At 29.8% G+C, this 57,671-nt stretch carries 55 protein-coding genes and 2 tRNA genes; 16 read left to right on the top strand and 41 right to left on the bottom strand.

Features of this window, described 5'->3' with window-relative positions:
- Nucleotides 1-56: 56 nt before the first annotated feature.
- The 15 genes from AC3ATN_RS00285 to mraZ all read right to left on the bottom strand — a co-directional run bounded on the left by AC3ATN_RS00285 (nt 57) and on the right by mraZ (nt 16,058).
- Nucleotides 57-130: transfer RNA gene (locus tag AC3ATN_RS00285), tRNA-Arg, on the bottom strand.
- Nucleotides 131-294: 164 nt separating this feature from the next.
- On the bottom strand, nt 295-738 hold the full coding sequence (locus AC3ATN_RS00280; protein WP_487531185.1) for a GatB/YqeY domain-containing protein: 444 nt from the start codon (nt 736-738) through the stop codon (nt 295-297).
- A gap of 18 nt (nt 739-756) precedes the next feature.
- Entirely contained in the window at nt 757-2,775 is a 2,019-nt protein-coding gene (gene ftsZ, locus AC3ATN_RS00275; RefSeq protein ID WP_487531184.1) for a cell division protein FtsZ, read from the bottom strand.
- Nucleotides 2,776-2,790: 15 nt separating this feature from the next.
- A complete protein-coding gene (ftsA, locus tag AC3ATN_RS00270; RefSeq protein ID WP_487531183.1) occupies nt 2,791-4,104 on the bottom strand; it encodes a cell division protein FtsA in 1,314 nt (437 codons plus the stop codon).
- Between the two features lie 5 nt (nt 4,105-4,109).
- Nucleotides 4,110-4,814: a cell division protein FtsQ/DivIB gene (locus tag AC3ATN_RS00265; RefSeq protein ID WP_487531181.1), complete on the bottom strand. Its 705-nt coding sequence runs from the start codon at nt 4,812-4,814 to the stop codon at nt 4,110-4,112.
- A complete protein-coding gene (locus AC3ATN_RS00260) occupies nt 4,807-6,144 on the bottom strand; it encodes a UDP-N-acetylmuramate--L-alanine ligase (protein WP_487531180.1) in 1,338 nt (445 codons plus the stop codon). The genes AC3ATN_RS00265 and AC3ATN_RS00260 overlap by 8 nt, the downstream gene beginning before the upstream one ends.
- On the bottom strand, nt 6,141-7,229 hold the full coding sequence (murG, locus tag AC3ATN_RS00255; RefSeq protein ID WP_487531179.1) for an undecaprenyldiphospho-muramoylpentapeptide beta-N-acetylglucosaminyltransferase: 1,089 nt from the start codon (nt 7,227-7,229) through the stop codon (nt 6,141-6,143). Before murG ends, AC3ATN_RS00260 begins: the two co-directional genes overlap by 4 nt.
- Nucleotides 7,216-8,409, bottom strand: coding sequence for an FtsW/RodA/SpoVE family cell cycle protein (locus tag AC3ATN_RS00250; RefSeq protein ID WP_487531178.1), 1,194 nt, complete (start codon nt 8,407-8,409; stop codon nt 7,216-7,218). Before AC3ATN_RS00250 ends, murG begins: the two co-directional genes overlap by 14 nt.
- Nucleotides 8,406-9,743, bottom strand: a complete 1,338-nt coding sequence (gene murD, locus AC3ATN_RS00245; RefSeq protein WP_487531177.1) for a UDP-N-acetylmuramoyl-L-alanine--D-glutamate ligase — start codon at nt 9,741-9,743, stop codon at nt 8,406-8,408. Before murD ends, AC3ATN_RS00250 begins: the two co-directional genes overlap by 4 nt.
- Nucleotides 9,744-10,964 carry a phospho-N-acetylmuramoyl-pentapeptide-transferase gene (mraY, locus tag AC3ATN_RS00240; protein WP_487531176.1) on the bottom strand — a complete coding sequence of 407 codons (1,221 nt, stop codon included), beginning with the start codon at nt 10,962-10,964 and terminating at the stop codon, nt 9,744-9,746.
- Nucleotides 10,965-10,972: 8 nt separating this feature from the next.
- Nucleotides 10,973-12,430, bottom strand: a complete 1,458-nt coding sequence (locus AC3ATN_RS00235) for a UDP-N-acetylmuramoyl-L-alanyl-D-glutamate--2,6-diaminopimelate ligase (RefSeq protein ID WP_487531175.1) — start codon at nt 12,428-12,430, stop codon at nt 10,973-10,975.
- Nucleotides 12,427-14,394 carry a penicillin-binding protein gene (locus AC3ATN_RS00230; protein WP_487531174.1) on the bottom strand — a complete coding sequence of 656 codons (1,968 nt, stop codon included), beginning with the start codon at nt 14,392-14,394 and terminating at the stop codon, nt 12,427-12,429. Before AC3ATN_RS00230 ends, AC3ATN_RS00235 begins: the two co-directional genes overlap by 4 nt.
- The gene (locus AC3ATN_RS00225; protein WP_487531173.1) at nt 14,391-14,702 is read right to left on the bottom strand and encodes an FtsL-like putative cell division protein; all 312 of its coding nucleotides are present in this window, start codon (nt 14,700-14,702) and stop codon (nt 14,391-14,393) included. The genes AC3ATN_RS00230 and AC3ATN_RS00225 overlap by 4 nt, the downstream gene beginning before the upstream one ends.
- Before the next feature lie 8 nt (nt 14,703-14,710).
- Nucleotides 14,711-15,604, bottom strand: coding sequence for a 16S rRNA (cytosine(1402)-N(4))-methyltransferase RsmH (gene rsmH, locus AC3ATN_RS00220; protein WP_487531172.1), 894 nt, complete (start codon nt 15,602-15,604; stop codon nt 14,711-14,713).
- On the bottom strand, nt 15,594-16,058 hold the full coding sequence (mraZ, locus tag AC3ATN_RS00215; protein ID WP_487531171.1) for a division/cell wall cluster transcriptional repressor MraZ: 465 nt from the start codon (nt 16,056-16,058) through the stop codon (nt 15,594-15,596). The genes rsmH and mraZ overlap by 11 nt, the downstream gene beginning before the upstream one ends.
- A 171-nt stretch (nt 16,059-16,229) precedes the next feature.
- On the opposite strand from mraZ, the gene AC3ATN_RS00210 reads away from it, so the two are divergent.
- Together AC3ATN_RS00210 and yihA are read left to right on the top strand one after the other, a co-directional pair.
- Entirely contained in the window at nt 16,230-16,997 is a 768-nt protein-coding gene (locus tag AC3ATN_RS00210) for an alpha/beta fold hydrolase (protein WP_487531170.1), read from the top strand.
- Nucleotides 16,998-17,000: 3 nt separating this feature from the next.
- On the top strand, nt 17,001-17,597 hold the full coding sequence (gene yihA, locus AC3ATN_RS00205; protein WP_487531168.1) for a ribosome biogenesis GTP-binding protein YihA/YsxC: 597 nt from the start codon (nt 17,001-17,003) through the stop codon (nt 17,595-17,597).
- Between the two features lie 2 nt (nt 17,598-17,599).
- Here the strand turns inward: yihA and gldC are convergent, their stop codons facing one another.
- Together gldC and gldB are read right to left on the bottom strand one after the other, a co-directional pair.
- Nucleotides 17,600-17,932 (bottom strand): gliding motility protein GldC, encoded by a 333-nt coding sequence (gldC, locus tag AC3ATN_RS00200; RefSeq protein WP_487531167.1) that lies wholly within the window; start codon nt 17,930-17,932, stop codon nt 17,600-17,602.
- Nucleotides 17,923-18,870 carry a gliding motility lipoprotein GldB gene (gldB, locus tag AC3ATN_RS00195; RefSeq protein WP_487531166.1) on the bottom strand — a complete coding sequence of 316 codons (948 nt, stop codon included), beginning with the start codon at nt 18,868-18,870 and terminating at the stop codon, nt 17,923-17,925. The genes gldC and gldB overlap by 10 nt, the downstream gene beginning before the upstream one ends.
- Nucleotides 18,871-18,972: 102 nt before the next feature.
- On the opposite strand from gldB, the gene nadE reads away from it, so the two are divergent.
- Entirely contained in the window at nt 18,973-19,761 is a 789-nt protein-coding gene (nadE, locus tag AC3ATN_RS00190; RefSeq protein ID WP_487531165.1) for an NAD(+) synthase, read from the top strand.
- Here the strand turns inward: nadE and dnaG are convergent.
- From dnaG to AC3ATN_RS00135, 11 genes are all read right to left on the bottom strand, one after another.
- Nucleotides 19,756-21,708, bottom strand: coding sequence for a DNA primase (dnaG, locus tag AC3ATN_RS00185; protein ID WP_487531164.1), 1,953 nt, complete (start codon nt 21,706-21,708; stop codon nt 19,756-19,758). The genes nadE and dnaG overlap by 6 nt on opposite strands.
- 37 nt (nt 21,709-21,745) lie before the next feature.
- Nucleotides 21,746-22,726: a polyprenyl synthetase family protein gene (locus AC3ATN_RS00180; protein ID WP_487531163.1), complete on the bottom strand. Its 981-nt coding sequence runs from the start codon at nt 22,724-22,726 to the stop codon at nt 21,746-21,748.
- Between the two features lie 32 nt (nt 22,727-22,758).
- Nucleotides 22,759-23,820, bottom strand: coding sequence for a dual-specificity RNA methyltransferase RlmN (gene rlmN, locus AC3ATN_RS00175; RefSeq protein ID WP_487531162.1), 1,062 nt, complete (start codon nt 23,818-23,820; stop codon nt 22,759-22,761).
- A 5-nt stretch (nt 23,821-23,825) separates the two neighbouring features.
- The gene (queA, locus tag AC3ATN_RS00170; RefSeq protein ID WP_487531161.1) at nt 23,826-24,875 is read right to left on the bottom strand and encodes a tRNA preQ1(34) S-adenosylmethionine ribosyltransferase-isomerase QueA; all 1,050 of its coding nucleotides are present in this window, start codon (nt 24,873-24,875) and stop codon (nt 23,826-23,828) included.
- Between the two features lie 63 nt (nt 24,876-24,938).
- Nucleotides 24,939-26,165, bottom strand: a complete 1,227-nt coding sequence (gene aroA / locus AC3ATN_RS00165; RefSeq protein ID WP_487531160.1) for a 3-phosphoshikimate 1-carboxyvinyltransferase — start codon at nt 26,163-26,165, stop codon at nt 24,939-24,941.
- Nucleotides 26,166-26,495: a nucleotide pyrophosphohydrolase gene (locus AC3ATN_RS00160; protein ID WP_487531159.1), complete on the bottom strand. Its 330-nt coding sequence runs from the start codon at nt 26,493-26,495 to the stop codon at nt 26,166-26,168.
- A gap of 3 nt (nt 26,496-26,498) precedes the next feature.
- Entirely contained in the window at nt 26,499-27,194 is a 696-nt protein-coding gene (locus AC3ATN_RS00155; RefSeq protein ID WP_487531158.1) for a YjjG family noncanonical pyrimidine nucleotidase, read from the bottom strand.
- Complete coding sequence (locus tag AC3ATN_RS00150) at nt 27,191-28,483, bottom strand: DUF7033 domain-containing protein (RefSeq protein WP_487531157.1); 1,293 nt, start codon at nt 28,481-28,483, stop codon at nt 27,191-27,193. Before AC3ATN_RS00150 ends, AC3ATN_RS00155 begins: the two co-directional genes overlap by 4 nt.
- A gap of 50 nt (nt 28,484-28,533) precedes the next feature.
- Nucleotides 28,534-29,445 carry a Mur ligase family protein gene (locus tag AC3ATN_RS00145; protein ID WP_487531156.1) on the bottom strand — a complete coding sequence of 304 codons (912 nt, stop codon included), beginning with the start codon at nt 29,443-29,445 and terminating at the stop codon, nt 28,534-28,536.
- 7 nt (nt 29,446-29,452) lie between these two features.
- Nucleotides 29,453-30,460: a GTPase ObgE gene (gene obgE, locus AC3ATN_RS00140; protein ID WP_487531155.1), complete on the bottom strand. Its 1,008-nt coding sequence runs from the start codon at nt 30,458-30,460 to the stop codon at nt 29,453-29,455.
- Nucleotides 30,461-31,036, bottom strand: a complete 576-nt coding sequence (locus tag AC3ATN_RS00135) for an adenylate kinase (RefSeq protein WP_487531154.1) — start codon at nt 31,034-31,036, stop codon at nt 30,461-30,463.
- A 90-nt stretch (nt 31,037-31,126) separates the two neighbouring features.
- Here AC3ATN_RS00135 and AC3ATN_RS00130 point away from each other — a divergent pair, with 90 nt between their 5' ends.
- Genes AC3ATN_RS00130 through AC3ATN_RS00120 form a run of 3 tightly spaced genes read left to right on the top strand, consistent with a single transcriptional unit; the run spans nt 31,127 to nt 34,797 of the window.
- Nucleotides 31,127-32,281 (top strand): 5-(carboxyamino)imidazole ribonucleotide synthase, encoded by a 1,155-nt coding sequence (locus tag AC3ATN_RS00130; RefSeq protein ID WP_487531153.1) that lies wholly within the window; start codon nt 31,127-31,129, stop codon nt 32,279-32,281.
- Between the two features lies 1 nt (nt 32,282).
- A complete protein-coding gene (gene purE, locus AC3ATN_RS00125) occupies nt 32,283-32,768 on the top strand; it encodes a 5-(carboxyamino)imidazole ribonucleotide mutase (protein WP_487531152.1) in 486 nt (161 codons plus the stop codon).
- Between the two features lies 1 nt (nt 32,769).
- On the top strand, nt 32,770-34,797 hold the full coding sequence (locus tag AC3ATN_RS00120; protein WP_487531151.1) for a M3 family metallopeptidase: 2,028 nt from the start codon (nt 32,770-32,772) through the stop codon (nt 34,795-34,797).
- Here AC3ATN_RS00120 and AC3ATN_RS00115 read toward each other — a convergent pair.
- A complete protein-coding gene (locus AC3ATN_RS00115) occupies nt 34,766-35,581 on the bottom strand; it encodes a hypothetical protein (RefSeq protein WP_487531150.1) in 816 nt (271 codons plus the stop codon). The two genes, AC3ATN_RS00120 and AC3ATN_RS00115, sit on opposite strands and share 32 nt — an antisense overlap.
- A 119-nt stretch (nt 35,582-35,700) precedes the next feature.
- Here AC3ATN_RS00115 and gcvP point away from each other — a divergent pair, with 119 nt between their 5' ends.
- From gcvP to AC3ATN_RS00095, 4 genes are all read left to right on the top strand, one after another.
- Nucleotides 35,701-38,550, top strand: a complete 2,850-nt coding sequence (gene gcvP, locus AC3ATN_RS00110; RefSeq protein WP_487531149.1) for an aminomethyl-transferring glycine dehydrogenase — start codon at nt 35,701-35,703, stop codon at nt 38,548-38,550.
- A 113-nt stretch (nt 38,551-38,663) separates the two neighbouring features.
- Nucleotides 38,664-39,722, top strand: coding sequence for a 3-oxoacyl-ACP synthase III family protein (locus AC3ATN_RS00105; RefSeq protein ID WP_487531147.1), 1,059 nt, complete (start codon nt 38,664-38,666; stop codon nt 39,720-39,722).
- Nucleotides 39,723-39,770: 48 nt separating this feature from the next.
- Nucleotides 39,771-40,508 (top strand): MlaE family ABC transporter permease, encoded by a 738-nt coding sequence (locus tag AC3ATN_RS00100; protein WP_487531146.1) that lies wholly within the window; start codon nt 39,771-39,773, stop codon nt 40,506-40,508.
- On the top strand, nt 40,508-41,269 hold the full coding sequence (locus tag AC3ATN_RS00095; RefSeq protein WP_487531144.1) for an ABC transporter ATP-binding protein: 762 nt from the start codon (nt 40,508-40,510) through the stop codon (nt 41,267-41,269). Before AC3ATN_RS00100 ends, AC3ATN_RS00095 begins: the two co-directional genes overlap by 1 nt.
- Here the strand turns inward: AC3ATN_RS00095 and AC3ATN_RS00090 are convergent.
- From AC3ATN_RS00090 to porV, 5 genes are all read right to left on the bottom strand, one after another.
- Complete coding sequence (locus tag AC3ATN_RS00090; protein WP_487531143.1) at nt 41,266-41,871, bottom strand: SprT-like domain-containing protein; 606 nt, start codon at nt 41,869-41,871, stop codon at nt 41,266-41,268. The genes AC3ATN_RS00095 and AC3ATN_RS00090 overlap by 4 nt on opposite strands.
- Complete coding sequence (locus tag AC3ATN_RS00085; RefSeq protein ID WP_487531142.1) at nt 41,871-42,554, bottom strand: SDR family NAD(P)-dependent oxidoreductase; 684 nt, start codon at nt 42,552-42,554, stop codon at nt 41,871-41,873. Before AC3ATN_RS00085 ends, AC3ATN_RS00090 begins: the two co-directional genes overlap by 1 nt.
- Nucleotides 42,555-44,159: a dihydrolipoyl dehydrogenase family protein gene (locus AC3ATN_RS00080; RefSeq protein ID WP_487531141.1), complete on the bottom strand. Its 1,605-nt coding sequence runs from the start codon at nt 44,157-44,159 to the stop codon at nt 42,555-42,557.
- Nucleotide 44,160: 1 nt separating this feature from the next.
- Nucleotides 44,161-45,162: a pyruvate dehydrogenase (acetyl-transferring) E1 component subunit alpha gene (gene pdhA / locus AC3ATN_RS00075; protein ID WP_487531140.1), complete on the bottom strand. Its 1,002-nt coding sequence runs from the start codon at nt 45,160-45,162 to the stop codon at nt 44,161-44,163.
- Nucleotides 45,163-45,232: 70 nt separating this feature from the next.
- Nucleotides 45,233-46,366, bottom strand: a complete 1,134-nt coding sequence (porV, locus tag AC3ATN_RS00070) for a type IX secretion system outer membrane channel protein PorV (protein ID WP_487531139.1) — start codon at nt 46,364-46,366, stop codon at nt 45,233-45,235.
- A 180-nt stretch (nt 46,367-46,546) separates the two neighbouring features.
- On the opposite strand from porV, the gene gldJ reads away from it, so the two are divergent.
- Both gldJ and AC3ATN_RS00060 read left to right on the top strand, forming a co-directional pair.
- Complete coding sequence (gene gldJ, locus AC3ATN_RS00065; RefSeq protein ID WP_487531138.1) at nt 46,547-48,271, top strand: gliding motility lipoprotein GldJ; 1,725 nt, start codon at nt 46,547-46,549, stop codon at nt 48,269-48,271.
- A 36-nt stretch (nt 48,272-48,307) separates the two neighbouring features.
- Nucleotides 48,308-49,594, top strand: a complete 1,287-nt coding sequence (locus AC3ATN_RS00060) for a UDP-N-acetylmuramoyl-tripeptide--D-alanyl-D-alanine ligase (RefSeq protein WP_487531137.1) — start codon at nt 48,308-48,310, stop codon at nt 49,592-49,594.
- On the opposite strand, the gene AC3ATN_RS00055 is transcribed toward AC3ATN_RS00060, so the two are convergent.
- Nucleotides 49,580-50,713, bottom strand: a complete 1,134-nt coding sequence (locus AC3ATN_RS00055) for an NAD(P)/FAD-dependent oxidoreductase (protein ID WP_487531136.1) — start codon at nt 50,711-50,713, stop codon at nt 49,580-49,582. The genes AC3ATN_RS00060 and AC3ATN_RS00055 overlap by 15 nt on opposite strands.
- Nucleotides 50,714-50,907: 194 nt before the next feature.
- Between AC3ATN_RS00055 and AC3ATN_RS00050 the strand changes: the two genes are divergently transcribed.
- Genes AC3ATN_RS00050 through AC3ATN_RS00035 form a run of 4 tightly spaced genes read left to right on the top strand, consistent with a single transcriptional unit; the run spans nt 50,908 to nt 52,757 of the window.
- Nucleotides 50,908-51,201 carry a hypothetical protein gene (locus AC3ATN_RS00050; protein ID WP_487531135.1) on the top strand — a complete coding sequence of 98 codons (294 nt, stop codon included), beginning with the start codon at nt 50,908-50,910 and terminating at the stop codon, nt 51,199-51,201.
- Between the two features lie 10 nt (nt 51,202-51,211).
- Complete coding sequence (locus AC3ATN_RS00045) at nt 51,212-51,469, top strand: hypothetical protein (protein ID WP_487531134.1); 258 nt, start codon at nt 51,212-51,214, stop codon at nt 51,467-51,469.
- Between the two features lie 38 nt (nt 51,470-51,507).
- Nucleotides 51,508-52,086 carry a flavin reductase family protein gene (locus AC3ATN_RS00040; RefSeq protein WP_487531133.1) on the top strand — a complete coding sequence of 193 codons (579 nt, stop codon included), beginning with the start codon at nt 51,508-51,510 and terminating at the stop codon, nt 52,084-52,086.
- A gap of 29 nt (nt 52,087-52,115) precedes the next feature.
- Nucleotides 52,116-52,757, top strand: coding sequence for an O-methyltransferase (locus AC3ATN_RS00035; protein ID WP_487531132.1), 642 nt, complete (start codon nt 52,116-52,118; stop codon nt 52,755-52,757).
- Here the strand turns inward: AC3ATN_RS00035 and AC3ATN_RS00030 are convergent.
- The 6 genes from AC3ATN_RS00030 to AC3ATN_RS00005 form a co-directional block, all read right to left on the bottom strand.
- The gene (locus AC3ATN_RS00030) at nt 52,754-53,026 is read right to left on the bottom strand and encodes a Sec-independent protein translocase subunit TatA/TatB (RefSeq protein ID WP_487531131.1); all 273 of its coding nucleotides are present in this window, start codon (nt 53,024-53,026) and stop codon (nt 52,754-52,756) included. The two genes, AC3ATN_RS00035 and AC3ATN_RS00030, sit on opposite strands and share 4 nt — an antisense overlap.
- Before the next feature lie 29 nt (nt 53,027-53,055).
- Nucleotides 53,056-55,347, bottom strand: coding sequence for a M1 family metallopeptidase (locus AC3ATN_RS00025; RefSeq protein WP_487531130.1), 2,292 nt, complete (start codon nt 55,345-55,347; stop codon nt 53,056-53,058).
- Between the two features lie 42 nt (nt 55,348-55,389).
- Entirely contained in the window at nt 55,390-55,914 is a 525-nt protein-coding gene (locus tag AC3ATN_RS00020) for a DUF6702 family protein (protein ID WP_487531129.1), read from the bottom strand.
- Between the two features lie 2 nt (nt 55,915-55,916).
- Nucleotides 55,917-56,696, bottom strand: coding sequence for a hypothetical protein (locus tag AC3ATN_RS00015; protein WP_487531128.1), 780 nt, complete (start codon nt 56,694-56,696; stop codon nt 55,917-55,919).
- Nucleotides 56,697-57,419 carry a carboxypeptidase-like regulatory domain-containing protein gene (locus AC3ATN_RS00010; protein ID WP_487531126.1) on the bottom strand — a complete coding sequence of 241 codons (723 nt, stop codon included), beginning with the start codon at nt 57,417-57,419 and terminating at the stop codon, nt 56,697-56,699. It abuts the gene before it with no gap.
- 28 nt (nt 57,420-57,447) lie between these two features.
- Nucleotides 57,448-57,520: transfer RNA gene (locus AC3ATN_RS00005), tRNA-Gly, on the bottom strand.
- Between the last annotated feature and the right edge of the window lie 151 nt (nt 57,521-57,671).

Genomic DNA, 57,671 nt, shown 5'->3' with positions numbered 1-57,671 from the left:
CATATTTTAGATAAAAAAACTCATGGTGAAAAAAAAACCTTGAGGAACAATTTTAGTGAGGTAGAGAGGATTCGAACCTCCAACCGTCAGAGCCGAAATCTGATATTCTATCCAGTTGAACTACTACCCCATTTAGATTATAAATTTACAAAGTACAGGGAGAATTAAACTGATTTATGCAAATTATTATGAAAATGATAAAATTATTGAAATTTAAATCGAGAATGACTTGAGATGACGAAGGTAAAACGAATCAAGGTTTAACTCGAGATGACCGAAGTCTAAGTATATTTTTTATAATGATTTCTTTACAATGTTTGAAATTGATTTCCCATCTGCTTTACCTAATAATTTAGTAGAAACAATTTTCATTACTTTACCCATATCATTCATTCCATCAGCACTAATTTCATCTATTACTCTGAGTACTACAACTTCAATTTCTGAATCAGAGAGTTGCTTAGGAAGAAACTCTGAAATAATAATTGCCTGTGCTTCTTCAGGTTCCGCTAAATCAAGTCTTCTTTGATTTCTATATATCTCAGCACTATCTTTTCTTTGCTTAACTAATTTATGGAGAATTTCAATTTCTTTGATTTCAGATATATCATGATTTCGGTCTTCAGTTTTAAAAAGGATTAAAGATGACTTAATTGCTCTAAGTGCCTCAAGTCGAATTACATCTTTAGCTTTCATTGCAGTTTTTATTTGATTTGTGATATTATCCTCTAAAGACATAAGATTTTGTTTAAATTATTAATCAGCGTTATCATGAAGAAAAGAGTTATTTGATTTCAATTGGATATCGTTATTTTCATCTGTTTCAACGATTATTTTATGAGAATTTTCGATTTGATTTGGTTCATCCAAGATCAATCCATATCTTTTATAAGCTGGCTCTTTCTCCATCTCGTCAACCTTGCCTGAATTATTAAATGAATAGTTGAATTCCTTAAGATGCACCATTCTTTTTTTATTTTCAAAAGTAGATGATTCTGAAATAGTTTTTTCAAATGGACTTTTATGATTATTAATATATTCTGGATCGTTAACTTTAATATCTAATAATTTAGAGTGATTAATTTCTTTTCTTTCTTGAAATTCATGAGTATCCAGTTCGTTATGGAATAAATTTTCAGACTCACTTTTATTTTTAAATTCTTTAAAATTTGATTTTACAGTATCATCATAATATTCTTCCTCCCTAGTAATCATATCTTTAACAGTTGGATTTAAGAGAGTATTATCATTTTCTTTAATTCTACTTAAAGGTATTCCAAAGTCAAAAGTTGTTTGATTTTTTTCTTCAACATCTAATAGTTCTTCATCAACTACTTCGAGCGATTTAATATTCTCACTTATATCATTTATAATAAAATTGCCTTCAAATTGCAAATTTAATGTGTCTAGTGAATTTGGAGACTTGGTATTTTCATCAAAGAATACCGAATTATCTTTAAAATCTAATTCAGTATTTTTTAATATTTCATTATGTTCTTTAGTCTCACTTATGTCAAAATCCAGAGATTCATTTCCTATGATTTCTTCATAAGCAATATTTATATTTTTTATTTCATCAGTCAAAAGTATTTCTAAACTACCCTCACTATTATCGATATCCTTGATTTGATCAGAATGGTTAGCTTCTTCAAACTCATCCTTAAAACTTGAGTCTTTTGAGTAATTATTTTTAGTATCTATATCACTTGTAACTAGAATATGTTCCATTTTCTGATCTTCCTCAAGTGTGTGAATGATTTTTTTTGATTCCGTATTTACAATTTCATTTTGCTGGTCAATATCAAAACCAGTTGCAATAATAGTAACTGATATTGCGTTTTCAAGGCTCTCATCTTCACCAACACCCATAATAATATTAGTATTGTTACCTGCTTCTGATTGAATATAATCATTTATTTCCCCTATTTCATCAATTGTAATTTCTTCAGAACCAGACACTATTAATAATAAAACATTTTTACTTCCTGTGATTTTATTATCATTAAGCAGAGGGGAATCTAAGGCTTTAACTATTGCCTCTTGAGCTCTATTTGTTCCACTAGAAACACCTGAACCCATAATTGCAGATCCACTATTAGTTAATACGGTTTTAGCGTCTTTTAAATCAATATTTTGAGTATAGTGGTGAGTTATAACTTCTGCTATTCCACTAGCTGCTTTTGACAAAACTTCGTCTGCCTTTGCAAAACCAGCCTTAAATCCGAGATTGCCGTATACTTCTCTTAGTTTATTATTATTAATTACAACTAAAGAATCTACTTCAGATTTAATATTTTCAAGTCCTTTTTGAGCTTGATCTAATCTAAGCTTTCCTTCAAACTGAAATGGCATTGTAACAATCCCAACTGTTAATATATCAAGTTCTTTTGCCATTTTAGCTATTATTGGAGCAGCACCTGTTCCAGTTCCTCCTCCCATTCCTGCTGTAATGAAGATCATTTTTGTTTGCGTATTTAAGAGACTCCTCAAATCATCATAACTCTCTTGTGCAGCTTTAGCCCCTACTTCTGGATTTGCACCAGCACCTAGACCTTCTGTTAGAGCTGCTCCTAATTGAATTTTTATTGGTACTGAGCTTTGATTTAGGGCTTGAGCATCAGTATTGCATATAACGAAATCAACACCATTTATCCCTTGTTGAAACATGTAATTAATAGCATTACTTCCTCCTCCCCCAACACCAATAACTTTTATCACATTACTTTTATTTTTGGGTAAATCAAAACTAAAGCTTGTACTATTTTCTAAATCCATTTTACTAAAATTTATTTATGCATTATCTAAAAACTCTTTGAACTTATCTACCCATTTATCAAAACTTGATTTTTTGGGTTTATTTTTATCTAAATTGATTTTAATATCAGTTTCTATAATATCTAAATCATTTATATCTTCAGAATTATTCTCGTTATTTACCTTAACTGAATTTGAACTATTTAGAGCATTCATCAAAAGTCCAACAGCAGTAGAAAACATTGGACTGGTATTATTACTTGAATCTCCTGCCAAATGTTCACTTGGATAACCAATACGAGTATCCATACCAGTAATATATTCAGCTAATTGTTTTATGTGTTTTAGTTGGCTTCCACCCCCAGTTAATACAATACCTGCAATTAATTTCTTTTTTTGCTGACTATGACCATAATTTTTAATTTCTAAAAAAACTTGCTCAATAATTTCAACAACTCTAGCGTTGATGATTTTAGATAATGTTTTTAATGAAATTTCTTTTGGATCTCGCCCCCTCAAGCCAGGAATAGAAACAATTTCAGTGTCTCTGTTTTCTCCAGGCCAAGCTGATCCAAATTTAACTTTTAAAAGTTCAGCTTGATTTTCAATTATTGAACACCCCTCTTTTATATCATCAGTAATAACGTTACCTCCAAATGGTATAACGGCTGTATGTCTTATAATACCATCCTTAAAAATTGCTAAATCGGTTGTACCTCCACCTATATCAATTAAGGCGACTCCAGCTTCTTTTTCTTCTTTACTTAAAACTGCATCAGAAGAAGCAAGGGGCTCAAGAGCAATATCAACCACTCTTAAGCCAGAACTCTTTATGCATCTTCCAATGTTTTTTATTGACGAAACCTGCCCTACAACAACATGAAAGTTCGCCTCTAATCTTCCTCCATACATCCCAATAGGTTCTTTTATATCAGCTTGACCATCTACCTTATACTCTTGTGGCAGAACATGTATTATCTCTTCACCTGGTAACATTACCAACTTGTAAACTTGTTGAATCAGTCTCTCAATATCATTTTCATCAATTACTTCTTCTGGATTATTTCTTGAGATATAATCACTGTGCTGCAAGCTTCTTATATGCTGACCAGCAATCCCCACAACAACTTCTTCAATTTCAGTTCCAGATACAGTTTTTGCTTCATCAACAGCCTGTTGAATTGATTTAATAGTTTGGGTAATGTTATTTACAACTCCCCTATGAACTCCTAAGCTTTGTGACTTTCCAATTCCAAGAATCTCTACCTTGTTAAATTCATTTCGGGTCCCTACCATAGCTACAATTTTAGTAGTACCTATATCTAATCCAACTGAAGTATTTTTTTTCATTTTAATTAGTGTATCGAAATAACTTGATCAAAAACCGTCAGATCAATTTTTTTTGGTTTTTTATCAAAATTATTCATGTTATTGTATGCACAAAAAGCTTTTAGCTTAATTATTTTTTTATTAATATTTTTTATATCACCAAAGAAAATTTCGAAATCATAGTTTCTAAGTCTAATTGAAAAACCAAGGTTACTATTCCATATTTCAACAAATTCTGATTTTAAATAAGTATCTATATTTATTGAGTTAGTTATATTAATTAAATTTTTCAAATTTTCATTTTTAAAAACACCACTATAAACAGGTACTTTTGGAGAATACATTTTTGAAAACGGAATTTTGTCACCAAAAGTATCTATATAAAAACTCTCGTTTTGGATTCTTAACAAGGCTGAACTTTCATGTATTTTAACATTAGTAATCCCGCTAACACTAAGAAACACTTCTGCTTTTCTTACACCAGGGTATGAATCCAAATATTTTTCTATATCATTCAAATCTAGTTTAAGATTTGAATGATTTTCTTTATTATCTCGCTTTTGTATCAACAATTTATTAACTATAGAATCATTAAGAAAAAAAGGATTATTATCAAAAAATGAAATATTAACTAAAGTACTAACCCTATTAATAAAAATCAACTGAGAAATTAAAATTGAACAGATTAATAAAACAGCTGTTAGTCCAAGAAATAATTTTTCTTTAAACATATATAGATTTAGTTTTTAAATATTCAGTCATAAATACACCAATACTTCCCGCACCTAATACTGCAATAATATCAGCGTTACTTGTGTTTAAATTTTTATTAAAATCTTTAACTTCCAAAATCTCTGCCTTTGATGTAATCATTTTAATAATTTTATTGCTTTCTATTCCAATAATTGGTTTTTCTCGAGCAGGATAAATTTCCATCAATTTCACACTATCAAATTTCGATAACTCAGAAGCAAAGTCACCAAGAAAGTCTCTTGTTCTTGAAAATAAATGTGGTTGAAATACTACTTCTATAATAGAATCTGGATATTTCTCTCTTAATGTATTATTTACAGCAGCTATTTCAGTTGGATGATGGGCATAATCATCAATTAAAATTTTGTCATCAATCTTATGAGTTGTCATTCTTCGTAAAATTCCCTTAAAGCTACCTAATGTTGAAATAATTTCATCTAAATCATGACCTGATTGATGAGCTAGTGCAAGAGCCGCTAACATATTTTCGAGATTATGCTTACCCGTTACTTTACAAAAAATATTTGAGAAATTTTTATCTGGAGTTTTAATATCAACGATATATCCACCACTAAATAGACTATAATTTTCAAAAACATAATCTGCTTTAACATTAAGTCCATAAGACAGGCCGTCAAATGGAATTGAGTGATGAACAATTAGTTTACTTTCAACTTTCTTGGAAAAATCGAAAAATGCGTCTTTTAAGGATTCATGATCATTATAAATATCTAAATGATCAGCATCTATCGAAGTTATGCATGCTGTAAATGGTTTAAGTTTTAAAAATGACCTATCAAACTCATCAGCTTCTACAACTGTTCTTTTAAATCCATTATAGATAAAATTAGTTTTCTCTGGTAACATTATTCCACCTACAAAAGCAGAGAAAGAAATATTTATAGTCTTAAAAATATGAGTTAAAATTGCGCTTGTTGTAGTTTTTCCATGTGTTCCAGCAATAGCATAAGATTCAGTTTTGTTAACTATTGAAGCTAAAAAAGTCGACCTTTTAAGGGGCATATGTCCATTTGAAATAAAATATTTTAAAATTGGATTTTGTATTTTGATAGCTGCAGAATAAATAATTTTAATTTCACTTTTTACATAGTTTTTATTCAAACTTTTTATCGATTCATTAAATAAAAATTCAATTTCAACACCCTTGACTTGGAGAAGATTTGTTATTTCTGAAGAAGATCTATCATATCCATAAACTTTGAATCCTTTAAAAATTAAATATTGAGCTAGAGAAGACATCCCAATACCACCAATTCCAATCAAAAAATACGCTTTAATGTTTTTCAATTTATCATTTGTTTAATTATTTCAACAATGTTTTTAGTTGCATTAGGTTTTGATAAATTTTTTAAATTATTTTTCATTTTAGATCTTAATAAATCATTTTGCAAAAATTCAGTTAAAACTGGTTTGAATTTTGCTTCAAGGTTTTTCTCTTCAATCATTTCAGCTGCGTTTAATTCATATAGCTTAAGGGCGTTTTTGTATTGATGATTTTCCGCAACGTTTGGAGAGGGTATTAATATCGAAGGAGTATTCGTAATACAAATTTCAGAAATAGTTGAAGCTCCTGATCTTGAGATTAAAACATCAATGGATCTATACATAAAATTCATTCTAGTAATGAAGGGCAAAACCTTTATTACTTGGTTATGTTGATGCTTATATCTGTCATAATATAGTTTACCACATTGCCATATTAGCTGAATTCCTAAATCATTAAAAGTTTTGATATTCTCATTTATAACCTTATTAATCATTTGAGAACCTAAGCTACCTCCTACAATTCCTACAATAGGCTTTTTTTGGTCTAAATCAAAAAACTGTATAGCCTCTGTTTTTTTTATATTGTTTTCAATTATGTCCTTTCGGACTGGGTTTCCTGTAATTATAATTTTGTGCTTTGGGAAAAACTTTTCCATTTTATTGTAGGCAACACATATGAATTTTGCTTTTTTACCTAATAACTTATTTGTAATTCCAGGGTATGAGTTTTGTTCTTGAATTATAGAAGGGTAACCCATTACTTGAGAAACAAATAAAACAGGACCACTTGCAAAACCCCCTGTACCAATTACTAAATCGGGTTTAAATTTAATAACTATGAAAAATGACTTTATAACACTAATAAAAAGTTTGAAAGGAAATAATATATTTTTTAATAAAAATGATCTGTGAAATCCGTCTATTGGGAGGCCTATTATTTCAAAACCAGAATCTGGAACTTTTTTCATCTCCATCTTGCCATATGATCCAACAAATAAAATTTTTGAGTCTGGATTAATTCTCCTAATTTCATTAGCAATTGATATTGCAGGAAAAATATGTCCCCCTGTTCCACCTCCTGAAATAATATATTTAGTTTTCTTCACTTAGTATAGCTAAAGGATTATTTTTATTTATAAGGTTTTTAGAATTATTATTAGTTGCACTTACGCTTAAAATCATACCCAATGCAATAAATGTCATCCAAGCAGAGGTACCGCCACTGCTTACAAGAGGAAGTGTTTGTCCAGTTACTGGGAAAATTTTAAGATTAACCCCTATATTAATAAAAGCTTGAAAAACAATTGAAATTCCTAAACCAACAACTAAAAGTCTTCCAAACAAACTTGAAGTTTTATGTATGATAACGACTAACCTAAATAGGAGAAGCAGATACAACAAAATTAAAAACACTCCTCCAATAAGCCCGTATTCTTCAACAATTATAGCATAAATAAAATCCGAAGAGCTTTGTGGTAAAAAATTCTTCATAACACTTTTGCCTGCACCTTGTCCATATATACCGCCTGAAGCTATTGCTGTTTTGGCCCTTTCGATTTGATAATTCCCATCTCCTTTATCTGATTTAAAATTTTCTATCCTACTAACCCATGTGTCAATTCTATTTGGGATTAGTTCAGGAAAGGCTTTTGTGGATAGAAAAAATATTAAAATCATAACAAAAATGAATCCAGAGAGATATAAAAGATATTTTGATGGAAGTCCACCAATGAAAAGCTGAACCAGCACCATAAGAAAAAGTATAGCTGCAGTTGAAAAGTTTGAAGGAAAAATCAACATAGTAACAATAACAACAGGTACATACAAAAAATAAAACGAATTTTTAAAGTTAGAAAAACTATAATTAGGTTTTGAAATATAATTAGCAACATAAATCATTAAAATAATAGAAGCAATATTGGATGTTTGAAACCCAAAACCCAATAAGGGAATCTCAATCCACCTATTTGCATTTGCGCCACTAATAACATTTCCTTGTAAAGATGTGTATACAAGTAACAAAAAAACAACAGGCATCATCAAAACAGAAATACCTTTAAAGTATGTGAATGGAATCCTATGAATCAAATACAATAATAAGAAACCAAATAACATTATAATAAAATGTTTGAATAAATATCCGAAAGGAGTTCCTTTACCTATTACATATACAAGATTTGAACTTGCACTAAAAACTGGTAGAAATGAGAAAATAACTAGTAAAGTTATAACACACCACAAGACTAGGTCTCCTTTAATCCAATAATTTTTATTGGTTAAACTCATAGATTTCTTACTGCATTTTTAAATTGATTTCCGCGATCTTCAAAATTTTTAAATAAATCAAAACTTGCACAAGCGGGTGACAATAAAACTGTTTCTTTTTTTCTGGAAATGTTATGTGCTATTTTGACCGCCTCTTCCATGGATTCTGTTTCAACTAAAACATCTGCTACTTCACTAAAAACATCAATTAATTTTTGATTATTTTTTCCAAGACATATTATGGCTTTTATCTTTTCTCTAACCAGAGGAAGTAATTGCTCATAATTATTACCTTTATCCACTCCCCCTACAATCCAAACCCCTTTTGTGTTTAAAGTTTCCAGAGCATAAAAAGTTGCGTTGACATTAGTTGCTTTAGAATCATTTATATAATTAACATCTTGAATTTTTAAAACAAACTCAAGTCGGTGGGGTAGAACATTAAATTTTAATAGGCTTTCTCGAATATTATTTTTAGATAATTTTAATATTGATGCAACAGTTAACCCAGCCATTGCGTTAAGTAAATTATGTCTTCCTTTAAGTGGAAATATACTTGCTGAAATCATAGTGTTTGAGTTTTCATGTTTAATTAAAAAATTGTTATTATTTATTGATGTTGATGAGCCTCCATTTAAATCAAATCCAAATAGATGTTTTTTTGCTGCAATTTTTTTATTGTTAACTGCCTCCATTAAAACAGAATCATTGGCGTTTAAAAGTAAAAATTGATCATTAGATTGATTCAAAGTGATTTTAAGTTTTGAGGCTACATAATCATTGAAATTATAATTGTATCGTTCTAAATGATCTGGAGTTATATTAGTTATTACAGCAATATCTGGGGCAAAATCGATAATATCATCTAACTGAAAACTACTTAATTCCAAAACATAAATTTCGAAGGAGTATTCGGCAACTTGCTGAGCAAAGCTTGTGCCTATATTACCAGCTATACCGACATTAAGACCAGAGTTTTTTAAGATATGATATGTTAACTCTGAGGTAGTAGTTTTACCATTACTTCCTGTTATTCCAATTATTTTAGCATTTGTGCATCTTGAAGCAAATTCAATTTCTGATAAAATTGGGATACCTAATTTCTTAACTTTTAAGACTGAGAGCGAGTCATTTGGTATTCCGGGACTCTTCATTACCCAAACTAAGTCTTTAATTAGATCTGTTTCATTAACATTTTCCTCCCAAATAACTCCCCATTTTTTAAATTTGTCTTTTGTGACTTTTTCAAGTTGGCCACTATCAGATACATAAACATCAAACCCCTCTTTAATTGCAAGCTGTGCTGTTCCTACCCCACTTATTCCTCCCCCCAATACAAGACATTTCTTTTTCATTTATCTTATTTTTAGTGTAACTATTGTTAGAATTGCGAATAAGATTCCCAAAATCCAAAACCGAATAACAATTTTACTTTCATGATGATTCTTCTTTTGAAAATGATGATGAATTGGTGACATTAAAAAAAATCTTTGACCAATTCCGTTTTTCCTTTTAGTTAATTTAAAGTAGGATACTTGAATAATCACCGAAACAGTTTCTATAAAAAATATTCCACATAATAAGGGGATTAGTAATTCCTTTCTAACAATTAAAGCTATTACAGCTATAATTGCACCTATAGTTAAACTACCTGTGTCTCCCATAAAAACTGATGCTGGATAGGTGTTGTACCATAAAAATCCGATTAAGCCTCCTAAAAATGCAGCAATAAAAATTGTTATTTCTCCTACATGAGGTATGTACATAATATTTAAATAATCAGCAAAAATGAAATTACCAGAAATCCAAGAAAATATCCCTAAAACAAAAACAATTATAGCTGAACTTCCTGCACAAAGACCATCCAAACCATCTGTCAAATTAGCCCCATTTGAAACTGCTGTTATTATAAAAATTACAATTAGTATAAAAATAATCCAGGTATAGCTAACCAATGATTTATCAATCCAAGTAATTAAACTGGAATAATTGAATGCATTGTTTTTTATCAGTGGAATATTTGTAACCAAAGCTTTTTCTTCAGCAGAAAAAGGGTTTTCATTTTCAATATTTGAAATATCAGAAATTTCATGTTTTTGACGGACAGTAATATCTGAATGGAAATATAAAGTAGAGCCAATAAATATTCCAAGAATAATTTGTCCAATTACTTTGAACCTTCCCTTAAGACCCGCTTTGTTTTTTTTAAAAACCTTTATATAATCATCTATACCTCCTATGAGTCCCATCCATAAGGAAGTTATTAAAAGAATTATTATGTATATATTTTCTAATTTCGCTAGAAGCAAAACAGGGATTATGGTAGAAAAAATAATTATGATCCCTCCCATAGTTGGAGTGCCTGCCTTTTCATTTTGACCATCAAGCCCAAGATCACGAATTGACTCACCTACTTGGAGTTTAGATAAATATGTAATTATATTTTTACCAAAAAATAAAGAGAATGCCAAAGAAATTATCATTGCTATTGCTGCTCTGAAAGATATAAATTGGTACAAACCTGATCCTGGAAATTTATATTGATATTCAAGAAATTCGAAAAAATAATATAACATAGGTTAATTTAATTTTTAAAATATTTTTTAGCTAAAACAAAATCATCAAAAGGAAGTCTCTTATTACTTATTTCTTGATATGACTCGTGTCCTTTTCCTGCAATTAAAATTATATCTGAATGACTTGAAATATGTTTAGAGGTCTTGATAGCCATTTCTCGATCTTCAATACTTAAAACTTTGTGAAAATTTTCAGCTTCTACCCCCTCAAACATTTGATTTATAATGTCCATAGGGATTTCATTTCTTGGGTTATCAGATGTAAAAATAACTTTATCGCTTTTTTGAGATGCAATTCTCCCCATTTGAAATCTTTTTTTCACATCTCTATTTCCTCCACAACCTATTATGGTAATTAGGTTTTCGTTATTAGTTCTAATTTGATTTATTGTATCGATTATATTTTCTAGCGCATCTGGAGTATGAGCATAATCAATTATTACTAGTCCATTCTTGTCAAATTGGAATGTTTGAAAACGTCCTGGTACATTTTTTAATAAACTTATATTTTTTAAAATCTGATTTTCTGGAATTTCCAGTATCATGGAGACGCTGTATACTGCTAGTAAATTTGAAGCATTAAAATCACCAAGCAACCTGGTCCAAACTTCTTTATTGTTAATTTTAATAAGCGTCCCATTAAATTCACGTTCTAAAACTTTGACATTATAGTCTGCGAAATTATTCATTGCATAGGCAACCTTCTTGGAGTTTGTATTTTGAAGCATGAAGGATGCATTTTTATCATCATGATTAACTAAAGAAAATGAAGACTTTTGAAGTCCATCGAAAAGAAGTTTTTTTGTATTCCTGTAGTTTTTAAAACTTTTATGGTAATCAAGATGGTCATGAGTTAAATTCGTGAATACTGCACCTGAAAATTCAAGACCATTGATTCTTCCCTGCGATATTCCATGTGAGGAGACCTCCATAAAACAATAATTAATTTTTTTCCTTACCATTTCTGATAAGAAAAAATTAATTGTAACTATATCTGGAGTTGTATTAATAGACGGGAATTCATCATTATCATATTTTATATTAATAGTTGAAATTAATCCTGATTTTCTTCCAAGAGTATTGAAAAGTTCAAATAATAAATTTGTAATTGTGGTTTTTCCGTTTGTTCCAGTAACTCCTATTAATTTTAACTTTTTTGAAGGATGATTATAAAAGTTTCCAGAAATGATAGCAAGAGTTTTATTTGTGTCCTCAACTCTGATATAGGTATTCGATGTTTTTAAATCAACTGGGAATTTTGAACATATTATAGCTGTAGCTCCATTCCTAATTGCTTCACCAATATATTTGTGACCATCAGAATTTGTTCCGGATAAAGCAACAAATAAGTTGTTTTTTTTAATTTTCGTTGAATTAATTACAATTTCATCAATTTTTTGGTCGGGAGCTCCAACCATAGCGATTATTGGCACTCCATATAAAATATCTTTCAACGATTTACTCATAAAGTTAATCTAATCTTTTTAATATTATTTAATGGAGTTCCTGGTGCAACAGATTGTTCTTTGATCTTACCTCTTTTGCCTTTTATTTGAACTTTTATTTTTCTCTTTTCAAGAAAAGCAATTGCATCCATTGTTTCAGCTCCAATCATATTTGGCAGTATTTTGTCAGATTTAAACAATTTATTTTCGATAATTTTTAAATTTGACATTGAAATTTCAGCCTCTTTGGCAATCCCAGTATATATTTTTTTAGCAATTTTTTTAAATACTGGAGCTGCAACTTGAGCTCCATAATATCCCATATCTTTATTAGGCTTATTTATTACTATTATGCAAGAATATTTTGGATTTTCCGCTGGAAAATATCCAACAAAGCTTGAAATATACTCAACTGAACTTGTGTTGTAAGCAGTTTGTGTAGTTCCTGTTTTTCCAGCAATTGAAAAGCTTAAATCTTTTATATTGTTTGCTGTTCCCCAATCTTTATCTACCACATTAAAAAGCATCTTCTTAACCGCTGAAAGAGTTGTCTTCGAACAAATAGATGGATTCAATATCTCTTTTGAAAACTTAATATGAGGCTCTAAACCTAAATGTCCTATTTTATCAAGGAATTTTGGCTTAACCATTACTCCATTATTTGCAATTGCATTATAAAAAGTTAGTATTTGTAATGGAGTCAATGAAACTCCATATCCCCAAGCCATCCAAGGTAAACTTATACCACTCCATTCCTTATCTGTTGGATATGGAATTTTAGGTTTAGCTTCACCCTTAATAGGGATACCTAAAGACTTATGAAGTCCCATATTATATATTCTATCGACAAATTTTTTAGGATTATCCTTATAATTATCATAAATAACTTTAACAATTCCTGTATTTGAAGAAACTTCAAAAACTTTAGAAAGAGGAATAGATCCATAACCTCCTACTTTTGAATCTTTCACCTTTTTTCCGTAAATAACTCTTTCTCCGTTTCCTGTTTTAATTATATCTGTAGGCTTGACTACACCATCTTCAAGTGCAGCAATAATACTCATTAATTTAAAAGTTGATCCTGGCTCCTGCGCAAAGCCAACAGCGTAATTTAATTTTTCAAAATATTTTTTTCCTGAAGTTACCCCTAGATTAGAAATAGCTTTAATCCCTCCAGTTTCAACTTCCATTAGGACCGCTGTTCCACTCTCAGCCTCATATTTTTCCAATTGTTCTAAAAGTGAATTATGAACTATATCTTGAAAGTTTATGTTGATAGTTGTATGTATATCATAGCCTTCTTTCGGCTCTTTCTCATTTGTGTTGTTGATTGATTTCCAACTACCATTTGCTATTTTTCTTTTTAACCTATAACCTTCTTTACCCTGTATCACATTTGCATATGCGCCTTCAAGACCAACCCTGATAAATGTGCCATCAGAATCTGGACGATTATAACCAATTGTTCTTTCAGCAATTTTACCTAAAGGCCTCTCTCTCATTACTTTCTGTTCAATAATCAAACCCCCTTTATATGAAGGTAGATTAAATAGAGGTAGATCTTTTAATGCTTTTTGTTGAGAATAAGTCAAGTTTTTACCAACCAACCAATAACGCTTCCCCTTCTTTCTTGTGTCTTCTAAATTTTTTTTTGTAGTTAAAAAATCTTTTTGTGTAATCTCAGAAATACCTTTAGCTAGTTTTTCTTTGAACTTTTTAAAATTTTTATCCGAAACTACCTTCGAATCCCACCTAAGCTCGTATTTAGATACTGAAGTTGCTAATAAACTTTGATCATCTGAATATATGTTTCCAGGAATAGGTTTAACGACTATATTTTTAAGAGTTCTTTCATTTGCAACCCTTTTATACTCATCGCCTTCGACTAATTGTATATAAATAAGCTTAGAGAGAAGTATTACTGATAACAAAACAAGAGCTGTTACAATAAAATAAAAACGAAAATTAAAATACTTAGAGTTCATTTTTTAATGACGATTTTTATTGGTGGTTTATTAGAGGAAACTATTCCTTTTTTTGAGAGTAGTTTTACTACGTTAGTTTCCATTTTTAATTTCATTAAATATGTCCTTTGCTCAATAAACTCACTTTTTAACGATTTGATTTTCTCACTTAAACTAGCTATTTTAAAAATCTTATTATCTGCATAATGACCACTAGAAATCATAACCATAGCAAGGGTTGAGAAAAATAAAATCATTCTCCAGTTTTTTAAAGAATCCTCTTTTATTAAAAATTCCATTTTTAAAAATGAAATGATTTTATTTTTCATATAATTGTTTAAACTCTTTCCGCAACTCTTAGTTTAGCACTTCTTGACCTATTATTATTTTTTATCTCATCAAATGATGGAGTCTGAACACTACCTATTTTTTTAAAAGCCAGATTTGTATTTCCAAAAAAATCTTTTTCCGCTTCCCCCTGAAATTTACCTTCTCTTATAAATCTTTTTACTAATCTATCCTCAAGAGAGTGATATGAAATACAGACCAGCCTCCCACCTTGAGATATACATTTAGGTGTTTGAGTTAAAAAATCTTTAATTGAATCAAGTTCATTATTTACCTCTATTCTTAAAGCTTGAAAAATCTGAGCTAACATTTTATTTAAATATTGACTTGGAAGAATCGATTCAACAACTTTTTTTAAATCTGTAGTTGTTATTATGGGTGCAATTGACCTTTGGACACCAATAACCGAAGCCAATTGCTTTGAATTTCTTAATTCCCCATAATTTTGGAACAACATTATTAACTGTTCAATAGAGTATTCGTTAATAATATTGAAAGCTGAAACATTTTGATTTTTATCCATCCTCATATCCAACGGGCCGTTAAATCTTGTAGAAAAACCCCTTTTTCTAGAATCAAATTGATGAGAAGAAACTCCAAAATCAGCTAAAATTCCATCAACCTTATCTATATTATTTAATCTTAAAAATCTATTTAGATACTTAAAGTTTGACGAAACAAAAATTAGTCTAATGTCATCTAATTTATTAATAATTGCTTCATCATCGTGATCAAATACAATGAGTCTTCCTTTGTTAGATAATTTTTCTAAGATAACCTTACTATGACCTCCTCCTCCATATGTGACGTCAACATATATTCCATCTGACTTAATAGCTAAACCATTTATCGAATCATTAAGAAGAACTGGGTTATGATACATCTTTATAATTATCACCCATTACCTCTTCCGCTAGTGACCCAAAGTCAATTGTTGCGGCATCAATTGACTCTTCATAGAGAGTCTTATCCCAAAACTCAAGTATGTTAACGGCAGATGAAACAACGACATCCTTTTTAATCTTAGCATGTAAAATCAAATCCTTTGGGATAAGGAGTCTTCCTGACGAATCTATATTTACGATTTTAACTCCCGCTGTAAATCTTCTAATAAAATTATTATTTTTTTTATTGAATCGATTTAAGGTGTTGACTTTTTCCATCAATAAAATCCATTCTGACATGGGATACAGCTCCAAACAATTATTAAAAACAGATCTTTTAATTACAAATTCTTCTGAAATACTTCTGGATAGTTGTTTTTTTAAAGAAACAGGTATCATTATTCTTGACTTAATATCGGCTTTGCATTCAAACGTTCCTGTAAAATGACTCATTAATAAATATTTTTATACTCTATAACCAAATATAATTAATATACTACCACATTTTACCACAAAAAACCACTTTTTTACATTTATTTTTTAACAAGAACTAAAGATTCGAGTTAAGTTTAAGTACTATATTGAAAAGTAAATGAATATATTTGTGAATTGATACTCTAAAAAATGGATGATGTGAACGTTGTCGATGAAAACTCATACAAGTATGTTGAAAAGGGAGAAGGACAACCAATTGTAATTCTTCACGGTCTCATGGGGGGATTAAGTAATTTTAGTGAAGTACTGTCATTTTTTCCTAATAAAGGGTACAAAGTTATAATGCCGATACTTCCTCTTTACGAAAAACCATTACTTAAAACAACAGTTAAAGCTTTTGCTGAATATCTCAATGAATTTTTATTATATAAAAATTTAGATAATGTTATTCTTTTGGGAAATTCATTAGGAGGTCATATTGCACTATTATTTGCTAAATTATACAACTCAAAAGTACTAGGCATAGTTATTACTGGAAGTTCGGGATTGTATGAAAACTCAATGGGCGATGGATATCCAAAAAGAGGAAACTATGATTATATCAAAACAAAAACCGAAGAAGTATTTTTTGATTCAAAAATTGCAACAAAAACATTGGTTGATGAAGTTTTTGAAACTGTGAATGATAGAAATAAACTTATCAAAACACTAACAATAGCAAAAAGTGCAATAAGACACAACATGTCTAACGACCTTCCTTCAATTAAGAATCCAACATTAATACTCTGGGGGAAACAAGATAGTGTGACACCTCCAAATGTTGCAAAAGAATTCAATGATCTTCTTCCAAATTCAGAGTTAGTTTGGATAGATAAGTGTGGTCATGCTCCAATGATGGAACATCCAAGTGAATTCAACATCTCTGTATTTAAATGGTTTCAAAAATTGAAATTTTGAGTCATGCGAATTATAAGTTCTGAGTTTTTAATTAGCAACTCTAATGTCAAAAAATGTCCAGAAAACGAACTACCTGAATATGCTTTTATTGGTAGATCAAATGTTGGCAAATCTTCACTGATTAATGCCTTGTGTAATAAGAAAAATTTAGCAAAAACCTCTTCAAAACCAGGCAAAACTCAGCTTATTAATCATTTTTTAATAAACAATAACTGGCATTTAGTGGATCTTCCTGGATATGGATATGCGAAAATATCAAAAACCAAAAAAAAAATATTTCAAAAATTCATAACTGAATATTTCAACAAAAGAATACAACTAGTCTCCGCATTTGTTTTAATTGACATTAGGCACGAACCTCAGGTAATTGATTTAGAATTCATGTACTGGTTAGGTAATAAAAAAATTCCGTTTTCAATAATTTTCACTAAATCAGACAAAATAAAACCAAAAGTAATAAAAATAAAAATTGATGAATATTTTAGTAAAATGAGTGATCAATGGGTTTTTTTTCCAGATCACTTCATAACTTCTGCCAGAAATCAGAATGGTATAGAAGATGTTTTATTTCACATTGAAAAGCTTAACTCTATGGAATAGGCTTATTTTAACTCCATTTTTTCAGCAAAATAATCACAAAAGTCATTCATTGTTAAAGTCATTTTTTCATCCTGAGTTGCTTTTTGAAAAGTATGAGTCATACTAACCAAACTTTGATGGAAGAATTGTTTCATCTCATCTAAAGGCATTTCTTTTACCCAAAGATCCATTCTTAAAGATTCTTTGTTTTTTCCATCCCAAAAAGTTAGAAGCATAGCCATTGCGTCTTGATTTTCAACCCCACCATCTGGAGCAGACCATCTAATACTTTCTGGAATTTTATTCTCGTCTAAACTAACATTTATAGTTATTGGTGCTTGTTTTTTTATTGCCATATTCTTTTTGGTTTGTACTTTGACTTTTTAAATAGTTCTTCTCCCGGAAGACTTAATATCTCTTTTAAATTTGCATTTGGATACTCATCTGAATACGATTTAACTATTTGCCAACCAATCCATTGTCCAATTCTTCCCGGAGATTCATTATCTATTTCTAGATAAAATTTTGAGAAAGGGGCTGATAGAAGAAATCTATTATTTAGCTTATCATCTGTATCATACAATAATTGCTTTTCAATAATATATTGCCAAATGAATAGCTCATTTTCTTTAGCCCAAGTGAATTCATCATTTGAATAACCAATTTTAATATTATCGTCAGTATGTATCATAATTATATCTTTGAAAAACAATTTTTTTCCATAAAATATCATTTTTGACAGAAAGGTCCTATCAGTATCTTTTTTAATTAATTTTTCAGCATATTTTTCTGCAATATGAGATTCTAAATAATTAATATCCATATTTTTTTTTACAAACATTGGGATTCCATCATATAACTCATGATCCGAACCAAGATAAGAGTCAATAGATACTAGCAGTAAAGTGTCTTTTAAAATTATCTTATTTTCATAATCAACATTATTAATTACAGAAATAACTCTTGGTAATTTAATTACGGGAAATTCATATTTTAAATGTTTATAAAAATGTGTCAAATCTTTCTCAACTTCATTTATGTTTTTGAATTTATTTTTTACCGCATTATTTAATAAATTATATAAAGTGTCTTTGGACTTATTAATCCAAAAAGTATTTGAATAGTTAGCTGGAAATAAAAAAGAATATCTTTTTTTAATATCAAAAATATTTGATTTAGATAACGAATAAAATATTTGATCAAATCTGTCAAATTTTACTTTTTTAATCCCAATAGAGTTAACCTTTGATTCCTTATTATTAATGTCACAACTTATATTTGTAATGATTAACAAATTTAAAAGAAGAAAAAAAACAAATCGATACCTCAAGAAATTGAATTTAGTTTTCAAAAATTTTATCTTTACGCAAATTTACATCCTTAATAGGATTATTATATGAAATCTCCTGAAAAAGTAAAAAAATATATAGTCGACTGGCTTAAAGATTACCTACTTAAATCCAAACAAAAAGGATTTGTTATTGGGGTGTCGGGTGGAATTGATTCTGCAGTTACATCAACTTTGTGTGCATTAACAAACTCACCAGTATATGTTATTAATATGCCTATCAATCAAAGTGAAAATGAAATTTCTCGATCGAAAGAGCACATGGAATGGCTTACGTCAAATTATGAAAATGTTAAATCGTTAACTCATTCTTTAACAAATGTATTTAACACATTCAAAAATGAAATTAATATCCATAAAAATAAAAAATCTACCTTACTTAGCTTAGCAAACACACGAGCCCGATTAAGAATGACTACTTTATATTATTTTGCTGGTTCGTATAAATATTTAGTTGCAGGCACCGGGAATAAAATTGAGGATTTTGGAGTGGGTTTTTATACTAAGTATGGAGACGGTGGAGTCGACATAAGCCCTATCGCAGATCTAAAAAAAACAGAAGTTTTTCAATTAGCATATCATTTAAAAATAATTCAAAGTGTTTTGAAAGCAGAACCTACAGATGGACTTTGGGATGATGGAAGAACAGATGAAGATCAAATGGGTGCTAAATATGAAGACCTGGAAGAAGCTATAGAATTAATTGAAAAAAAAATAACAAATAATAATTTAACAACTAAACAACTTAAAACAAGAAAGATTTATGAAAGATTAAATACTCAAAATCAGCACAAAATGATTCCAATTCCTGTATGTTTGATACCAAAAAATCTATAACACTCTATTAAGCTTGTTAGATACAATTTTTTTTAATGAATTGTAGTTTATTATATCCTCTAACAAATCCTTATTTTCAGATAAACTATCTTTTAAAAGTTCACTTTTCAAAGTATTTATTTTTTGATCAATTAAATTTTTTCTTAGAGATAAAATTGTTTCACTAACCAACTGTCCAAGGTCCTTGGTTTTACTCTTAACAAAAATATTTTTTGTCTCCCATGAATGTAAATAATATTTTTCATTTTCCATTAATATGTCAGTAATTACTATATTTAATTCGTTGTTTTCAGAAAAAATAATTTTATTTACAATCGTATCAGATTTACTTTGGTAGGTAGAAATTAACTGAGAAAATAATTTTTTAAAAACAGGGTCTGCTAATTCAATTTCATCTTCTTGGAGATCAAGAAAAATTTTTTCAAAAACCTTAGATTTAATTTTATCAAAACTCTCCTCTATTACTCCTTCTTTATTTACTCTTATTACAAAATTATCAAATTCAGCCTCCAAATGCCCGTAGTGTAATAAAATAGAAATAATCTGTTTCTCTAAACTATATAGATCACTGATTTTTTTTGGTGCAATAGTCTTGTTTATTGCTTTTTTGGGAAGTTTGTATTTTTTATTATCTCTTAGTTTTTTATTATTAATTTGAGCAAATGTGTTAAATAAAACTTCTTCACTTACACCCATAATCTCTGAACACTTTTTTAAATACAACTCCTGCTGGATTATATCTGGTATTTTAGCAATACTTTCAATTATGTCCCTTACAGTCGTCGCTTTTTTTACAGGATCATTTTCTGAATCTTTAAGTAAAAGTTTTGCTTTAAATTGAATAAAATCTTTGGAATTATCAGTTAAAAAGTCCTTTAAATCTATGGACGAATTTTTCTTAGCAAAACTATCAGGATCCTCTCCATCTGGAAAAGTACATACTCTAACATTAATACCTTGTTCTAAAATTAAGTCTACACCTCTTAAAGCTGCTCTTATTCCGGCTGGATCTGAATCAAATAAAACTACTATGTTAGAAGTCAATCTTTTAATCAACCTAATCTGGTCAGAACTAAGAGCAGTTCCAGAAGATGAAACAATATTTTTAATTCCAGACTGATGCATTTGTATTACATCTGTGTATCCTTCGACTATATAACAACAATCGTCTTTTGCTATCGACTGTTTAGCTTCATACAGACCATATAAAACCTTGCTCTTAAAGTAAATTTCACTCTCAGGTGAATTAATATATTTTGCTGTTTTTTTATAACTTGATAAAGTTCGTCCACCAAATCCTTGAACCCTCCCTGACATACTTTTTATAGGAAACATTATTCTTCCTCGAAAACGATCTATTTTATTTTTATTTGAATCATTAGAAATAACCAAACCTGTTTTGGTCATGAATTCATTTTTGTATCCATCCTTTTTAGCGTTACTATAGAAGGAATCTGATTTATCTGAAGAATAACCAAGATTAAAAAATTTTATTGTTTCATCAGTAAATCCTCTTTCTTTAAAATAGGTAACACCAATAGATTTTCCTTCCTCAGTATCCCATAGTGATTTTTCAAAAAAGCTGGATGCATATCCAGAAAGCAGGTACATACTTTCTCTATCATTGTTTAAAATCTTTTCCTCCTCAGATTGTTGAGTTTCTTCGATTTCTATAGAGTATTTTTTTGCTAAATATCGAAGTGCCTCTGGATATGTAAAATGTTCATGTTCCATCAAAAATGCAACAACATTCCCGCCCTTTCCACTACTAAAATCTTTCCAAATTTGCTTAGCAGGCGACACCATAAAGCTTGGTGTGTTCTCTTTTGTGAAAGGACTTAAACCTTTAAAGTTTGCTCCTGATTTTTTTAAACTTACAAAATCAACAATAACTTCCTCAACGCGTGAAGTTTCGTAAATTTGATCAATCGTACTTTTGTTAATCACTTAACTATTTTTTATAAATGTATAAAAAGAATATTATTTATAATTTTCTCTCAACAACATAATTAACCATCAATTCTAAAGAATCGCGATACATGCTTTTTGGAAAATTATTTAAAACTTTAAGAGCTTTGTTTTTATAGGAATACATGGTTTCAGAAGCATACTTAACTCCTCCTAGTTCAACAACTTTATCAATAAGATTTTTTACGCTTTTTTTATCGTTATTTTTATTTTTAACAACATTAATAATCCACTTTTTATCTTTTTTATCTGCAATGTTTATCGAGTAAATAAGTGGCAATGTTAATTTTTTTTCTTTAATATCGATACCTGTTGGCTTCCCTATTTTTGATTCTCCATAATCAAAAAGATCATCCTTGATCTGAAAAGCAATACCTATAAACTCTCCAAACTGATATAAATCATCAACCTGTTTTTTAGAACTCGTAACAGACTTTGCTCCTATTGCGCAACATGCTGCTAACAAAGATGCTGTTTTTTGTTTAATTATCTTGAAGTAGACCTCTTCAGTTATGTTTAGTTTTCTTGATTTCTCAAGTTGCAATAATTCGCCTTGACTTATTTCTTTTACAGCTACAGAGATTATTTTTAATAAATCAAAATCTTCATTTTCAATAGAAAGAAGTAATCCTTTAGATAAGAGATAATCTCCAACTAAAACAGCTATTTTATTTTTCCAAAGAGCGTTTATAGAAAAAAAGCCTCTTCGCAAATTACTATCATCGACTATGTCGTCATGGACCAGTGTTGCCGTATGAATTAATTCGATCACAGAAGCTCCTCTGTATGTTCGTTCATCTACTCTATTTTCCTTAGAAACTAGTTTTGCACAAAGAAAAACAAACATAGGGCGCATTTGTTTCCCCTTTCTCTTCACAATAAAATGCGTTATGCGGTTTAGGAGTGCAACTTTAGACAACATGGATTCTGAAAATTTTTTTTCAAATAGTTCCATCTCCTTGTAAATTGGTAACTTAATTTGCTCTGATACTTTCATTTTTCAAATATAAACCATAAAATAAACTTAAATCAAACTATCGAAAGTTCATTGGTTTTATTTGAAAGCTGACCACAAGCAGCATCAATATCTTGACCCCTTGAACGTCTTATAGTGGCGGTGATATTTGCTTTTTCTAGGGAGTATTTGTATTCGTTTATTTTTTCATCAGAGGCTTGAATAAATTTTGAATCTCCAATGGAATTATATTGAATTAAGTTTACTTTTGAAGGAACTCGTTTGCAGAAACTAATTAAAGCAACAATATCTTCATATTGGTCGTTGATTCCTTTCCAAATAACATACTCAAAAGTAATAGGCTTTTTGGTCTTTTTAAACCAATATAGTAATGAATCCATTAAGTCATGAAGAGGAAATTTTTTTGTAAATGGCATTATTTCTTCTCTTATTGACTGTCTAGCGCTATGTAAAGATATAGCTAGGCCAAATTTAACTTGATCATCAGCTAATTTTTTTATCATTTTAGGAATTCCTGATGTTGATAAAATAATTCTACGAGGGGACATCGCTAAACTATCTGGGTTGGTGATTTTTTTTATTGCTAATAAAACATTTTTGTAATTCATTAATGGTTCACCCATACCCATGAAAACAATATTTGTTAAAGTTCTTTTGTAATAAAGCATGCTTTGTTTTTCTATTGCAACAACTTGATCATATATTTCATCTGGATTAAGGTTTCTCATTCGTTTAAGAAGAGATGTGGCGCAAAACAAACAATCTAAACTACATCCGACTTGAGAGGAAACACAAGCAGTAATTCTTTTTTTAGTTGGAATTAAAACTGATTCTACAGATAGCCCATCATGGAGTCTGATAGAGTTTTTTATTGTTCCATCTTTACTTTTTTGCTGAAGGTCAATTGAAATATTATTAATGACAAATTTTTCTTCTAAAATTGATCGAATAGATTTAGATAAATTAGTCATTTCTCCAAAAGAAGTAGCACTAATTTTCCAGAGCCAATTGTATACTTGTTTTGCACGAAAAACTTTTTCTCCAATACTTTCGAAAAAAAGTATTAACTCGTCTAATGAAAGAGCTCTAATATCTTGTTTAAATCGACTTTTCATTTATCTTAAATTATAAGCATAGCATCCCCATAAGATGAAAATCTGTATTTTTCTTTCTTTGCAACATTATACGCATTCATCACCATATCATGATCTGCAAATGCTGAAACCATCATGAGAAGAGTAGATTTTGATGTATGAAAGTTTGTTATCATAGAATTTGCAATTGAAAACTTGTGCGGAGGAAAAAGGAATTTATGAGTCCAACCATCGTGAGGTTTTAGAGTCTGAATAGATGAAACTGAGCTTTCAAGACCTCTCATTGATGTAGTTCCAACTGCACAGATACGTTTCTTTCTTTTCAAAGCATCATTAACAAGATTAACGGCTTCACCTTTTATAATCAACTCTTCAGAATCCATCTTGTGCTTGGAGAGATCTTCAACTTCAACCGGATTAAATGTACCTAATCCAACATGAAGTGTTAATTCTGCAAAATTAATACCTTTTATTTCTAATCTTTTTAAAAGATGCTTCGAAAAATGAAGTCCTGCAGTTGGTGCCGCTACCGCCCCTTCATGTTTTGCATAAATAGTTTGATATCTTTCTTTATCTTCTTTTTCAACAGGTCGGTTTATATATTTTGGAAGTGGAGTTTGACCTAAATCACTTAGTTTTGATCTAAATTCAGAATAAGTCCCATCGAATAAAAAACGTAAGGTCCTGCCTCTTGAGGTAGTATTATCAATAACCTCAGCAACAAGTGATTCATCTTCACCAAAATATAACTTATTTCCAATTCTTATTTTTCTAGCTGGATCTACCAAAACATCCCACAAACGTTGATCTGTATTAAGTTCTCTTAGTAAAAAAACTTCAATCCTAGCCCCTGTCTTTTCTTTATTACCGAACAATCTAGCCGGAAAAACTTTTGTGTTGTTAAAAACAAAAACGTCATCCTCATCGAAATAGTTAATTACATCTTTAAACGTATTATGTTCAATACTTCCATCACTTCTATTCAAAACCATTAACCGAGACTCGTCTCGATTTTTAGTTGGATGCTGAGCAATAAAAGAGTCAGGGAGTTCAAAATCAAAACTAGATAATTTCATTATTTTATAATTTTAAATGCAAATATACTATGCAGCGGGAGGCAAAGTCAAGTAAAATTCAAATTATATTTGAAAATTTTGAAATCCAATTTTCTCTATATCATTCCAAAAACTAGGATATGATTTATTCACGACCGAAGCGTCTTCAATCAATAAAGGAGTTTTAATGGCTAAAGGAGCAAACGCCATTGCCATTCGGTGATCCTCATATGTAGATATTTTAATGTTTGCATTTACCATTTTTGATGATTTAATATGAATGCTTTCATTTGTTACATTGACGTCAGCCCCAAGCTTTGTGAGCTCATTTTTTATGGCATTCAAACGATCAGTCTCTTTTATTTTAAGTGTATGTAATCCAAATAACTCACAATCAATACCTAGTCCAAAACAAGTTACTGCGATAGTTTGTGCGAGATCAGGTGAGTTTATTAAATCTAAAGAAATTAGCTTTGGATATTTAAAATTAGATATTTTTTTAATAATTAAAGAATTTTTTTTAAACTCAGAGCTAACTCCGAGTTTTAAAAAAATATCTAATAAACAGGAATCCCCTTGTAAAGAATTTTTATTGTAACTATTTAACGTGATTATAGATTTTTTTGATAACGCAGCTATACTATAAAAGTAAGAAGCAGAACTCCAATCAGATTCAATCGTTAATGTTTGATCAATTACAAATTTCTTGTTACTAATTATTATTTTTCTATTTTGAAATTCAACTTTTACACCAATATTCTTCAGAAGAGACTCGGTCATTTTAATATATGGCAATGATGAGATTTTACCTGACAACTCAATAGTGAGACCTTCTGACAATTTTGGGGCTACTAACATCAAAGCGGAAATATACTGACTACTTGTGGTTGCTGATAATTTAACAAGATTATTTTTAGGAATTAATCCTTTAATCTGTATTGGAGGAAAACCCTCTAATTTTATGTAGTTTATTATTGCTCCTAAATCTCTCAGGGCGTCAATTAAAATTTTAATTGGTCGATTCTGCATTCGATTAGATCCAGTCAAAATAATTTTACTTTTTGGTTTAAATGCAAAGTAAGCACTCAAAAATCTCATTGCAGTTCCAGCATGATGAATATCAATCACCTCATCCTTAGACTCTAACGCACTAATAATTGCGTTTGTATCATCAGAATTAGATATATTTTTTAGTTTTATATTTGGATAAATTGCCTGAAGTAAAAGCATTCTATTCGATTCACTTTTAGAACCAGTAATAGAAATTTTTCCTGAAAAATTATTAGGTTTATAAAATAACTGGAGATTCATTTATTGATTCAATTTTTTATTGCTGAAGTGTCGTTTATTATCCCTTTTTGATTTTAATTTGAGTTTATCATCAAATGATTTCTGCAAATCAATCTCTGTCTGGTTGGCAAGACACATAATTACAAAAATAACATCGGCTAATTCCTCTCCCAAATCTTTAGTTTTATCTTCTTCTTTTTCACTTTGCTCACCATATCTTCTTGAAATTATTCTAGCAACCTCACCGACCTCCTCCGTTAATTGAGCCATATTTGTTAAAACATCGAAATACCTTACACCGTATTTAGAAATCCATTCATCAACTTTTTTTTGAGAGTTTTTAATATCCATTTTTTATTTAAATAAATTATATAATTCCTTTATGGAATATACAATATTACATTTTTCGTGTTTAGGTTCATTTGTTGAATTAAAATGAATTGCATTCATTCCCACGTTAAGAGCTCCCATTATATCAGCAATTAAATTATCACCAATCATTACACAATCTTCAGGATTTTTATTAACAACCTTGAGGGCATGAAAAAAAATTTTACTGCTGGGTTTTTTCGCTAGCGCATTTTCTGGATTAATAATTTTATCAAAATAAGGAAGAAGTTTTGAATGTTTTAATTTTTCATACTGAACTTCTTCAAATCCATTTGTAATAATATGTAAATTATATTTAGTTTTTAGAAATATTAATAGATCTATAACTCCGTCAAATAAAAAAGATTGAGTTGGAAGTGTTTTAATATATTCTTCTGAAATTTCATCAATAATTTTTTTATTATAATTAAATTTTAATGCTTGAAAAGTTTTTTCCAAACGAATGGTTCTTAGGTCTTCAGCACTTATTATGTCATTACTATATTGATCCCAATACTTATAATTAATAGGAACATATAATTTTATAAATTTTAAATGAGAAAATGGAAAATTTCTTTTACTAAAAATATTTTTAAACGTTAAATACGAATTTCTCTCAAAATCCCACAATGTATGATCTAAGTCGAAAAAAATTGTATTTATTTTATTTAGAGAAATCATAATTCATCAATGTATTTAATTAACGATGAACGCCACAATAAATTTTCTTTTGATTTTGAAAAAAAATAGGGGGTGAAAACAAAATAAAATATTGAATTATTGAGGGGAAGTTCTGAATGAATACGTCTTAGCTTTTCAAAAGCATGCTTTATGGGTAGTTTTCTCAGAGCTTTCTCAGTAACCGCTATAGGATGAATCTTTAGTGGGCTTTGAACTTCATTAATTAGATCATAATAATAAAATGGGATTGAAGTACTTGCTCTATATCCAAGTTGGTCATCATAACCCATACTAAAATCATCTGAAACCTCATTTAAAACTAGCATTGGATAAATTTCTGAGATTGATAAAATTCCATAATTAAGTCTTACTTTTTGAGTAGTCCTGTGAATTAGTTTTGTTAAATTAAACATTTCACTTTTTAAAACTTTTATTTTTTTTTGAGCGAAAAATGAGACTAGCAAATTAAGAGAAATTTTGTCAGATATATTTTTAATCAAAAGTTTATGAGGTAAACTGTAAATTGAAATTGCTCCAATATCATAACTGTGCTGAGTAAATCTAAAAAAGCTTGTAATGTCAATTTTAATATTTTTAAACTGATTAATTATAAAATCATACTCCAAAAGAGGGTCTGTCCTAATTCGAAATATTACGTAAAATTGGTTAATTAACATTTTGAAATTTAAATTCCATATTGAATTTAATGCTTGATTAAATGACGATATTACTGATTTATGCTTAAACATATATGGCTCTGAAACTTCAAGAATAGGAAATATTTTTTTATTTTTTATTGGGTCATTAATTGTAATTTGAAAATTCTTAATTAATATTTTTTTTAACTCAACAACCCAAATATCAATGAGAGGCTTATCTAAAAAGTTGTTTTTAAAAGCTACACTTTCTTTAAATTTGTATCTTCCTTTAAAATCTTTCAAATGAGGTAAATATTCTTCGTAGCGACTTATCAAATAAAAAGTTGCGGCAAAAACATCAAATGACATTGCTGAATTATCATTTACTTGAAAAAAAACAGGGTACTTACTTGTATGTGAGATGTTAATTGTGTGATCTTGAATTCCTTGATCAATTAAAAGTTTGGTTGAATAAAAAAATAATTCATTTCCTAAAGGTTTGTTGGAGTATGATAGCTTGGGTCCATTATGAGAAACAAAATCTGCTACAGACATTGTTAATTCTACTTCTAATTTAAGCATTCTTATAAAAATATGCTTAAAAACGTAACTTATTCTTGAAGTTATTTTAGGAGTATAAACTAAAAGCATAAAACATCTCTTTAATTAGCACTAAAATAAACATTTACTCACATTAATTATCACCCACGATAGCTAATTATAGCCTCATAAAAATCTGAATGATCGATACCAATAAGTTGACACAACCATATTGCTCCTCCAAGATTAATTAAACTATAATCATTATGGTTTTTTATTGGATAGTTCCCTTCTTCTGTCTCAAGAGTAACAATCCCATTTATAATTTCACTTTTAATATTGGAATAACTTTCTTTTCTAATTGTGTGAATTGATTCATTTACCAAAGTATTTATTTCTTGATCATTTATATTATGAATTAGGGTGCCACCGGGAATAATATTATCTATTAATGCGTTAAAATACTTTTTATAACTCTCAAAAGAAGGATATGTTTTAATATACTTCCAAAACACACAGGTTATTAAGACTACATGAGGATTGAAAAATTGGTCTTTTGAAAATTCATTTATTTCTGGTAAAATATTTTCATTTCCTTCAATAATTATAAAATCATTCTCTTTTGATAAGCTAATTAGGGATTCTATGCCTGAAATTTTCTTATTAATAATATGATCTACAGAAAAATTATGAAATTTTAAAACATGCATAACAATTGATATTACTGATGTTTTCCCATATGTTCCTGCAACTAGAACCCTTGTCTTCTCGGTACATAAATAATTTATAAATTGTTGGAGAGAAAATATTTTAATATTTAAAAGTTTAGCTCTTAAAAGCTCAGGATTATTATTCTCAACTTTTGTCCCCAAAACAACACAATCAATATTTTTAGTTATTTGTTCTGGATGCCACTCCTCATTAAAACTTATATCATTTTTAATTAAGTCTTCTTTAAAATCATGTGAAATTTTTTTGTCACTAATTGATAAATGGTAATCGATTTTTTTAGAGGCAATTAAAAGACTAACTGTGATGGTGTCTTGAATCGAAATAAAGTGAATTTTTTTCAATTAAAAATTAATTTATCCCATTTAAAAGTTTCCAAAGGCCATCCTTGAGGCTATCTAAACCTTTATTTGAAATGGATGAAATTAGAAAGTATGGAGTGTTTTTAAAACAGTTCTTCATCTCAAGTGTGAACTCCTCCCTTAATTCGTCGTCTAATAAATCACATTTAGTTAATGCAATTGCAAAATCTTTATCCAACAACTCTGGATTATATTCATTTAACTCCGCAGTAAGAATTTCAAAATCTTTTTTAACATCTTTTGAATCACATGGAATCATAAATAATAAAATAGAATTTCTTTCAATATGTCTTAAGAAATAGTGTCCTAAACCCTTTCCTTTCCCAGCACCTTCAATTATTCCTGGAATATCAGCCATTACAAAAGATCTAAAATCTCGATATGGAACAATCCCTAAATTTGGCTTTAATGTTGTAAATTCATAATCAGCAATTTTTGGCTTTGCACCTGTAACAGAAGCTAATAGTGTTGATTTTCCTGCATTAGGGAAACCAACTAAACCAACATCTGCCAAAACTTTAAGCTCAAGAGTTACAGCAAGCTCCTTTCCTTTTTGACCTGGTTGTGCGTATCTTGGCGTTTGCCTTGTTGAAGATTTGAAATGCCAATTACCAAGACCACCCAGACCTCCTTCTAGGAGAATAACTTCCTGTTTATTTTTTGTTATCTCAAAAAGTATTTCGTTTGTTATTGAATTTTTAAAAACTGTACCAAAAGGAACCTCAATATAAATATCCACTCCTTGAGCTCCAGAACTCCTATTCTTACTTCCATGGGCTCCGTGTCCTGCTGAAAAATGACGTTTAAATTTAAAATTATATAATGTCCATAAATTAGAGTTAGCTTTAACTATAACATGTCCCCCTCTACCTCCATCTCCTCCATCTGGTCCACCTTTAGTTATGAATTTCTCTCTATGAAGATGAATAGATCCCTTTCCACCATTTCCAGAATCTACATTTAACTTTACATAGTCAACAAAATTACCTTCTGTCATTTATTTGATTTTTTTCATCAAACTAGCCAATCGATACTTTATTTCAGTAATGGTTCCTAAACCGTTAATTGTATATAATTTATCAGCGGACTTATAATATTTTTTTAAAGGCAATGTCTTAGTATTGTACTCATTGAAACGATTACGAATTTTATCAACATCTTGATCATCAGATCTTCCACTTAAATGCCCTCTTTTAATTAATCTATCTACTAAAACAGAATCCTCAACTTCCAAAGAAATAGTGGCTCTTATATTCATTTTAATTGATTCGAGAAAAGAGTCTAATTCCTTAGCTTGGGATATTGTTCTTGGAAAACCGTCAAAAATAAAACCATTAATGTTATGGTTTACATTAACCTGATTTTTAAGCATTTCAATTGTAATATTATCAGGAACTAAATCTCCTCTGTCAATATATGTTTGAGCTAGTAAACCTAATTTAGTTTTATTTTTAATATTATTACGAAATAAGTCACCGGTAGAAATATGGATTAAATTATAGTTTTTTTTTAAAAATTCTGCTTGTGTTCCTTTTCCAGAACCGGGCTTACCGAATAATATAAGATTAATCATATAACATAATATTAATGTCAAATATACCCAATTTGTTTGGCAATTTTCAATTCACCAAAAGATATACGTATTTTTGTTAAAAATGATAGAATGGATTTTTTTTCAACAAATAAAAGGCTTGGAATTTTAGGTGGGGGGCAACTTGGAAAAATGTTACTTTATAATACTAGGAAATGGGATATAAAAACATATGTACTTGACTCTAGTGATTATGCTCCAGCAAGACTAGCATGTGATGAGTTTGTAAAAGGAGATTTAATGAATTATCAAGATGTAGTTGATTTTGGAGAAAAAGTTGATATACTAACCATTGAAATTGAAAACATTAATGTAAAAGCACTTTACTATTTGAAGAAAAAAGGGGTTAAAGTATATCCTCAACCTGAAATAATTGAAATAATACAAAACAAATCTTTACAAAAGGAATTCTATTTAAAAAATGATATTCCAACTTCAAAGTTTGATAATTTCTCAGATTTAGAAGATTTAAAAAATGCTATTTCTAAAGGAGATATTTCTTTTCCATTTGTTTGGAAAGCATCAAAAATGGGCTACGATGGATATGGGGTTTCCATAATGAAAAGCATTAAAGATTTGGAAAGTATTAAAAATTGTGATTGTATTGTGGAGGAGTTAATTCATTTCAAAAATGAATTATCAGTAATTGTGGCGAGAAATGAACGAGGAGAAGCTAAAGAATATCCTGTCGTAGAAATGGAATTTCACCCAACGACTAATCAAGTAGAATACGTAATTTGTCCAGCTCGAATTTCAAAAGAGATAGAGGAAAAGGCAAAAAAAGTTGCTTTAGATGTTTCTGAAAAATATAATCATATTGGTCTACTGGCTGTTGAAATGTTTTTAACCGAAACAGGAGATATTTTAGTCAACGAAGTTGCCCCAAGACCCCATAATTCAGGTCACTTAACAATTGAATCATCATACACAAGCCAGTTTGAACAACATATTAGATCAATTTTAAATCTACCTTTAGGTAATAGTGATAATAAAGTTTCAGGTGTTATGGTAAATCTTGTTGGTATGGAAGATCACACTGGGCCTGTTATTTATAAAAATATTGATAAAATTCTTGCAATAAAGGGAGTAACACCTCATATTTATGGGAAAAAAGAAACTCGGCCACACAGAAAAATGGGACATGTATCCATAGTTAATGAAAATTTAAATAAGGCAAGGCAAATTGCAGAACAAGTAAAATCAATAATTAAAGTAATCTCTAAATAAAATGGAAAAAGTAGGAATTATAATGGGTAGCAAGTCTGACCTTCCGGTAATGAAAGAAGCAATTGAAATTTTAAAGATATTTAAAATAAGTACTGAGGTAGATATAGTATCAGCACATAGAACCCCATTAAAACTAATGGAATATGGAACTAATGCTCACAAAAGAGGGTTAAAGGTTATTATTGCAGGGGCTGGGGGCGCAGCTCATCTTCCTGGAATGATAGCTTCATTAAGCCCTTTGCCTGTGATTGGAGTTCCAATAAAATCCCGCAACTCAATTGACGGATGGGATTCAGTTTTATCTATTCTTCAAATGCCCGGGGGAGTTCCCGTAGCTACAGTTGCTTTAGATGGTTCGAAAAATGCAGGAATCTTGGCTGCTCAAATTATTGGTGTCGACTCAAAAGAAATTCAAGAAAAAATAATTAATTACAAAAAAGAATTATCTCAAAAGATAATTGATAGTTCCAAAAATATAAAAATATAAATTGCGAAATCCTCTTTTAGAAGAATTTAAGACTCCTTTTAAGTCAACTCCTTTTTCAAAAATATCTTCAAAAAATTTTTTTGAAGCTATAAAAAAAAACATTAGTGACTCGATTTCATTAATTAAGTCGTTAGTGGATCATGAAGGTACCCCAACTTTTGACAATACATTAAATAGTTTACAAGAATCCACTTCACTTTTAGGAAGAAATACAAGTTTATTATATAATTTAAATGCCGCTAATACTTCTTTTGAATTACAAAAAGTCACTCAAAAAATTTCTCCTATATTAAGTAAGTACAAAAATGATATTTTACTAAATAAAAAGCTTTTTGAAAGAATTAAGTATGTTTATATAAATCGTGACAAGTCAAAATTAACTTCAGAACAATTAGTATTATTGAAAAAAGAATATGATAGTTTTGTTAGAAATGGTGCGTTACTGTCAAAAAAAGAAAAAAAAGAATTAAGGAATATTGATGAAAAATTATCTTTAAAGTCACTTTCTTTTGGTGAAAAAATATTAGCAGAGACTAATAATTATTTACTTCACATAAAAGAAGAGAAAGAACTAAAGGGACTTCCAGATTCGTCTATAATTCATGCTAAATTAGTTGCAGAAAACAAAAACTTAAAAGGATGGGTTTTCACTTTAGATGCACCAAGCTATATCCCTTTTATTACATTTTCAGAGGTTAGGAGTTTACGAAAAAAAATTTCTATGGCTTATGGAAGTAGAGGTTTTAACGAAAACGACAATAATACAGTTTTATTAATCCAAGATATGATAAAACTAAGACATCAAAGGTCAAAGATACTTGGTTACAGGTCTCATGCTGATTTTGTTATTAAAGACAGAATGTCACTGACCGTAGAAAACACTAATAATTTTATTAATGAATTATATAAAAAATCTCTTCCTTTTGCTGAAAATGAATGGAAAGAGTTAGAGCTATTTTCCAAGCAAAACTTAGGTATTGATGTTATAGAAAAGTGGGACGTTGCCTTTGCAACTGAAAAATTAAAAAAAACATATTTAAAAATCGATGAACTTGAAATAAAAAAATATTTTTCTCTAAATAATGTTATTGAAGGTTTATTCGAAATCATAAATAAACTTTACGGTTTAGAATTCAAAGTTAATAATGAAATAGATGTTTACTCCAATGAGGTAAAAGTCTATGAAATATATGATAGAAATAAAAAATTTAAATCATTACTTTATTTGGATTTACACTCAAGAGAAGCAAAAAGAGGCGGAGCATGGATGACAAGTTATGTTGGTCAAAAAACAAACCAAAGACCTCATGTTTCAGTAGTTTGTAATTTTCCAAATTCCAGTATAGGAATACCTAATTTAATTAGTTTTCAAGATGTGACCACCCTTTTTCATGAATTTGGACATGCACTTCACGGTATTTTAGCTAATACTGTTTATGAAAGTCTAAGTGGAACAAATGTTTTATGGGATTTTGTAGAACTCCCAAGTCAGATAATGGAAAACTGGTGCTACGAGGAAGAGGCGTTAAATCTTTTTGGTAAACATTTTAAAACTAATAAACTAATTCCTAAATCGTTAGTGAAAAAAATAAAGGCTATAAGACAATTTCAACAAGGACTTCAAACTTTAAGACAATTAGGATTTGCATCACTCGACATGAGCTTGCACTCAATGCTCAGTAATAAAATTAAAAATATAAAAAAACATGAAGATTTCATTTTAGATAAATTTCATTTTATAAAACCCTACAAAAATCAATGTTTTAGTACTTCATTTAGTCATATTTTTCAAGGAGGTTATTCCGCAGGCTATTACAGCTATAAGTGGTCGGAGGTTCTAGATGCTGATGCATTTGAATTATTTAAAGAAAAAGGGATTTTTAATGCTAAAGTTGCAAAAAAATTTGAAAATCATATTTTATCAAAAGGAGGAACAAAACATCCAATGAAACTATATAAAAGTTTTAGAGGAAAAGAACCTGATCCCGAGGCAATAATTAGAAGATCTGGATTAGAAATAACAAAATAAAATACCAAATTATAGGGATTCCTTCAACCCAAAATCTTGCAAAGTTTAAACCATTGTTTACCGACGAAATAATCAGAGCATACGACAATATAAAATAAATGAAAGATTCAACAAGTTTATAAATCAAATCAATTTCAATAAAAAAATAAAGTAAACAAGTATTTAAACACAATAGTATAAGACCCAAAAGTTTTGTTTTAAAAACACCAAACCTTTGAGGTAAAGTTCCAATTAGGTGTTGATCAAATTTGATATCTCTAATTTCAAATGGAATTGTCGCAACTAAAACAAAAATAAAACGCTGAAACCCCATAATAATAATTTGAAAAGGTTCAATATTTTTGATTTCACTTATCAAAGAAAAATAACTAACCAAGGTCCATGTAATAGCAACTAAAAATATCTTTAGACCACTATAGTTTCTCAAATTTGTTTTAAAGGGCACAATTGGTAATAAATAAAGAATGACTAAACTTAAACTTATAATAAAAATAAATTGTGTAAATAAATCAATATTTAAAAAACACCACATACCTAATATCAAACAAATAAAAGTAATACTAAAGTTTTTTTTTGAAATCAGTTTTCTGTTATTAATAAAAACATATCCGTACTTAATTATATTGTATCCAACTAATGTAGAGGTGAATACCAGACCCCCTAAATATGGAGTTTCATCAGTTTTAGTGTAAATACAAGATATTTTATATAAAGTCCAAACTGCAATTGAGACATGTAAACTACTACGAAGATAAAACTCAAAAAACGTTTTTAAAATTTTCATTTAGTAAATCTAATCAAAGAGTTATTTTAATTTATTTTTTAGTTGAAAAAAAATTAAAATTGTTATTGATATCTAAATAAATAATTCAAATTTTGAACTATTTTTGAAAAAAATAAACAATGAATACAGATCTTTTTGAATCAAGACATATTGGACCAAATTCTAATGAAACAGATAGGATGTTAAAATCTTTAGGCGTTCAAAGTATAGGAGAATTAATTAATGAAACTATTCCAAAAAGTATTCAATTAAAAAAGCCACTAAATCTTCCAGATGGAATAAGTGAAAGTTCTTTTTTAAAGCATATAAGAGAGGTTGGTGATAAAAATAAAATATTTCAAACATATATAGGTCTGGGTTATAATCCAGCCATAACTCCCGCTGTTATTCAACGAAACATATTAGAAAATCCAGGATGGTATACTGCATATACTCCTTATCAGGCAGAAATTGCTCAAGGAAGACTGGAAGCATTATTTAATTTTCAAACTGTAATATGTGAACTTACAGGAATGGAGTTGGCCAATGCATCTTTACTAGATGAAAGCACATCTGCAGCAGAAGCAATGACAATGTTGTTCAGTTTTTTTAACTCAAAAATTAAAAAAACCGGTGCAAATAAATTTTTTGTTCATGACCAAGTTCTCCCACAAACGTTATCTGTATTAAATACAAGAGCTACTCCTCTTAAAATAGAAATTGTTATTGGCAATCCAGAAACATTTGAGTTTACAGACGAATTTTATGGTGCTTTAATTCAGTGTCCAGGAAAGCATGGTGAAATAGTTAACCTTCCTGAAATAACAAAAAAACTAAAAGCAAAAGACATTAAATGTATTGTTGCAGCTGATATATTCAGTCTTATTTTATTGGAAGGACCTGGTTCTTACGATGTTGATGTAGTTGTAGGTACAACTCAACGTTTTGGTATTCCACTTGGTTACGGGGGTCCACATGCAGCTTTTTTTGCTACTAAAAGTATTTACAAAAGGAGTATTCCTGGAAGAATTATTGGTCAAACAAAAGATACTGACGGTAATCCAGCCCTAAGGATGGCACTACAAACAAGAGAACAACACATCAAAAGAGATCGAGCTACTTCTAATATATGTACAGCGCAAGTTTTATTAGCGGTAATGGCTGGGATGTATGCGGTTTATCATGGGCCTGATGGATTAAAGTTTATTGCAAATAAAATACATGCAAACACAAAAAAACTCGAAGGAAAATTAAAAAGTATTGGAATTAGTCAATTAAATAAATTTTATTTCGATACTCTTAAACTTAATGTCAAATCCAAAAAAATTAAAATCATTGCCGAAGAACATAAAATCAACTTAAATTATATTGATGATGAAACTGTTTCAGTTTCAATAAATGAAGAAACTGGTGAAAATGAATTAGTAGATTTATTCAAAATATTTAGTAAATATAAAAATATTAAAGAAAAGGGAAGTAATAATGTGCAAATTAGAATTCCTGCAATAATGAGTAGAACAAAAAAGTTTATGGTTCATTCGGTTTTTAATTCATATCACTCTGAGACAGCATTGATGAGGTATATTAAAAAACTAGAACTAAAAGATTTGGCTCTAAATCATTCCATGATTTCACTTGGATCCTGTACAATGAAACTAAATGCTGCAGCTGAAATGCTGCCTTTGAGTTCGCCTAATTGGAATAATATTCATCCATTTGCACCAAATAATCAAGCTAGAGGGTATCATGAGGTTTTAGAAGCTTTAATACACCAATTAAACGAAATCACTGGCTTTCATGCAACATCTATTCAGCCAAATTCTGGAGCTCAAGGAGAGTATGCAGGTTTAATGGTTATTAGGGCCTATCATCTTTCAAGAAATGATGACCATCGAAATATTTGCCTAATTCCTGCTTCAGCACATGGAACTAATCCTGCATCAGCAGTAATGGCAGGAATGAAAGTTGTGGTTGTAAATACAGATGAAAATGGAAATATTGATTGGAATGATATCAAAGAAAAAGCTGAATATCATAAAGATAATTTAGCTGCTTTAATGATTACATACCCCTCTACTCACGGTGTCTTTGAGGGACATATAAAAAAAATAACAAAACTCATTCATGATTGTGGCGGACAAGTTTACATGGATGGTGCAAACATGAATGCTCAAGTGGGCTTAACAAGTCCAGGTATAATTGGAGCTGACGTTTGTCACTTAAACTTACATAAAACTTTTGCAATTCCTCACGGTGGGGGAGGTCCTGGAGTAGGTCCTATATGCGTAGCTGAGCACCTTTGTGAATTCTTACCTTCAAATCCTATAATAAAAACAGGAGGTGATAAAGCCATAAACGCTATAGCTGGTGCTCCATGGGGATCTGCTTTAGCCTGTATAATCTCTTATGGTTATATAAAAATGCTTGGAAAAAATGGATTAAAAAGATCAACAGAAATTGCTATTCTAAATGCAAATTATATAAAAAAATCTCTTGAAGGTGCATATGAAGTTTTGTATTCGGGAGAAAATGGAAGAGCGGCTCATGAACTAATAATTGACTGCAGAGAGTTTAAAAAGAAAGGGGTTGAAGTAGTTGATATAGCTAAGAGATTAATGGATTACGGTTTTCATGCTCCTACAGTCTCTTTTCCAGTAGCTGGAACAATGATGATTGAGCCAACAGAAAGTGAAAATTTAGACGAAATTGATCGGTTTTGTAAAGCAATGATTTCCATTAGATTAGAAATTGAAAGTGATAATTCTTATGGTATAGATATCCTTAAAAACGCTCCTCATACCCTATCAATGATTACTAGTGATGATTGGCCATTCAAATATTCAAGAAAGAAGGCTGCTTTTCCTCTAGATTTTGTTGAGGAAAACAAGTTTTGGCCCAGAGTCAGGAGAGTTGATGAAGCCTTTGGGGATCGTAATTTAATTTGTAGCTGTATTCCTTTAAATGAATATGAAGACATTGAAAATCAATAGAATAAATAATAATAATCTGCTAATAACTAACTATAAAAAAAAATGAATATTACATTTAATGTATTTTTAATTGAGTTAGTAAATACAAATTATAATAGTATTGTTTTTATATTATGAATTCAAAAATAATCGGAACTGGAAGTTATATTCCATCAAAAATAAAGCTTAATAATGATTTTTCAGGAAATTCATTTTTAGATACTGAAGGAAAAGAAATTCAGTCCAAAAATGAAGAAATTATCCAAAAGTTTCAATCAATTACGGGTATAAAAGAAAGAAAATATATTACTCAAGATCTGAATTCTTCTGACATCGCAGCAAAAGCTTCTTCAAATGCTATAAAATCTTCCTCAATTGATCCAGAAACTATAGATTATATAATTTTAGCTCATAATATTGGTGATGTTAGTCATGATTCAAATCAAGTTGATGCTATGCCTTCCCTTGCTTCAAGAGTTAAGTCAAAACTTAAAATACAAAATCCTAATTGTGTTGCTTACGACATATTATTTGGTTGTCCTGGATGGTTAGAAGGTGTTATTCAAGCGAATGCCTTCATAAGGTCGGGGATTGCAAAACGATGTTTGGTTGTCGGTTCAGAAACTTTATCTCGAGTTATTGATTCAAATGATCGAGATGGAATGATTTTTGCCGATGGAGCTGGGGCTGTAATTCTTGAACTTTCGAACCAAAAAGATGGAGTTCTGAGTCATAAAACAGTCACATATACAAACAATAATGAAGTAAACTACATATATTTTGGAAAATCAAATAGCTTAAATTCTGATAATACGAAGTACATTAAAATGCAAGGAAGAAAAGTGTATGAGTTTGCTCTTAGTAAAGTGCCAGATGCAATGAAAAAATGCTATGATGATTCTGGATATAACATAAAAAGTTTAAAAAAAATATTTATACATCAAGCTAACAAAAAAATGGATGAGGCAATTATAAAACGTTTTTTTAAGCTGTATAATAGTAAAGTTCCTGAAAATATTTTACCTATGAATATAGAGTTATTCGGTAATAGTTCTACCGCCACGATTCCAACTCTTCTGGATCTAGTTATAAAAGAAAAATATAATGATCATGAATTAAAAAAAGGAGATATTATACTTTTTGCTAGTGTTGGTGCGGGAATGAATATAAATGCGGTTACTTACCAATATTAGGTTTTTTTATCACATTTAGTTTTTCCTTTTTGTAATTTTACTCAACTTATGAAAATTATAATAAAAATTGGAAGCTACTTTTTAATGCTTCAAAAGGTTTTTGGGAAATTCACTAAGTGGTCTGTTCTAAAGCCATTAATTTTTAAAGATATAGATGTCTTAATTATTGGTTCACTAGGGATTGTTAGTGTTATATCATTTTTTGTTGGTGGTGTTGTCGCTATTCAAACAGCTCTAAACCTTGACAATCCATTGATTCCAAGAAACCTTATAGGTTATGCAACAAGACAGTCCGTGATTTTAGAATTTGCACCTACTTTTATTTCTATAATTATGGCAGGAAAAGCAGGATCATACATAACCTCAAGTATTGGATCAATGAGAGTTACTGAACAAATAGATGCTCTTGAAGTCATGGGAGTCAACACTTATAACTACCTTATATTCCCTAAAATAATTGCTTTATTACTCTACCCTTTTGTTATTACAATATCAATGTTTTTAGGAATTTTTGGAGGCTATACTGCAATTGTATTTGGAGGGCTTAGTTCTAGTGCAGTTTTTCTCGAGGGTGTTCAAATGGATTTTATTCCCTTTCATATTCAATATGCTTTTATTAAAACAGTTCTATTTTCTTTTTTTTTAGCAACAATACCTGCATATCACGGTTATTATTTAAAAGGCGGGGCTTTACAAGTCGGGAAAGCTAGTACTACATCATTTGTATGGACATCCATAGTTATAATTTTAGCTAATTTCATAATAACTCAACTAGTACTTGCTTAATGATAATTGTAAAAAACATATTTAAGGCATTTGAAAAAACAACTATATTAAAAAATATAAGCACTTCATTTGAAAAAGGAAAAACAAATCTAATCATTGGACAAAGTGGATCTGGAAAAACAGTATTATTAAAATGTTTATTAGGGCTTCATAAGCCTGAGAAAGGAAAAATATTTTTTGATAATAATTCGCTCACAGATATGAAAATCAAACAAAGAAGAATTCTTAGACAAGAAATGGGTACTGTATTTCAAGGAAGTGCTCTTTTTGATTCTATGAATGTAGAGGAAAACATAATGTTTCCTATGAAAATGTTTGCTGATAAAAACGAGGATGAATTATTATACCGAGCAAATGAAGTTATTAAGAGAGTTGATTTAACAAATTCTAATTATAAAATGCCTTCAGAACTATCAGGAGGTATGCAAAAAAGAGTTGCAATAGCTAGAGCAATTGTTATGAATCCAAAGTTTTTATTTTGTGATGAACCTAATTCAGGGTTGGACCCAAAGACTTCAATTATAATTGACAACTTAATTCAAGAAATCACCAAAGAGTATAATATTACCACAGTAATCAATACTCACGATATGAACTCTGTTATGGAGATTGGAGAAAATATTATTTTCCTTAAAGATGGAGAAAAACAATGGGAAGGATCTAATCAAGAAATTTTCAAAACTGAAAACAAACAATTTATTGATTTTGTTTATTCATCAGAAATATTAAAAAAAGCTAGAAAAGCTCTGAAAAATAATTAATTTAAGACGCATTCTACCTCAGCTATTGGACTGAAGAGATATTTTCTATTAGAAGACTTTTCTTGACATTCAAAACGCTTTCTAAGTCTTCGCCCTTTTTTAAAAATTCGACCATTGTATATTTGAAAATATTTGCCTTCGGGAATATTAAAGACATAAATTTTATCATTATTTTCAAGAGAATCTAAAGCTATTACTAATTTAGTATCTGAATCAGATGAGGCTTTAGGATTAATAAAATGTTTTTTTAAGACGGGTATAATTATTTCTGGAAAAACATATGAATTGATGAGTGGAGTCATTAAGTCTCGATATATTTTTTTCCATTCAACTCCATGTGGCCTTATATTCTTACCGTAAACCTTAAATGCAACTAAGTGTGAAACTTCATGAATTAAGGTTATTAAAAATCGATGAGGACTAAGGTTAGAATTAATTGAAATTTGTTCAAAACCATTAAAATAAAATCTATAGTCTCCATGTTTAGAAAATCTTTTCTTGGAAATTATGAATCTTGCCGGGTATTTCTTAATGTATTTGGCTACTATTGAATGTGCTTGTGTAGGAATAAAATCAAATATAGTTTTAGACTGTTTATCCATCAAGGAGTTGATAAAGAAATTGGAATTATTTTTCCATTATAAAGTTCATGTCCTGAAATTGAAAAGTCTAATATATAGGATGCCATTTTTTTTGCTGAAATATTTGATTGATAACCAGGAAAAGCTTTTTCTAGCATTTCAGTTTGAACTGCTCCTAAAGCTAAAACATTAAACGATGGACCAGATTCACTATACTCCTCGGCTAATAATTCTGTTAATGTTATTAAAGCTCCTTTACTGCTAGAGTATGCAGAAAGTCCTGAAAATTTTGAACTACCCTGAACTCCTCCCATGCTACTTATATTTACAACATGACTTTTTTTGGTCATCAATGGTAAACACGAACGAGTAATAGATACAACCCCAAAAAAATTTACATTAAATACATCTTTAAAAGTTTCATTAGAAGTTTCTTCAAAAGCAGAATTAACTAGTAAACCAGCATTATTTATCAATATATCTAATTTTATATTTTGTTGGATAAGTTTATTAACAAAAGACTGTATTAAATCATCTTTAGTTATATCAACCGAATAAGAGTCTACTGCAGTAATTGATTTTAACTTATTTATATTTCTTGATACTGCAATAACTTTATGCCCATGAGAAGAAGCTGTTTTTGCAATTTCGAAGCCAATACCATTATTAGCTCCAGTAATTAAAATAGTTTTTTTATTTTCCATTTATAATAAAATTCCAACTGGGTTTTCTATAAAGTTTCTTAGTGTTTTAAGAAATGCTGAACCAGTAGCACCATCAACTGTCCTATGATCACATGCAAGTGTAAGTTTCATTGTATTACCTACCACAATTTCACCATCCTTAACAACTGGTTTTTGAATTATAGCTCCAACAGATAAAATTGCAGAATTAGGCTGATTTATTATGGAGGTGAATTCAGAAATACCAAACATACCAAGATTAGAAATTGTAAAGGTACTTCCGTCCATCTCTGTAGGTGTTATTTTTTTGGATCTTGCTCGAGTCGCCATATCTTTAACAATATCACGTATTTGTTCCAAGCTTTTTTCATTTGCAAATTTCACAACTGGAACAACAAGTCCCTCATCAACAGCTACAGCAACCCCAACATGTACATGATTATAATGAACAGTCTTTTCATCATACCATCTGGAATTAACTTCTGGATGTAGTTTAAGTGCTTTTGCAGATGCTTTAATAATTAGATCATTGAATGAGATTTTTGAACCTGTTGAATTGTTATGCTGGATTCTAAATGATATCATATTTTCCATATCAAATTCAACTCCTAAATAATAGTGAGGCGCAGAAAATTTTGACTGAGAAAGTCTTTTAGCAATTGTTTTACGCATTTGACTATTAGCAAATTCAACTAATGACTCTTCTTCAAACGACTTTAAATTTTGGTATTCAGTAATATTGTCTTTTTTGAAATTTTCAATATCTCTTTTAATAATTCTTCCGTTATCACCGGTTCCAGTTATATGAGAAATTTGAACTCCTTTTTCAATAGCCATTTTTTTAGCTAAAGGAGAAGCAATAATTCTTCCATTATTAGGATTTATTGAGTTTGCACCTTTGATTTGTTGTTCATTATTGGAAATAGTCTCATTTATGGGTTTTTCTTCCTTAATTGTTTTTACCAAATCATTTTGAATATTTGATTCTTTCCTTGAGTTTAATGATAATAATACTTTATCTACATCCACATCTTTATCTCCAATAATGGCAAGAATTGAGTCAACAAGAGCAGACTCCCCTTCTTGAACACCAATATGGAGTAAATGTCCAGAATAAAAAGATTCAAACTCCATAGTTGCCTTATCTGTCTCAATTTCAGCTAAAATATCTCCTTCAACAACAACATCACCTACTTTTTTATTCCAAGAAGCCACAACACCTTCTTCCATAGTATCACTTAATCTTGGCATATTAATAATCTCTATGTTTTGATTGGGTTTTGTAATTGAATTTGTATCTGTATCAATTATTTCTTCTGATTTAATGTTGTCATCCTTAGGTGAAGTTTGTTCGTTAGATTCAATAAGGTAACCAGATATATCTTCATCTTTATTACCTATAATAGCAAGTAAACTATCTACAGGTGCTGTTTCTCCTTCATTAATTCCAATATGGAGGAGTTGACCTTCATAAAAAGCTTCAAATTCCATTGTTGCCTTATCTGTCTCAATTTCAGCTAAAATATCTCCCTCTTTTACAATGTCTCCAACTTTTTTAAACCATTTTGCTACAGTGCCCTCTTCCATGGTATCACTTAGGCGAGGCATGTTTATAATTTCAGGCATATTAATCTAATTTATGTTTCAAAAAAGGGTAGTCTTTTTGTTCGTAAACCGCATCATACATCAAACTTTTATCAGGATACGGGGATTCATTAGCAAATTTTTCACACTCGAGAACTCGTTCTTTGACAGATAAATCTATTTTATCTAACTGAGACTGTAAGGCATATTTCTTCTTTAAAATAATGTCTTTAACCTGGATGATTGGGTCTATCTTTCTATACTCACCCACCTCTTCTTTTGTTCTGTAATGCTGTGCATCAGACATAGAATGTCCTCTATATCTGTAAGTTTTCATTTCTAAAAAAGAAGGACCTTTACCAGATCGCGCGTGTTTAATAGCCTTATCTAATGATTTAGCTACCTCAACTGGATTCATTCCGTCAACAGGTTCACATGGCATTTCATAGCCTAACCCAAGCTTCCATATATCTTGATGGCTTGCTGTTCTTTCAACTGAAGTACCCATGGCGTAACCATTATTTTCGACAATAAAAACAACTGGAAGGCTCCATAAAGTAGCTAGATTTAATGTCTCATGTAATGTTCCTTGTCTTACAGCTCCGTCTCCTAAAAAACACAAAGTAACATTGTCTCTATTGAAATATTTATCACCAAATGCCATACCAGCTCCTAAAGGTATTTGACCGCCAACAATCCCATGACCGCCATGAAATTTATATTGCTTTGAAAAAATATGCATTGACCCCCCCAAACCAGAAGATGTTCCTGTTGCTTTACCAAATAATTCAGCCATAACTTTCTTTGGATCTTCACCCATACCAATAGGCTGAACATGATTCCTGTAGGCGGTTATCATCCTGTCTTTTCCTAACTCCATTACATGCAATGCCCCTGCTAAAATAGCTTCTTGTCCATTATATAGGTGTAAAAAGCCTCTGACCTTCTGCTGAATGTAAACTGAAGCTAATTTATCTTCAAACTTTCTCCAGAAAAACATGTTTTCATACCAATTTAGATATGTTTCCTTGGTAATTTTTTTCATAAAACTAAATGTGATAAATGTTTTAATATCGTTAACAAAAATACTGAATTCTTGCGAATTACTAAATGCTTTATGGAATATTAAAAGCTAAAGAAAATCTTAATGTGTTTTCTAATGGACTTCTGACTTTAGAAGTTGAAAACAAATAAGAGATATTTAAGTTCATTTGATTAATTAAAAATCCAGTTCCTAGTGTTACATAACGTCTAGCTCCTTTATCAATACTTTCATTGAAATATCCGGTCCTAAGAGAAAAAGTATCTTGAAAAACATATTCAAAACCTAATGCCCATGTAACTTCCTTTAACTCTTCTTTAAATCCATCCGGTGCATCACTAAATGATTCAATCATACCCTTTAAAAAATCAACATCTGGTTGTCTATACCCCTGAAAAGTATTCGAATCATCAAAAAAAGCTATGGGTGTAGGAACTAATAATTTGTTTAATTCTAAGTTGAAATTTATACTATTATCATCATCAATTGACATTTCAAGTCCAGTACCTATTTTTAAATTTGTTGGTATGAAATTTTTTTTACCGCCTTCATCGTATTTTAATCTTGGACCTATGTTAGAAATATTAAAACCTGATCTAATAGTTGACTTCATTCCGCTTATGTCAAACGATTTACCTTGATAAAAACCAGCAATATCTATGCCTATTGAATTTGCTGAATTATTATCTGAATCGTTAGAAAGTTTCAAATCCGATCTTATATATCGTATTGCAACAGCAGTTGAAAAAGACTCACTCAGCTTTAGAGAATAAGATAAATCAAGAGTTAATTCGTTTGGACGCTCCACACCCTGATCAACAATAGATCCAGAAATTACTTGATTAAATTGTACTTCGCCCAAACTAAAATATTTAAAACTAGTAGCCCAAGAGCTTCTCTCGCTAATTTTTTGGTAATACGTTACGTTTCCTAGGAAAATATCATTGACGAGTTTACTTAAATAGGGTGTATAACTAACACCGAAACCAGAAGAGTTATTAGCAAAGGAATATTTAGCAGGGTTCCATTGCTGAGAAAAAGCATCTGGACTTGTGGCAACCCCAATGTCTCCCATTCCCGCTGCTCTTGCATCTGAAGTTATTAACAAAAAAGGAACACCTGTAGTTATAACTCGTTCCTGAGCTGAAATCTTGAAAGCAGATGCAATCAAAATAATAAAAAAAAACAGTAGTTTAATCTTTTTCATCGAGACTTATTCATCAAAACGTTAAAATATCATTTTTGGTATTTTTTCTAAAAAATTATACTAAAATTTTAATTTATACGTTAAAATAGTAAGTTATTTCTTGGTGAATATATTAAAAATGGTTTGATAGTACTAAAATTATTATATTTGTGTAAGTTTTACAAACATTAAAGTATCTACATGGGCTCAAACAACAAATATCGCTCCACACTTTTAATTCTAATTATTCTATTAGTTACTGGTTGTGCTAAAAATAATTCTTCAAGAGGAACTGGCTGGGGTATCAACGCAAAAAATAAGGGTTTTCAATACAACACTGACTTTGAAGAACAAGAAACTGGTCCTGGTCTAGTCTTTATTGAAGGAGGTACATTTACAAAAGGCCAAGTCCAAGATGATGTCCTCCACGACTGGAATAACAGTCCTTCAAAACAACATGTAATGTCCTTTTATATTGATGAAACTGAGGTCACCAATATTATGTATATGGAATATTTGGATTGGTTACAAGCAGTTTTTCCCCAATCTGAGCCAAGATACAGGCAAGTATACAAATCAGCTCTACCTGACACTTTAGTTTGGAGAAATGCACTTGGATATGTTGAAGAGTTAACCACAAATTATCTACGTCATCCGGCCTATGCTGAATACCCAGTTGTGGGAGTAAGTTGGGTTCAAGCGGTCCAATACGCCGAATGGAGAACAGATAGAGTTAACGAGTTTTTACTGGAACGGGAATCATATGTGAAAAAAGATGTTCGCTACGAAAGTATAGATCCTAATAGCACTTTTAATACCCAGGCCTACTTATCTAGACCAGAAACCTCTTACGGAGGAAAAGTTGACGATGGAGAAGATGCAGGAGAAACCCCAATGCCTCTCATAAATTCCGGAAAAAAAGGAATGAAACAAGAAACAAATGATGAAGGTGAAGACGTTTCAAAGCCAATTTACGCTGACATAGGTAAAGGACTTTTACTTCCATCTTACAGATTACCAACAGAAACTGAATGGGAATATGCAGCACTTGCTCTTGTGGGCGATAGAGAATATAATAACTACCGAGGTAAGAAAAAATATCCATGGCAAGGGGAATATACTAGATCTCAAGATAAAAAAATGGAAGGTGACCAGTTAGCTAATTTTAAATTTGGTAAAGGTGATTATGGTGGAATAGCTGGATGGTCCGATGATGGTGCTGATATAACAATACAAGTAAAATCCTATCCTCCAAATGATTTTGGAATATACGACATGGCAGGTAATGTTGCTGAATGGGTGGCAGATGTTTACAGGCCAATAATTGACGATGAGTATAATGATTTTAACTACTACAGAGGTAATGTTTATTTCAAGAAAAGAATTGGAGAAGATGGAAAAGCAAGTATTATTGAAGCTGACGAATTAGTTTACGACACACTTCCTAATGGAAGAGTAATACTAAAAAAATTACCTGGACAACTCGATCAAGTAGCAATAGATGAAGAAGAAACATTTTTAAGACAAAATTTTTACGAAAGTGATAATCGTAATTTTCGTGACGGTGATAGAGAATCGTCAAGGGAATTTATTAAAGGTACACCTGAAGAAGGTGAATATGATGATCGTCCCGAATCCACTGATATGTACAATGCTCCTAATCACCCAAGAGTTACTAAGGATGAAAATGGGAACATAGTTAGAGAGATTGACAAATCTATCAAAAAAACATCTTTAATAACCGATGCGACTAGAGTTTATAAAGGTGGTTCCTGGAAAGATAGAGCTTACTGGCTTGACCCATCTCAAAGAAGATTCCTCCCACAATACATTGCTACCGAGTATATTGGTTTCAGATGTGCTATGTCTAGAGTTGGATCTAAAAGTAAAAAGAAGAAATCAGCACGTCATAGACGTGGACGCTAAATCCTTATAAGGCATCCTAACGGATGCCTTTTTTTTATGATTGAAACGAAAGAAATATATAAAATATTCAGTGAATCTTCAGGTGTATTCACGGATACAAGAAAACCTTTAGTTAATGGTTTTTATATAGCTCTTAAGGGACCTTTATTCAATGGTAATAAATATGCTTTAAAAGCATTACAAGAAGGAGCTATTGCAGCTATTGTGGATGATTATGAGCTATCATTGAAAAATGAAAAACTTATATATGTTTTAAACACCTACTCTACCTTGAAGAGTTTAGCAAAATATCATAGAAAAAAATTGAAATGTCCAGTATTTGCGATAACTGGAAGTAATGGGAAAACAACCACTAAAGAACTTATTAAAAAAGTATTTGAAGAATTCTTTGATACCCATGCTACTATTGGCAACTTAAATAATCATATAGGTGTTCCCTTGACAATCTTAAACACCCCACTAGATTCTGAGTTTACAATAATAGAAATGGGGGCAAACCATCTTTATGAAATTCAAGAATTATGTGAAATCGCGGAACCAACCCACGGATTTGTTACGAATTTTGGAAAAGCGCATATTGAAGGTTTTGGAAGTGAAAGTGCTATTATAGAGGGTAAATCTGAATTATATAACTATTTGTTGATTTCAAAGGGAACTATATTTGTTGACATAGATAATAAAAATCAGTTAAAAAGATTAAATAAAACCCCATTTGTTTCTTTTGGTCAAAATAAAAAATCAGATTATCCAATATCCTACTCCAATATAAATAATGAACTAGAGGTAACTTTTAAAGGAGAAAATTTTAAAAGCCCGTTACATGGGGAGTATAATTTAAAAAATATTGCAGCAGCTATTGTTATTGGTTATTTTTTTAGAATCCCAATAACTAAAATTAGAAAAGGGATTGAAACATATAAATCAAATAATAACAGATCTCAATTTATTAAATTAAAAAATCATGAAATTATTTTAGATGCGTATAATGCGAATCCATCAAGTATGTATGTCGCTATTCAAAGTTTTAAAGAAACTTATCCGGAACACGCCATTTTAATTTTGGGTGACATGCTAGAGCTAGGAGATCAAAGCTCTATTGAACATGAAAAAATATTACTTTTAGTGAAAAAATTATCATTTTCTAGAATAATTACAGTTGGAGAAAATTTTGAAAAGATCAAAATAGCATTATCCAACATAGAAAAATTTAGTTCTACTAAAAAACTTCTTGATTATTTAAAAATCAATCCCTTAAAAGATAAATATGTTTTTATTAAGGGATCACGCTCGATGCAGTTAGAAAAAATATTAACTGTCCTCTAAAAGAAGGTCTGAAACTTCTTTTCCTACCATACTTCCCAAGGCGACTCCCATTCCACCTAATCGAACACCAATAACAACATTTTTATGAATTTTTTCAATTATGGGATTTTTAGTTTCTCCAAAAGCCATAATACCGGACCACTCCATGTCGATTTCATAATTAACACTAGGGATAATTATGGATTCTAGATCATTAATTAGTGATCTTTTAATTAATTTATTTATTCCAAAGGTAGTAGTATTTTCGTTTTTTAAATCTAATTGTCTGCCCCCTCCAAACAAAATCCTGTTTTGAAAATTTCTAAAATAATAATACCCTTTATTATAGTGAAAACACCCTTTAATCTTTAAATTTTGTATCGGTTTGGTTATCAAAACCATTCCTCTTCCGGGATTAATGTCAAGTTTAGGAAACCATTTCTTTGAAAAAGCATTCGAACAAACAGCTAAGTATTTTGACTTAAATGAAATATTCAAATTATTATTTAAAACATGTATTTCATGTCCTGCAGAATTTAAATCAAATTTTTCAACATTAGCTCCTGTAATAATTTTTATTCCCTTTTTACTTGCTAATTTTTGAAGTTCGAAAATGGTTGTTCCAGTATTAATTTGAGATTCAAAAGGATTGAAAATTAATTTTTTCACAAACTCTTTTGAGAAACCTAAACTATGAATCCTTTTATTTTTTAAAGAAAAAATTTTTTTATTGTATATCGGAAAAAGTAAGTCATTATATTTCTCTATGTATTCTTCTGGATCTAGATCATTTGGAAAAAAGAGCTCATATCCACCGTTATTAATCAAATTAAGTTTTTTTGAAGAAATTGTTTTTTTTAGCAACTCTAAACCCTTAATCCGTTTTTCAACCAATTTAAACAATGCTGCGTCAGATATTTTCTTGTTGTCCTCGATCAATTCTGAAATGGATCCAAAACATGCAAAACCTGCATTTTTGGTACTTGCTCCATTTGGAAAAATATCTCTTTCTAAGATTGCTATTTTTGCATCAGGATTTTTTTTATTAAAAGATAATGCTGAAAACAATCCAGTGATACCTCCTCCGATAACAATTAAGTCATATTTAGTAAAAGCTATTTTTTCCCAATAACTTATCATTAGCAAGGGTATTAGTAAAGGTTTTATGATTCAATATATATGAGTCTAAATATAATTACATTGTGTTTTTCAAAAGAACTCTAAATAATTAAATCGTAATTGCAATTTAATACAACTTATTAAAATAATATGAAAATTAGAATTTTAAAAGTCCACTTTTTAACTACTTTTGTTATGAAATTTATATCATATAAATGAAAAAAATTCTTCTAATTCTATTACTAACTTCATCTACTTTGTTCTCTCAAGATTGGCTTGTAATTGAACAGCACACTGAAAACAGATACAAGAATGGAAAAATGAAGATAGTAATAGATGATGGTAAATCTATAAAAACAGTTGAATTAGAGGATCCTTCCTTTGCCAATTTAATCAAAACACTCCAAGGAGAAGATTTTGAATTAAAATTTGTGGACTCTTCTTTTATCCTTGAAAACAAAAAGCAAAAGCCAATTACAAGATATTATTTTATCAGAAAAAAATTATAAAAATTTAAATATGAGAACTTTTAGCTTGATTTTATTTTTTTTGTTTTTTGTAAAATGTCAGAAAAATGAGGATTGTATAATTATCATTGAAAAAAGGAGCGTTGATGATAAGTACTATTTTTTGTTTGAAACGGAAAATCTAAATGATACCAGCCTAGGTGGAAATAATTCCCAATCCACAAATATTCCAGATAAATACTCATCAGGGCAAGTTGATAATGTTACATATAACAGTTATAATATTGGTGACACGTATTGTAATAATTGAATTTAATGCAAGAATTTAAAAAAATAGACATCCACAAAATGTCTAAAATTTATAGACTAAATCTTATTAATAGCATTACTGGTTACAAATCTGCAAATCTAATTGGAACCAAAACAGATGCAAAAACTAATAATGTTGCAGTTTTTAGCTCAATTATACATTTGGGAAGTAATCCACCATTAATTGGCTTTATTCTTAGACCAACTACTGTACCTAGGCATACTTATGAGAATATTCATAAATATGGATATTTCACACTGAATCAGATAAGTAAAAGTCAAGTTAAATCTGCTCACCAGACTAGTGCGAAATACCCAAAAGACAATTCAGAGTTTACAGAAACTGGGTTAGATCATGAATACAAAGATGACATTGAGGCGCCATTTGTCAAAAACTCTCCTATTCAAGTCGGATGCTCTTATATAAATGAGTATAAGATAATTGAAAATGATACCATTTTTATTATTGGAAAAATAGAAATCATATATGTAAATGATAATCTTTTATTGGATGATGGATTTGTTCAACTTGATAAAGGTCAAATTGTCACTATTAACGGTTTAGATGGATATGCTCTACCTGAACTCATTAAAAGATTTTCATACGCAAGACCTTAAAAAATTATTTTTTTTAAAATTCGAAAATTATGGAGTTCATTGATGAGAAGATAATTGAGTATGCAATTCAAAATAGTAGTGAAGAATCAGATTTGCTTAAAAAATTAAGAAAGGAAACGCATCAAAAAATTCTTAATCCAAGAATGTTAAGTAGTATAATTCAAGGCAGATTATTGAGTTTAGTTTCAAAATTAATCAAACCTACAAATATTCTTGAAATTGGAACTTATACTGGTTATGGGACACTTTGTCTTTCTGAAGGGCTGTCAGAAATTGGTAAAATTCATACTATAGAAATTAATGAGGAGTTGATTAATTTTCAGAATCAATTTTTTGGACAAAGTGATAAGGCAAAACAAATCATTCAATATAATGGAAATGCAATTACTGTTATTGAAAATATAGACGAAGAATTTGATATTATATTTTTGGATGCTGATAAAAGTAATTATATCAATTATATGGATTTAATGATTCCAAAACTTAAAAAGGGTGGTGTTTTAATTTCTGATAATGTATTGTGGAGTGGAAAAGTTTTAAAGAATGCAACTGAAGAAGATTATGATACTAAAGCACTACAAAAATTCAACTCAATTCTAAAAAATAAGGTAGATTTAGAAACAGTATTGTTACCAATAAGAGATGGACTTAGCTTGAGTAGAAAGATCTAAATATTACGTTTAACCGAATCAGTTAGTTCATCCAAATCTTTTTTAGCACTTTTAATTCCATCATTTATTTTTTTAGCAACAGATTCCGAAGAGCCTTCTATTTCTGAAGATTTTTGAATTTCAGATTTAATTTCATTGGTCGCATGCTTGATTTGAGTAATACCTTTTGCCATTCCTCTTGCAATGGAAGGGATTTTGTCAGCACCAAAAACTAATAACACAATAAAAAAAATTAAAGCTATTTCAGCTCCACTTATAAATAGAAACATTATTCTAGTTTTTACCAAATATAGAAAATCTATCCTTTAATTTTTGCTTTAAATTTTTCTAAATCAGAGTTGAATTTTTCTTTGGGCCAATTATTATTTGAATTATTAATATCAGCAGTTTCCATTTCAGGATCAACTTTTACCCCAATCAATTCCTTATTTGTTGCTAATACTTTTCTAACTGAATCTTCATTTTTCCTCCATACTTGAACTGGATATTTTACTCTTTCCTTGGTTCCATCTTTATAAGAATAATCTACTATTATCGGCATAACTAAACCTCCTGGTTTTTCAAATTCAATTTCATAAAAATATTTTGGAAAATTAATTTGTTTATTACCGTATTTCTCTTCGATATATTTCTTTAATGGAATTGAATTATCGATAGGGCTGATTTCCTCACCTATTTTATCCAACTCTTTATCCTCCGGAACCATAAAAACATAAACAGGTGCAAGATCCTTCGAAGTCATTCCAGAGGGTAATAATTTGTCAACTTCAGGACCCGGGTTTGGTGAAACAACATATTTTTTTACTCCTTTGACACCAATATCCACGTAATCAGTCGAATAAAACCAACCTCTCCAAAACCAATCTAAATCAACAGCAGAAGCATCTTCCATGGTTCTAAAAAAGTCTTCAGGTGTAGGGTGCTTAAACATCCATCGTTGAGAATATGTTTTGAATGCATGGTCAAACAACTCCCTTCCCATAATAGTTTCTCTTAGTATATTTAAAGCTGTTGCTGGTTTTGCGTAAGCATTGGGGCCAAGCTGAAAAACATTTTCAGGATTTGACATTATAGGAGAAATATTATCTTGATTACCTGACATATATGGGATTATCTTGGATGGGTCTCCTCTTCTTGAAGGGTACTGACTTAAGGGTTTAATTGCACTTTCAAATTTTTCTCCAAATTCTTGTTCTGTTAAATACTGCATAAAGGTGTCTAAGCCTTCATCCATCCATCCCCATTGTCTCTCATCCGAGTTAACAATCATAGGGAAATAATTATGACCAACCTCATGAATAATAACACTAATCATTCCAAATTTTACACGTTCCGAATACTGTCCATCTTCATCAGGACGACCATAATTCCAACAAATCATTGGGTACTCCATTCCTTGATTTCTAGCATGAACCGAAACTGCCTTTGAATATGGGTAATTGAATGTGTATTTAGAATAGGTCTCTAATGTTTGAGCAACAGCAATTGTTGAATACCTTTCCCATAAAGGATTGCCTTCTTTGGGGTATAAAGAACTGGCTATGACTCTTTTGGATCCAACCTTAACAGCCATCATATCCCAAATAAATTTTCTTGAGCTTGCAAAAGCAAAATCACGCACGTTTTTAGCAATAAATTTCCATGTATTTTTCTTTTCTGAAAATTTTGTCTCCTTTTCAATTACTTCATCTTGACTTATTATTAAAACTGGCTTGTCAAAAGATGTTTGGGCTTTTTTATATCTTTTATACTGTACACTGGTTAAAACTTCGCGAGGGTTTTTTAATTCACCAGTTGCTTCCAGAATATGGTCTGCAGGAACGGTTAAATTAACTTCATAATCTCCGAAATTAAGTGCAAACTCGCCATTTCCCCAAAATTGATAATTCTGCCAACCTTCCACGTCGTTATAAACCGCCAGACGTGGAAAAAATTGCGCTATGACATAAGCCTTATTTCCGTCTTTAGGAAAATACTCATAACCTGATCTTGCTCGGTTTGTAACATGATCATTGATTTTATACGACCACTTAATGCTAAATGTAAAGTCTTCTCCTGATCTAATAGGTTTTGGAAGATCTACACGCATCATTGTATTATTAATAAAATATTTAATAGGAATGCCAGATTCAGTTTTAACCCAATTAACATTAAAACCTCCGTCAAATGGTTCTTCAATATAATTTGATACGAATGATTTGACTTCAATTAAAGGCTCTGCCCCTCTCCCATTTTTTTGCAGTGCTGGAGCATCTTTTTTACGAATATTTTGATCTAACTGAACCCATAAATATGATAAATCATCTGGAGAATTATTTTTATATGTAATTAATTCTTGTCCGTATAACTTAGAGTTTTTATCGTCAAGCTCAATATCCATAACATAATCAACTTGTTGTTGGTAATAATCAGATCCTGGAGCTCCTGAAGCAGTCCTATATCTATTTGGAGTCGAGAACTCTTCATACAGCTGTTTGAATTTATTATTATTAGTGTGACCTGATTTTGAGTTTGAAATACTATTTTCTTGAGCATTAACAAATAATCCTAAAAATAATATTGAGATAAAATTATAAATATTTTTTTTCATCATTTTTTTAAATATGACCCTGAATATAATCATTTTATTTAATTATTCTAATTCGAAAATTGCCTTTGAATTGTTTTTATTTAGTACAAAGCTTTTTCTATATTTGTCACTTTTAAAATGAACTATATTCTGCTGAGAATCAAAATAATCACATAGAATGCGATTCTCAAAAGTTATATCATTAATGGTTTCAACTATTGAAGATTCATAATAAATTTGTGTCAAATCATTTTTATATTCTTTGCCGATAAAGTCAAAAATAATTAACTTATTATTTATAAATATTTTTAGATTTTCTTTGAAGTATTGATTTAAAATTTGATTTATTTTTTCTGAATTAGAATCAGGATCAATTTTTAATTTACTATTCCTATCTCGAATCATTTCTTCAATATCATCAGTAAAGACTCTAATCGTAATTTGAAGTAATTTTTTTTCATTTATGTAATCAACTTCTGTGTTAGAAACAAAATAGTCGTGAAGTTTAATTTCAAAATCGTCATATTGAGTATGTAATGATAGGGATAAAATAAAAATATTTATCAAAGAAGTAGTATTTAAAGACATAGTTATCTAATGTTATTTAAAACTCTTAATTTATTTTGCTCAAAATATTTCATCACCTTATTGTGCTCATTTCTATTAAAAGTTTCCCTTAAAGGATAGTTGATATATGTTCCAGAAACAAATTCATAAACTTCGTCCTCCGAAACATCAAAAGTTTCAATAAAATAATCTAGACCATAAAACTTGATTAAATTTTCAATAATATCAAACTCAACGTCAAGTTTTCGTTTTTTTTTAAGGACCTTATAATAGCCAGATATATGCTTATATATTGGATCAATTGGAATTGATCCAGTTAATGGAAATAGAAGTGCTGAGATTATTAATTGTTTTTTAGTTACTATTTTTTCTTTTCTTGTACCTGTAAAACCAGGAATACCTCTATTATAAAAATTAATAGGTTTTACCCCTGAATTTTCAAAATCTTTAAATAAATCTCCAGACAAATTATGGGGTCTTACAATAACTTCAGATAGCTTATTTACAAATTTTTCTAAAGGAATTAAAATCTCTTCACTCTCAAGCATTTCATCATTTACCACTAAGATTTTAATGCTAAATTGGATTGCTGAAATTATAATTGTATCTCTAGTTGAGCTAAAAATTTGAAAATAACCAACCTGATCTGTGATTGTAGCACTTCCTCTAGTTTTATTTATTATGTGAATTGAGGATATTGATGTTGAATCATTTGAAGTTACTCTTCCCTTTAATAGAGAGGATTTTTTAACTTGAGCATTAAGAATCCCTACGAAAAAAAATAAGAATATAAAACGAATCATTTATTGCTTATTTTTATAATCTTCTACCTCTCCATATAAGTAATCAATTAATAAAAATTGTTTGGATTTTTGAAGCAATACATCCGAAGTTAATTCTTTGTCCAAGTAGTTTAAAAAATCAGATATTTCCTCACTGCCTAATCCGAGTTCATCGATAAAAAAACTATTTTCAAAAACAAAAGGTAATACTTTACTTGGTAAAAGCTTTTTTTTCTGTTCTTCGGAGGTGTTTGAAATTAATTTAGATATTAATTTAGCAACATTAATAAAATCGATTCCATTGTACAATTTTCCTTGCCTTAATATAGTATTATCGAGTTTTGTAGATTTATCTCTTATGTAGTCGAAGCCCATAAACTCTTCTTCTTTAAGATCTAAAAATTTTTCTACATTTTCTGGACTTATTACAATTTCATCAAGGATGTTTACTCTTTCAGTGATATTAACGACCAATCTATTTTTGTTTAATATTTTTTCAGTTATTGTAATACTTTTGATTTTAAATTCTACAGATGAAAAAATAATTTCATCACCCTCACTAACATCAATTTGAAACTCACCATTACTGTCAGTTATAGTGTTAAATTGAGAAGAATTATTAATTACATTTGCAGCAATTACATTATTATTTCTATATAAAAGTTTACCGTTAATAAGTCTCCTTTGCTGGGCAGTAGAAATAAAACTAGCAAATAAAAATATATGAATAAAAATATATTTCATCGATCAAAGTTATAATTAGAATACGTTGAGCGGGAGACCGGGTTCGAACCGGCGACATTCAGCTTGGAAGGCTGATGCTCTACCAACTGAGCTACTCCCGCATTAGTACAAAGATATAAATTCGTTTTGGTTAAGAGCCCCTTCATCTGTATTGATTCCAATAAGGTTCTATATTTGTATTTAATTAACTTTAATTATTTTTCATGAAAAAATATGTTTTATTTTTTATTGGTTTATCTTTTTGTTTTGGAC

Source organism: Candidatus Marivariicella sp. (assembly GCF_983056325.1).
The sequence above is the reverse complement of the archived record's forward strand: the minus strand, read 5'-3'. Positions and strand labels throughout refer to the sequence as shown.

Excerpts from the sequence above, each read along its gene's own strand:
- AC3ATN_RS00280 (WP_487531185.1), bottom strand. The coding sequence starts at position 738 with ATGTCTTTAGAGGATAATATCACAAATCAAATAAAAACTGCAATGAAA.
- ftsZ (WP_487531184.1), bottom strand. The coding sequence starts at position 2,775 with ATGGATTTAGAAAATAGTACAAGCTTTAGTTTTGATTTACCCAAAAAT.
- ftsA (WP_487531183.1), bottom strand. The coding sequence starts at position 4,104 with ATGAAAAAAAATACTTCAGTTGGATTAGATATAGGTACTACTAAAATT.
- AC3ATN_RS00265 (WP_487531181.1), bottom strand. The coding sequence starts at position 4,814 with ATGTTTAAAGAAAAATTATTTCTTGGACTAACAGCTGTTTTATTAATC.
- AC3ATN_RS00250 (WP_487531178.1), bottom strand. The coding sequence starts at position 8,409 with ATGAGTTTAACCAATAAAAATTATTGGATTAAAGGAGACCTAGTCTTG.
- murD (WP_487531177.1), bottom strand. The coding sequence starts at position 9,743 with ATGAAAAAGAAATGTCTTGTATTGGGGGGAGGAATAAGTGGGGTAGGA.
- mraY (WP_487531176.1), bottom strand. The coding sequence starts at position 10,964 with ATGTTATATTATTTTTTCGAATTTCTTGAATATCAATATAAATTTCCA.
- AC3ATN_RS00235 (WP_487531175.1), bottom strand. The coding sequence starts at position 12,430 with ATGAGTAAATCGTTGAAAGATATTTTATATGGAGTGCCAATAATCGCT.
- AC3ATN_RS00230 (WP_487531174.1), bottom strand. The coding sequence starts at position 14,394 with ATGAACTCTAAGTATTTTAATTTTCGTTTTTATTTTATTGTAACAGCT.
- AC3ATN_RS00225 (WP_487531173.1), bottom strand. The coding sequence starts at position 14,702 with ATGAAAAATAAAATCATTTCATTTTTAAAAATGGAATTTTTAATAAAA.
- rsmH (WP_487531172.1), bottom strand. The coding sequence starts at position 15,604 with ATGTATCATAACCCAGTTCTTCTTAATGATTCGATAAATGGTTTAGCT.
- mraZ (WP_487531171.1), bottom strand. The coding sequence starts at position 16,058 with ATGAGTCATTTTACAGGAACGTTTGAATGCAAAGCCGATATTAAGTCA.
- AC3ATN_RS00210 (WP_487531170.1), top strand. The coding sequence starts at position 16,230 with ATGGATGATGTGAACGTTGTCGATGAAAACTCATACAAGTATGTTGAA.
- yihA (WP_487531168.1), top strand. The coding sequence starts at position 17,001 with ATGCGAATTATAAGTTCTGAGTTTTTAATTAGCAACTCTAATGTCAAA.
- gldC (WP_487531167.1), bottom strand. The coding sequence starts at position 17,932 with ATGGCAATAAAAAAACAAGCACCAATAACTATAAATGTTAGTTTAGAC.
- nadE (WP_487531165.1), top strand. The coding sequence starts at position 18,973 with ATGAAATCTCCTGAAAAAGTAAAAAAATATATAGTCGACTGGCTTAAA.
- AC3ATN_RS00180 (WP_487531163.1), bottom strand. The coding sequence starts at position 22,726 with ATGAAAGTATCAGAGCAAATTAAGTTACCAATTTACAAGGAGATGGAA.
- rlmN (WP_487531162.1), bottom strand. The coding sequence starts at position 23,820 with ATGAAAAGTCGATTTAAACAAGATATTAGAGCTCTTTCATTAGACGAG.
- queA (WP_487531161.1), bottom strand. The coding sequence starts at position 24,875 with ATGAAATTATCTAGTTTTGATTTTGAACTCCCTGACTCTTTTATTGCT.
- aroA (WP_487531160.1), bottom strand. The coding sequence starts at position 26,165 with ATGAATCTCCAGTTATTTTATAAACCTAATAATTTTTCAGGAAAAATT.
- AC3ATN_RS00160 (WP_487531159.1), bottom strand. The coding sequence starts at position 26,495 with ATGGATATTAAAAACTCTCAAAAAAAAGTTGATGAATGGATTTCTAAA.
- AC3ATN_RS00155 (WP_487531158.1), bottom strand. The coding sequence starts at position 27,194 with ATGATTTCTCTAAATAAAATAAATACAATTTTTTTCGACTTAGATCAT.
- AC3ATN_RS00150 (WP_487531157.1), bottom strand. The coding sequence starts at position 28,483 with ATGCTTTTAGTTTATACTCCTAAAATAACTTCAAGAATAAGTTACGTT.
- obgE (WP_487531155.1), bottom strand. The coding sequence starts at position 30,460 with ATGACAGAAGGTAATTTTGTTGACTATGTAAAGTTAAATGTAGATTCT.
- AC3ATN_RS00135 (WP_487531154.1), bottom strand. The coding sequence starts at position 31,036 with ATGATTAATCTTATATTATTCGGTAAGCCCGGTTCTGGAAAAGGAACA.
- AC3ATN_RS00130 (WP_487531153.1), top strand. The coding sequence starts at position 31,127 with ATGGATTTTTTTTCAACAAATAAAAGGCTTGGAATTTTAGGTGGGGGG.
- purE (WP_487531152.1), top strand. The coding sequence starts at position 32,283 with ATGGAAAAAGTAGGAATTATAATGGGTAGCAAGTCTGACCTTCCGGTA.
- AC3ATN_RS00115 (WP_487531150.1), bottom strand. The coding sequence starts at position 35,581 with ATGAAAATTTTAAAAACGTTTTTTGAGTTTTATCTTCGTAGTAGTTTA.
- gcvP (WP_487531149.1), top strand. The coding sequence starts at position 35,701 with ATGAATACAGATCTTTTTGAATCAAGACATATTGGACCAAATTCTAAT.
- AC3ATN_RS00105 (WP_487531147.1), top strand. The coding sequence starts at position 38,664 with ATGAATTCAAAAATAATCGGAACTGGAAGTTATATTCCATCAAAAATA.
- AC3ATN_RS00100 (WP_487531146.1), top strand. The coding sequence starts at position 39,771 with ATGAAAATTATAATAAAAATTGGAAGCTACTTTTTAATGCTTCAAAAG.
- AC3ATN_RS00095 (WP_487531144.1), top strand. The coding sequence starts at position 40,508 with ATGATAATTGTAAAAAACATATTTAAGGCATTTGAAAAAACAACTATA.
- AC3ATN_RS00090 (WP_487531143.1), bottom strand. The coding sequence starts at position 41,871 with ATGGATAAACAGTCTAAAACTATATTTGATTTTATTCCTACACAAGCA.
- AC3ATN_RS00085 (WP_487531142.1), bottom strand. The coding sequence starts at position 42,554 with ATGGAAAATAAAAAAACTATTTTAATTACTGGAGCTAATAATGGTATT.
- AC3ATN_RS00080 (WP_487531141.1), bottom strand. The coding sequence starts at position 44,159 with ATGCCTGAAATTATAAACATGCCTCGCCTAAGTGATACCATGGAAGAG.
- pdhA (WP_487531140.1), bottom strand. The coding sequence starts at position 45,162 with ATGAAAAAAATTACCAAGGAAACATATCTAAATTGGTATGAAAACATG.
- porV (WP_487531139.1), bottom strand. The coding sequence starts at position 46,366 with ATGAAAAAGATTAAACTACTGTTTTTTTTTATTATTTTGATTGCATCT.
- gldJ (WP_487531138.1), top strand. The coding sequence starts at position 46,547 with ATGGGCTCAAACAACAAATATCGCTCCACACTTTTAATTCTAATTATT.
- AC3ATN_RS00060 (WP_487531137.1), top strand. The coding sequence starts at position 48,308 with ATGATTGAAACGAAAGAAATATATAAAATATTCAGTGAATCTTCAGGT.
- AC3ATN_RS00055 (WP_487531136.1), bottom strand. The coding sequence starts at position 50,713 with ATGATAAGTTATTGGGAAAAAATAGCTTTTACTAAATATGACTTAATT.
- AC3ATN_RS00050 (WP_487531135.1), top strand. The coding sequence starts at position 50,908 with ATGAAAAAAATTCTTCTAATTCTATTACTAACTTCATCTACTTTGTTC.
- AC3ATN_RS00045 (WP_487531134.1), top strand. The coding sequence starts at position 51,212 with ATGAGAACTTTTAGCTTGATTTTATTTTTTTTGTTTTTTGTAAAATGT.
- AC3ATN_RS00040 (WP_487531133.1), top strand. The coding sequence starts at position 51,508 with ATGTCTAAAATTTATAGACTAAATCTTATTAATAGCATTACTGGTTAC.
- AC3ATN_RS00035 (WP_487531132.1), top strand. The coding sequence starts at position 52,116 with ATGGAGTTCATTGATGAGAAGATAATTGAGTATGCAATTCAAAATAGT.
- AC3ATN_RS00030 (WP_487531131.1), bottom strand. The coding sequence starts at position 53,026 with ATGTTTCTATTTATAAGTGGAGCTGAAATAGCTTTAATTTTTTTTATT.
- AC3ATN_RS00025 (WP_487531130.1), bottom strand. The coding sequence starts at position 55,347 with ATGAAAAAAAATATTTATAATTTTATCTCAATATTATTTTTAGGATTA.
- AC3ATN_RS00020 (WP_487531129.1), bottom strand. The coding sequence starts at position 55,914 with ATGTCTTTAAATACTACTTCTTTGATAAATATTTTTATTTTATCCCTA.
- AC3ATN_RS00015 (WP_487531128.1), bottom strand. The coding sequence starts at position 56,696 with ATGATTCGTTTTATATTCTTATTTTTTTTCGTAGGGATTCTTAATGCT.
- AC3ATN_RS00010 (WP_487531126.1), bottom strand. The coding sequence starts at position 57,419 with ATGAAATATATTTTTATTCATATATTTTTATTTGCTAGTTTTATTTCT.